Source organism: Pseudomonas svalbardensis (assembly GCF_030053115.1).
Lineage (GTDB): Bacteria > Pseudomonadota > Gammaproteobacteria > Pseudomonadales > Pseudomonadaceae > Aquipseudomonas > Aquipseudomonas svalbardensis.
The window spans coordinates 4878485-4936155 of the sequence record NZ_CP125619.1 but is presented as its reverse complement, the minus strand read 5'-3'; the positions used below and the strand labels follow the sequence as shown (position 1 = coordinate 4936155).

The window sequence follows — 57671 nt, the reverse complement described above, 5'->3', positions numbered from 1 at the left end:
GGGCGTCGATGAAGATGCGCTGATGGAAGCGGCGATGGAGGCCGATGCCGATGACGTGGTGACCCACGAAGACGGCTCCATCGACGTATTCACCTCGTTCGCCGGTTTCTACTCGGTGCGTAACGCGCTGGAAGCGGCCGGTTTCAAAGGTGATGACGCGGAAATCGTGATGCTGCCGACCACCAGTGCCGAACTGGACCTGGAAGGCGCCGAGAAGGTTCTCAAGCTGATCGACATGCTTGAAGACCTGGATGACGTGCAGAACGTCTATTCCAACGCGGACATTCCTGAGTCGGTAGCCGCACAGCTCGGTTAAGGGCGACTAAGATTCAATGTGGGAGCGAGCCTGCTCGCGAATGCGGAATTTCAGGCAACATTGTTGCTGAATATGAAACCGCTTTCGCGAGCAGGCTCGCTCCCACAGTTTTTTCGCTGTAATGAATATCGTGCTTTTACTGAAGCTGCAGGCGTTATGACTTTAATTCTTGGTATCGACCCCGGTTCGCGCATTACCGGTTATGGCGTGGTGCGTGATACCGGGCGTGGTTGCGTGTACGTGGCGTCGGGCTGCATTCGCACAGGTTCCGGCGAGCTGCATGAACGCCTGCAAATCGTCTATCGCGGTGTTCGCGAAGTCATCCAGACCTACGGCCCGGTGACCATGGGCATCGAAAAGGTCTTCATGGCGCGCAACGCCGACTCTGCGCTGAAACTTGGCCAGGCCCGCGGCGCAGCCATCGTTGCCGGGGCGGAAGAAAGCCTGGAAATCGCCGAGTACACGGCGACCCAGGTCAAGCAGGCGGTGACCGGGACCGGCGCGGCGAATAAAGAGCAGGTGCAAATGATGGTCATGCATATGTTGAAACTGACCAGCAAACCGCAGATCGATGCCTCGGACGCCCTGGCCATTGCCATTTGCCATGCTCACACCCGTTCCAGCCTGTTGCCCCATGGCTTGGGTACGGCACGCAGTCGTGGCGGGCGCCTGCGTCTCTGATAGCATCAGCAATCATTTTTTATAGAACGAGGGTTTGCGCCTGTGTCGTCGGCGCAAAACCCTTGTTCTGTCAGTCGCCAGCACTGATCTGGCCAACGCTCAAGGATCTGAAACGTGATTGGACGCTTGCGCGGCACACTGGCTGAGAAACAGCCGCCGCACCTGATTCTGGATGTAAACGGTCTGGGGTATGAACTGGAAGTGCCCATGACCACGCTTTATCGCTTGCCGTCGGTCGGTGAACCGCTGACCTTGCACACCCATTTGGTCGTACGCGAAGACGCGCAGTTACTCTATGGCTTCTTCGGCAAGCGCGAGCGAGACTTTTTTCGCGAGTTGATCCGTCTCAATGGTGTGGGGCCGAAACTGGCCCTGGCCCTGATGTCGAGCCTGGAAGTCGATGAGCTGGTCCGCTGCGTGCAGTCCCAGGACACCTCGGCACTGACCAAGGTGCCGGGCGTGGGCAAGAAGACTGCCGAGCGTTTGTTGGTGGAACTCAAGGATCGCTTCAAGGCCTGGGAAACCGTACCGGCGATGTTCGCTTTGGTACCAAACCAGCCGGGTGGGCCAGATGCGCCAGCTCCGGTCGCCACCGCCGAAAATGACGCGGTCAGCGCGCTGATCTCCCTGGGCTACAAGCCGCAGGAAGCCAGCAAGGCGATTTCTGCGATCAAGGAGAAAGGATTGAGCAGTGAAGACATGATTCGTCGTGCCCTGAAGGGAATGATCTAAGTGATTGAAGCTGATCGTCTGATTACCGCCACACCTGGCCCTCGTGACCGCGAAGAAGTCCAGGACCGGGCAATTCGCCCTGTCAGCCTGGCCGAGTACATTGGCCAGCCGACCGTTCGCGAGCAAATGGAGTTGTTCATCCAGGCTGCCCGTGGGCGCAATGAATCCCTGGACCACACGCTGATTTTCGGCCCGCCGGGTCTGGGTAAAACCACCCTGGCCAACATCATCGCCCAGGAAATGGGCGTCTCGATCAAGAGCACTTCGGGCCCTGTGCTTGAGCGCCCGGGTGATCTGGCTGCGCTGCTGACCAATCTTGAGCCGCACGACGTGCTGTTCATCGACGAAATCCATCGGCTCTCGCCGATCGTCGAAGAAGTGCTGTACCCAGCCATGGAAGATTTCCAGCTCGACATCATGATTGGTGAAGGGCCGGCCGCGCGCTCGATCAAGCTTGATCTGCCGCCGTTCACCCTGATCGGTGCAACGACCCGTGCCGGCATGCTGACCAATCCGCTGCGCGACCGTTTCGGCATCGTCCAGCGCCTGGAGTTCTACAACACTGCCGACCTGGCAACGATTGTCAGTCGTTCGGCTAACATCCTCGGCTTGCCGCTGGATCCGGAAGGCGCCTTCGAAATCGCCCGCCGTGCCCGTGGTACGCCGCGGATCGCCAACCGCTTGCTGCGCCGGGTTCGGGATTTCGCCGAAGTTCGCGCCAAAGGCCACATCACCAAACCGATCGCCGACCTGGCCTTGAACCTGCTGGATGTCGACGAGCGTGGCTTCGATCACCAGGATCGACGCCTGTTGTTGACCATGATCGAGAAGTTCGACGGTGGGCCGGTCGGGGTCGATAGCCTCGCCGCAGCCATCAGTGAAGAGCGACACACTATTGAAGACGTGCTGGAGCCGTACCTGATCCAGCAGGGCTACATCATGCGTACGCCGCGGGGGCGAGTGGTGACTCGGCATGCGTACCTGCACTTCGGTTTAAACATCCCGTCACGATTGGGCGAGATGCCCGTGGTAGACGAGTTCCTCGATGCCGTGGACGATAAATAACCTTTGCGCGCTGATTTATTCGGGGTTTGTGCGGTCCTAGGACCGTACTTTCGCCAGAAAGCCGTGAATCAATGAAAAACAGTTGCCTGGCCGGATTGGCAACCTGAGGAGTAAGCACTAGAGTATGCGCGCGCAAAACGGGCTTGAGCCTTTCGCACTTCGTTGTCGCGTTTATTACGAGGACACCGATGCGGGCGGCATCGTGTATTACGTTAATTACCTCAAGTTTATGGAACGGGCTCGAACCGAGCGGCTCCGGGAGCTGGGCTTTGCCCAATCCCAGCTTGCAGGTGAGGACCTGTTGTTCGTCGTGCATTCCAGCGAAGCGCGTTACCACGCGCCGGCGCGACTGGACGACGAGCTGCTGGTAAGCGCTGAAGTAATCGAATTGAACCGTGTCAGCCTGCGCTTCAAACAGCAGGTCAGGCGAGCCACGGATAATGCGCTGCTCTGCGAAGGGCAGTTTTTGGTGGCCTGTGTGCGCACTAACAGTTTGAAACCCCGGGCCATTCCCGAAGCTCTACGTGCGGCCTTTGCCGACGTGAGCGGCGCGGGTACACACTCAAAGCAGGAGATAAAGCGTGGAAGCTAACGTCGTCGACCATTCCTCCATGTGGAGCCTGGTCAGCAATGCCAGTATCGTGGTGCAACTGGTAATGCTGATCCTGGTAGCCGCATCGGTGACCTCATGGATCATGATCTTTCAGCGCAGCAACCTGCTGCGCGCCGGTCGACGTGCCCTGGAGAGCTTTGAAGAGCGCTTCTGGTCGGGTATCGACCTGTCCAAACTCTACCGTCAGGCCGGCAGCAACCCTGATCCGGATTCGGGCGTAGAGCAGATCTTCCGTGCCGGTTTCAAGGAATTCTCCCGTCTGCGCCAGCAGCCAGGCGTTGATCCGGAAGCGGTCATGGAAGGCGTGGCCCGTGCCATGCGCGTCGCCATTTCCCGCGAAGAAGAAAAGCTCGAGCAGAGCCTGCCGTTCCTTGCGACCGTAGGGTCCGTCAGCCCGTACATCGGTCTGTTCGGTACCGTCTGGGGGATCATGAACTCCTTCCGTGGTCTGGCCACTGCCCAGCAAGCGACGCTGGCGACTGTGGCTCCAGGTATTGCCGAGGCACTGATTGCAACCGCGATCGGTCTGTTCGCCGCCATCCCGGCCGTTATCGCTTACAACCGTTTTGCTGCTCGCAGCGAAACGCTGATCAGCCGCTACTACACCTTCGCCGATGAATTCCAGGCGATCCTGCACCGCAAAGTGCACACCAGCGAAGAATAAGCAGGTAATTTCCAATGGCTTTAATCGCTCGAGCTCGCAAAAAGCGCAAGCCGGTTGCCGAGATGAACGTGGTGCCTTACATCGACGTGATGCTGGTACTGCTGGTCATCTTCATGGTGACCGCACCGATGCTCAATCAGGGCGTGAAAGTTGATCTGCCCAAGGTTTCCAGCGAAGCCTTGCCGCAGGACAACAACACTCAGGTCCTGACCATTTCGATCAAGGCTGACAAGACCTATTACTGGAACCTTGGCAGCGAAGTCGACACTGAAAAGCAACAGGACAAGGCCATGACCTTGCCGCAGATGACTGACGCCGTGACCAAGATCATTCGCGCCGGTACTGAAGGCGGCAAGCGTACCCAAGTGTTCATCCGCGGCGACAAGACCGTTGATTACGGTTCCGTCATGGGCGCTATGGGCGGGTTGCAGAAAGCCGGGGTCGGTAACGTTGGCTTGATTACCGAGGCACCCTGATGCAGCAAATGCGAGAGCCGTCCGCCTCGGAAAGCTACTTCTGGCCTAGTGTCCTGGCGATTGTCTTGCACGTGCTGGTGTTCGGCATGCTGTTCGTCAGTTTTGCCTTCACACCAGAACTGCCGCCGGCCAAGCCGATTGTCCAGGCGACCCTGTATCAACTGAAATCGAAAAGTCAGGCGACCACCCAGACCAATCAGAAGATTGCGGGTGAGGCGAAGAAATCTGCCGCGCGTCAGACCGAAGTCGAACAGATGGAACAGAAAAAGATCGAACAGGAAGCGATCAAGGCCGCGGAACAAAAGAAGGAAGATGCGGCTCAAAAAGCTGAAGAATCCAAAAAGGCCGACGAGACGAAGAAAGCGGAAGAGGCTAAAAAGGCTGATGAAGCCAAGAAAGCCGATGAAGCGAAGAAGACCGCCGAAGCTAAAAAGGCCGAAGAGAAACAATTGGCTGATATAGCCAAGAAGAAGTCTGAAGAAGAAGCCAAGAAAGCAGCTGAAGAAGAGGCCAAGAAAGCGGCCGCTGAAGAAGCGAAGAAAAAGATCGTCGAAGACGCGAAGAAGAAAGCCGCGGAAGACGCCAAGAAAAAATCTGAAGCTGAAGACGCGAAGAAGAAAGTCGCGGAAGACGCGAAGAAGAAAGCTGCTGCCGATGCGGCGAAGAAAAAATCGCAGGAAGCGGCACGTAAATCCGCCGAAGACAAAAAGGCTCAGGCCTTGGCAGATTTGCTTTCCGACACGCCGGAGCGTCAGCAGGCCTTGGCGGATGAGCAGGGTGACGAAGTCGCCGGCAGTTTCGATGATCTGATCCGTGCTCGTGCAGCGGAAGGTTGGGCTCGTCCACCTTCGGCCCGCAAAGGCATGACAGTCGTGTTGCAAATCGGCATGTTGCCGGACGGTACGTTGACTTCGGTCAGCGTGGCCAAGTCCAGTGGCGATGGTCCGTTTGACGCTTCGGCTGTAGCAGCGGTGAAGAACATTGGACGTTTGACAGAAATGCAGGGAATGAAGCCGAGCGATTTCGCTCCGTATCGTTCATTCAAGATGACATTCACACCTGAGGATCTAGCCTTGTGAGAAACCTTCTTCGAGGAATGCTTGTCGTTATCTGCTGCATGGCAGGGATAGCGGCAGCAGATGAAAAAAACATTCTGGTCACCAGCGGCAGTGATCGGGCCACCCCGATTGCAGTCGTTCCGTTCGGCAACCAGGGCGGCAGCGTGCTGCCGGACGACATGGCCGAAATCATCGGTAACGACCTGCGCAACTCGGGTTACTACTCGCCGATTCCAAAACAGAACATGATCAGCCAGCCAAGCCAGGCCAGCGAAATCATCTTCCGTGACTTCAAGGCGCTGGGCGCCCAGTACGTCATGGTCGGCAGCATTGCTCCTGCGGGCGGTCGTCTGCAGGTCCAATACGCACTGTTCAACGTCGCCACCGAGCAGCAAGTGCTGACCGGCAGCGTATCGGGCAGCGTCGATCAACTGCGCGACATGTCGCACTACATCGCGGACCAGTCGTTCGAAAAACTCACCGGTATTAAAGGTGCGTTCTCGACTCGCCTGTTGTACGTGACGGCAGAGCGTTTCTCCGAGAAGAACACTCGCTACACGCTGCAACGTTCGGACTATGACGGTGCCCGTGCTGTGACCCTGCTGCAATCGCGCGAGCCGATCCTGTCGCCGCGTTTCGCACCGGACGGCAAGCGCATCGCTTATGTGTCGTTCGAGCAGAAGCGTCCGCGTATCTTCATGCAGAACATCGACACCGGTCGCCGTGAGCAGATCACCAACTTCGAAGGCCTGAATGGCGCGCCAGCCTGGTCGCCGGATGGCAATCGTCTGGCATTCGTACTGTCGAAAGATGGCAACCCGGACATCTACGTGATGAACCTGGGTTCGCGTCAGATCACTCGTGTCACCAACGGTCCTGGCATCAACACCGAACCGTTCTGGGGTAAAGATGGTTCGACCATCTACTTCACCTCGGACCGTGGCGGCAAGCCACAGATTTACAAAACCAGCGCAGGCGGTGGTGGTGCGGAACGTGTGACCTTTATCGGTAACTACAACGCCAACCCTAAACTTTCGGCTGACGAAAAGACCCTGGTGATGATCCATCGTCAGGAAGGTTTCACTAATTTCAAGGTGGCGGCCCAGGATTTGCAGCGCGGAAGCGTAAAAATCCTCACTGATAGCACTCTGGACGAGTCGCCTACTGTTGCGCCCAACGGCACCATGGTAATCTACGCCACCCGCCAGCAGGGCCGGGGAGTCTTGATGCTCGTGTCCATTAATGGACGCGTAAGGCTCCCGCTTCCTACCGCACAAGGCGAAGTCAGAGAACCTTCCTGGTCCCCTTACCTGAACTGACGCGGCGCTACACGTTGTACTTAACACACTGGGGTTCATTAGGAGTTTCACGATGGAAATGCTGAAGTTTGGTAAATTTGCTGCGCTGGCTCTGGCCATGGCTGTAGCTGTAGGTTGCTCGTCCAAAGGCGGCGACAATGCCGGTGAAGGCGCTGTAGATCCAAACGCTGGTTACGGCGCAAACACTGGTGCAGTTGACGGCTCCCTGAGCGAAGAAGCTGCTCTGCGCGCAATCACCACTTTCTACTTCGAATACGACAGCTCGGACCTGAAGCCAGAAGCCATGCGCTCCCTGGACATTCACGCCAAAGACCTGAAAGCAAACGGCGCTCGCGTTGTTCTGGAAGGCAACACCGACGAACGTGGTACTCGTGAGTACAACATGGCACTGGGCGAGCGTCGTGCGAAAGCCGTTCAGCGTTACCTGGTACTGCAAGGTGTTTCCCCAGCTCAGCTGGAACTGGTTTCCTACGGCGAAGAGCGTGCAGTTGCTACCGGCAACGACGAGCAGTCCTGGGCTCAAAACCGTCGCGTCGAACTGCGTAAGTAATTCGTCATGCGAACGTGCCGTCGTGCTGTAACTGTTTTGGCTCTCAGCCTCGCACCGCTTGCGGTGTGGGCTGCGGTTCCTGTGGTCGATAACGACTCCGGCTATAACAATAGCGGGACTAGTAATCCGCCTGCGGGTTACGGTACGAACGGCGCCTATGCCGGGGGAGGGGTTTCGGCCCCTGTCTCGGCACAGGGCGAGCTGTTCAACCAACTGCAATCAATGCAGGAGCAGATCTCGCGCCAACAAGGCATCATCGAAGTTCTGCAAAATGATGTAGGGCGCATGAAGCAAGAGAACCTGGAGCGATATCAGGATCTTGATCGGCGCATAGGAACCGGCGTTGCACCAGCCGCGACTCCTGATAATTCTTCCACCGGTGGCAGTTTGAATGCCCCCGGTGCAGCAGTGGGCGCAGCCGCAGGAGCGGCAGCCGCTCAGGCACCTGCCGCGGGTAGTGAGCCGGCTGATCCGGCGAAGGAAAAACTGTATTACGATGCAGCCTTCGACCTGATCAAAGCCAAGGATTTCGACAAGGCCAGCCAGGCTTTTGCCGCATTCCTGCGCAAGTACCCGAACAGCCAGTACGCGGGTAATGCTCAGTACTGGTTGGGCGAAGTGAACCTGGCCAAAGGCGATCTGCAAGGTGCAGGTCAGGCTTTTGCCAAGGTTTCACAGCTGTACCCCAAGCATCCAAAAGTGCCTGATTCGCTGTACAAGCTGGCTGATGTAGAGCGCCGCCTTGGTCATCCCGACAAGGTCAAAGGCATTCTGCAACAGGTCGTGTCGCAATACCCGGGCACTTCCGCCGCTCAGCTGGCCCAGCGTGATCTGCAAAAAATGTAAGGGCTGCTTGACCCGTTTCGAAGAAACCCGCGCTTGTCGCGGGTTTTTTCGTTAGAATTCACGCCCTTTTTATGAAACACGCTTTTTGGGATCTGCGCGGTGGCGGGGTTCCTTGAAGTGCCTGACGGAGGCGGACAGCCTGTTTAGCTGTTATGCCCGTGGCGACTATGCAAGACACATTGAGAATTACCGAAGTTTTCTACTCGTTGCAGGGTGAAACGCGGACTGCCGGGCTGCCTACTGTTTTTGTGCGCCTGACCGGTTGCCCATTGCGTTGCCAATATTGCGACAGCGCTTATGCATTCACTGGCGGCACCATTCGCACGCTCGACGACATTCTTGAGCAAGTGGCCGGTTTTCGTCCGCGTTACGTCTGTGTCACCGGCGGTGAGCCGCTGGCACAACCCAACGCCATCCCATTGCTCAAGCAGTTGTGTGACGCCGGTTACGAGGTCTCGCTGGAAACCAGCGGTGCCCTGGATATCTCGGCGGTCGATCCACGGGTCAGTCGCGTCGTCGACCTGAAAACCCCAGGTTCTAAAGAAGCCCATCGCAACCGCTACGAGAACATCGAACTGCTCACGCCCAACGATCAGGTGAAGTTTGTCATCTGCTCGCGGGAAGACTACGACTGGGCCGTGTCCAAGCTGATCCAGTACGGTCTGGATCAGCGTGCCGGCGAAGTCCTGTTCTCGCCAAGTCACCATGACCTGAATGCTCGGGACCTGGCTGACTGGGTGGTGGCGGACAACCTGCCAGTGCGTCTGCAATTGCAGTTGCATAAATATCTTTGGAATGACGAGCCGGGGCGCTGAAATGACTGAACAACTGAACACTACCGAAAAACGTGCAGTCATCCTGCTGTCCGGCGGCCTCGACTCCGCGACCGTTGTGGCCATGGCTCGCGCTGAAGGCTACAGCTGCTACACCATGAGCTTCGACTACGGTCAGCGGTCCCATGCCGAGCTGCACGCCGCCGAACGTGTTGCGCGCGACCTGGGTGTGGTCGAACACAAGGTGATCGGTCTGAACCTGAATGGCATCGGCGGTTCGGCACTGACCGATAGCAGCATCGATGTGCCGGAAGTGGCGGGCGAGGGTATCCCGGTAACTTACGTGCCGGCGCGCAACACCGTGTTTCTCTCCTTGGCGCTAGGCTGGGCCGAAGTGTTGGGCGCGCGTGACATCTTTATTGGTGTGAACGCCGTGGATTACTCCGGTTACCCGGACTGCCGTCCTGAGTTCATCGAGTCCTTCGAGCGCATGGCCAATCTGGCGACGAAGGCCGGTGTAGAGGGGAATGGTTTCCGCATTCAGGCGCCGCTGCAGAACCTGAGCAAGGCGCAGATCGTCCAGGCAGGCGTGAAGCTGGGTGTTGATTACGGGCTGACTGTTTCCTGCTATCAGGCCGACGATAACGGCCGTGCATGCGGCAAATGCGACAGCTGCCGACTGCGTGCAGAAGGCTTTGCAGCGGCCGGTGTTAGCGACCCAACACCCTATTTTTGATTTATTTCAAATTAGGTGTTGAATAGTCCTTAAAAATCAGTATTATACGCGCCACCACACAGCGGGTCGTTAGCTCAGTTGGTAGAGCAGTTGGCTTTTAACCAATTGGTCGTAGGTTCGAATCCCACACGACCCACCATTTTTGTAGCAGTTTTAAAAGTCTGGAAGGCCCACGCAAGTGAGGATTTCCGGATTTTTTTTTGCCCGCGATTTGAGCTCGCCCAGTTCCGGGCTGCGACCCGTGACGCAGGTCAGAATCATCTTTTGCATCAACGGGATATTCTGTAGCCTTGCGCAGCTTCAACGTTGTCCGTGCCTGATGATACTCACTTTCCCGGCGGTACCCTGAAGGGTCCGGAGCCGGGTGTATACTCGACTTTCGCGCGAAAGCGCCTGCAGGTCTTGCGAACATGACGCAGATTTCCGAACGCCTTCTGGTTCAAGCCCACCTCGACGCCAAGCAGCCCAAGCCGCTGACTGTCGAGGAAGAGGCCTATTACCGTGCCGCCATCGCTGCCGAGCTCAAGGCTCAGGATGCGGTGCTGGTTGCTCACTTCTATTGCGATCCGGTCATTCAGGCCCTGGCCGAAGAAACCGGTGGTTGCGTCTCCGACTCGCTGGAGATGGCTCGCTTTGGCAATGCTCACCCGGCCAAGACCGTGGTGGTCGCCGGTGTGAAGTTCATGGGCGAGACCGCCAAAATCCTCAACCCTGAAAAACGCATCCTGATGCCGACCCTGGAAGCGACCTGCTCGCTGGACCTGGGTTGCCCGGTTGACGAGTTCTCGGCGTTCTGTGATCAGCACCCGGAGCGTACCGTGGTGGTGTATGCCAACACGTCGGCGGCGGTCAAAGCCCGGGCGGATTGGGTGGTGACTTCAAGCTGCGCGCTGGAGATCGTCGAAAGCCTGATGGATAACGGCGAAACCATCATCTGGGGCCCGGACAAACACCTGGGCACCTACATCCAGCGCCAGACCGGCGCGGACATGCTGCTGTGGGACGGTGCCTGCATCGTTCACGAAGAGTTCAAGTCCAAGCAACTCGAAGACATGAAGGCGCTGTACCCGGACGCAGCGATTCTGGTGCATCCGGAGTCGCCGACGTCGGTGATCGAGTTGGCGGATGCCGTCGGCTCCACCAGTCAGTTGATTGCGGCAGCGCAAAGTCTGCCAAACAAGACCTTTATCGTCGCCACTGATCGCGGCATCTTCTACAAGATGCAGCAGCTGTGCCCGGACAAGGTCTTCATCGAAGCGCCAACGGCCGGTAACGGCGCAGCCTGCCGCAGTTGCGCACATTGCCCGTGGATGGCGATGAATACCCTTGAGCGCACGCTGAAGAGCTTGAAAGAGGGGACTAACGAGATCTTTGTCGATCCCGCGCTGATTCCACAAGCGATTCGGCCGCTCAAGCGCATGCTCGACTTCACACAGGCAGCGCGGATGAAATTGGCCGGTAACGCCTGAGATCTTTCAGATAAGTCACAGAACCTGTGGGAGCGAGCCTGCTCGCGATGGCGATGTGTCAGTCATATCAATGTTGACTGATACACCGCCATCGCGAGCAGGCTCGCTCCCACAGTGGTTTTCGTACGGCTGAACTACTTGGTTTTCTTTGGAATCCGCACGAGCTGGGTATTGGAGTAGATGTCATGCCAGCTACGTTTCTGTTTATCGAACAGCGACCAGAAGAAACCCAGCCCGACGCACAGCAAGGACGCGATCGACACCACAAAGCGCAGCAACGCCTGCCACAGGCTGATGGATGAACCGTCGGCGTTTTGCACGCGTATGCACCAGACCTGCATGCCCAGGGTCTGACCGGACCAGGTCCAGAATTTGGCGAAGAAGCCGAACAGCACAAACAGCAGCACCGTTGAGAGCAATGGATCGCCATCCAGCGCGCCGGCTTCGGTCAGGGTGCGCATTTTGTCTTCGCCGATGATCGCCATCTGGATCATCTTGTAAATGCCGCTGGTGACGATCAGCAGGGCGGCACACAACAAGAAGTCGTAGAACATCGCTGCCAGGCGACGACCCAGGGTGACGGCAGGAAAGTCGCCCTGGGGTTTGAGAAGATGTTTCGACATGGCAGCCTCTGGACGGAAAAAAGAAGCCATTTTACGGATTTACGCGCACAAAAAAGCCCCTGATGTCAGCATCAGGGGCTTTTTCGTTACAGAAGATCAGGCTTCTGCTTGTACTTCGTCAGCCTGCATGCCTTTCTGGCCTTGCACAGCAACGAAAGTCACTTTCTGGCCTTCTTTTAGGCTCTTGAAGCCGTTGCCCTGAATAGCGCGGAAATGCACGAACAGATCCGGACCGCTTTCTGGAGTGATAAAACCAAAACCTTTCTCGTCGTTAAACCACTTGACGGTACCGCTCTGACGTTGGGACATTTCTTATTTCCTTTGACGCAAAAATTAATGACAGCCTCCTTCTTGTGAAAGAGTACTGGGGCTGGTTGCAGGAGAGTAAGAAGACGTCGAACGGGATGTAGCTAACTTGTAGGCTACTGCCCAGGTCACGATTCCAAGCGACCCATGCAAACACAGTGGACAAACTCTACGCCAACTACGGGAGAAAAAACAAGCCCTGTGGAGGGCCCGGATTTGCTCGCGCTGGGGCGTTTATGCCGCAACTAGTGTTGGCTTATGCAATCGCCGTGTTCAATTGTTTTCGATCCTTATAAGCAACGTTCATAAACGAAGCTTACAGGTAAAGTGATGCACTGTTTTATGGCGGTTGCGTTACACATTAGTGCGCTGTTAACGCAACCGCGTTACTTATAGAAACAGTCAATCAGCCGCGGTAGTAGCGTTGTGGAACAAATGGCATTTTGCTTACAAGCAAAGGCACTTTTTTCCCACGAACAATCGCCCATACCGGCGTATCGAGAGCGATATAAGCACTGTCGACGTAACCCATCGCCAAAGGGCCGCCCAAGGTCGGACCGAAGCCGCCACTGCAAACCGCACCAATGATGTCGCCTGCTTCATTGACGATCTCCGCACCTTCGCGCACCGGCGTGCGTTCCTGAGGCAACAGACCAACGCGTTTGCGGCTGACACCGGCTTGTTGCTGTCCGAACACGGTTTCAGCGCCAGGGAAGCCGCCGGCACGTGCGCCATCAGCGCGACGAGGCTTGGAGATGGCCCACAGCAGGCTGGCTTCGATCGGGGTGGTCTCGGTGTTCATGTCGTGGCCGTAGAGGCACAGGCCGGCTTCCAGGCGCAGGGAGTCGCGAGCGCCAAGGCCGATGGCCGCCACTTCAGGTTCGGTCAGCAGGGCGCGAGCCAGGGCTTCGGCATTGAAGGCCGGCACGGAGATTTCGTAACCGTCTTCACCGGTATAGCCCGAACGGCTGACAAAGCAGTCCACACCCAGCAGCTTTACACGGGCGAATTGCATGAAGGTCATCTTCGCAACTTCAGGCGCCAGGCGCGCGAGCACGGTGACGGCGGCCGGACCTTGCAGCGCGAGCAGGGCGCGTTCTTCGAACAGCGGCTCGATGGTGCACTGGTCGCCGATGTGCTTGCGCAGGTGCGCCAGGTCCTGATCCTTGCAGGCGGCGTTGACCACCAGGAACAGTTCGTCGTTACCCAGGTTGGCGACCATCAGGTCGTCGAGGATGCCCCCCGTTTCGTTGGTGAACATCGCGTAGCGCTGCGTGCCCACTGGCAGGTCGATGATGTCTACCGGTACCAGGCTTTCCAGCGCCTTGGCGGCATTGGCGCCGGTCAGACGGATCTGGCCCATGTGCGAGACATCGAACAGCCCGGCCTGATCACGGGTGTGCTGGTGTTCTTTCATCACGCCGAGCGGGTATTGCACCGGCATGTCGTAGCCAGCAAACGGCACCATGCGGGCGCCGAGTTCGATGTGCAGTGCGTGCAGTGGGGTTTTCGACAGTTGTTCGGTGGACATATTCAGCTCCTGAAAAAGTGTGCAGATGCGCGTAAACATCAGCACTCGATAATGTTGACCGCCAAACCGCCACGGGCGGTTTCCTTGTATTTGCTTTTCATGTCTGCGCCGGTCTGGCGCATGGTGCGGATGACCTTGTCGAGGGAGACGAAGTGTTGACCGTCGCCACGCAGGGCCATGCGTACCGCGTTGATGGCTTTCACCGAGCCCATGGCGTTGCGCTCGATGCAAGGCACTTGCACCAGCCCGCCAATCGGGTCGCAGGTCAGGCCGAGGTTGTGTTCCATGCCGATTTCGGCGGCGTTTTCCACTTGCTGCACGGTGCCGCCGAGGACTTCACACAGGGCGCCGGCGGCCATGGAACAGGCCACGCCGACTTCACCCTGACAGCCGACTTCTGCGCCGGAGATCGAGGCGTTTTCTTTATAGAGAATGCCGATCGCGGCCGCCGTCAGCAGAAACCGCACGACGCCGTCTTCGTTGGCGCCGGGGATGAAGCGCATGTAGTAATGCAAAACAGCGGGGACGATCCCTGCCGCACCGTTAGTGGGAGCCGTCACCACGCGCCCGCCGTTGGCGTTTTCTTCGTTGACCGCCAGTGCGTAGAGGTTGACCCAGTCCAGCACCGACAGCGGATCGCGCAGGGACGATTCCGGGTTTTTGCACAGTTGCCGATGCAGGGCGGCCGCCCGACGTTTGACCTTCAAGCCACCCGGCAGGATGCCCTCGTTACGACAACCGGCGTCGACGCAGTCCTGCATCACTTGCCAGATTTTCAACAGGCCGGCGCGGGTTTCCGCTTCCGGGCGCCAGGCACTTTCGTTGGTCAGCATCACCTGGCTGATGGACAAGCCGTAGGTGGCGCAGTGACCGAGCAAGTCCTTGGCGCTTTTGAACGGGAAGGTCAGTGGCGTGGCGTCTTCGACGATACGGTCGGCGCCGGCGGCGTCTTCATCGACCACAAAACCGCCACCGACCGAGTAGTACTCGCGGCTGCGGATTTGTATGCCCGCGGCATCGAAGGCGCGAAAGATCATGCCGTTAGGGTGATAGGCCAACGGTTTGCGGATCATCGCCAAATGTTCTTTCTCATTGAACGCAATGCTGTGTTCGCCGAGCAGGTTCAAGCGACCATTGCCACGAATCTCTTGCAGACGGGCGGCGACGGTTTCGGTGTTCACGGTGTCCGGGTGTTCGCCTTCCAGACCGAGCAACACAGCCTTGTCGCTGCCATGGCCTTTACCGGTGGCGCCGAGTGATCCGTAGAGCTCGACTTTGACGCGGGTGGTCGCTGCCAGCAGCCCTTCACGGCGCAAACCTTCGGCGAAACGTGCCGCAGCACGCATCGGGCCGACGGTGTGTGAGCTGGAGGGGCCGATGCCAATCTTGAACAGGTCGAACACGCTTAACGACATGGTTGTTCTCCGGTTTCTTGTTATAGATGCAGCGCGAACCCGTAGGAGCAAAGCTTGCTCGCGATGAGCGATGACGCGGTTCATCAGATAGACCGTGTAACGGCTATCGCGAGCAAGCTTTGCTCCTACAGGGGGCGAGTGAACCCGCCCCCCTTTGGTTTAAGCGTAGCTTTCGATCGACGGGCAGGCGCAGATCAGGTTGCGGTCGCCAAACACGTTGTCGACGCGACCGACCGGTGGCCAGTACTTGCCTTCGATCAGCGACGCAACCGGATACACCGCTTGCTCACGGCTGTACGGATGGGTCCACTCGCCGACGATTTCCGCGGCGGTGTGCGGCGCGTTCTTCAGCGGGTTGTCGTCCTTGTCCAGGGTGCCGTTTTCCACTGCGCGGATTTCTTCGCGGATGCGGATCATGGCGTCGCAGAAGCGGTCCAGTTCTTCCTTGGATTCGCTTTCGGTCGGCTCGATCATCAGCGTGCCGGCGACCGGGAACGACATGGTCGGGGCGTGGAAGCCGAAGTCGATCAGGCGCTTGGCGACGTCATCGACGCTGATGCCGCTGCTGTCTTTCAGTGGGCGCAAATCGAGGATGCATTCGTGCGCCACCAGGCCGTTGCTGCCGGTGTACAGCACCGGGTAGTGCTCTTCGAGGCGACGGGAAATGTAGTTGGCATTGAGGATCGCCAGTTGCGAGGCACGCTTGAGACCGGCGCCACCCATCATCCGAATGTACATCCAGGTGATCGGCAAAATGCTCGCGCTGCCGAACGGTGCGGCGCAGACCGCGCCTTCCTTGCGCTCCATCTGCGCGTGACCCGGCAGGAACGGCGTCAGGTGCGATTTGACGCCAATCGGGCCGACGCCCGGGCCGCCACCGCCGTGGGGGATGCAGAAGGTTTTGTGCAGGTTCAGGTGCGAGACGTCGCCGCCGAACTTGCCCGGGGCGCAGAGGCCGACCATCGCGTTCATGTTGGCGCCGTCGATGTACACCTGGCCGCCGTGGTCATGAATGATGCCGCAGATTTCGCGGATGCCTTCTTCGAACACGCCGTGGGTCGACGGATAGGTGATCATCAATGCCGCGAGATGCTCGCGGTGCTCGATGGCCTTGGCGCGCAGGTCTTCGATGTCGACGTTGCCGCGGGCATCGCAGGCGGTCACGACTACACGCATGCCGGCCATGTTGGCGGTGGCCGGGTTGGTGCCGTGGGCGGACGAGGGGATCAGGCAGATGTCGCGACGGTCTTCGCCACGGCTCTGGTGATAGGCGCGAATCGCCAGCAGGCCGGCGTATTCCCCTTGCGAACCGGCGTTCGGTTGCAGGGAGATCGCGTCGTAACCGGTGGCGGCGCAGAGCATCGCTTCCAGTTCATCGGTCAGTTGCTGATAGCCAGCGCTTTGCTCGGCCGGGGCGAACGGGTGCAGGGCGCCGAATTCGGCCCAGGTCACCGGGATCATTTCGCTGGCGGCGTTGAGTTTCATGGTGCAGGAACCCAGCGGGATCATGGTGCGATCCAGCGCCAGGTCCTTGTCGGCGAGCTTGCGCAGGTAGCGCATCAGCTCGGTTTCCGAGTGGTAACGGTTGAACACCGGGTGGCTGAGGATTGGCGACTGGCGCAGCAGAGTGGCCGGGATCGTGCTTTGGACGGTTGCAGCCAATGCCGCGAAGTCCGGCACAGTCTTGCCGTCGCCCAGCAGGGCCCACAGGGTTTCCACGTCAGCTTGCGAAGTGGTTTCGTCGAGGGACAGGCCCAGACGTTCACCATCGACCACGCGCAGGTTGATCTGCTGAGCACGCGCCTGGTCGTGCAGCTTGGCGGTGTTAGCGCCGGTGTTCAGGGTCAGGGTGTCGAAGAAGCTGGTTTGTTCAACTTGCAAACCAAGGGCGCTCAAGCCTTGGGCCAGGATCGCGGTCAGGTGATGCACGCGATTGGCAATCTGCGTCAGGCCTTTCGGGCCGTGGTACACGGCGTACATGCTGGCGATGTTGGCCAGCAGCACTTGCGCGGTGCAGATGTTGCTGGTGGCCTTCTCGCGGCGGATATGTTGCTCGCGGGTCTGCATCGCCAGGCGCAGGGCCGGCTTGCCGAAACGGTCCACCGAGACGCCGACCAGACGGCCCGGCATGTCACGCTTGAACGCATCCTTGGTGGAGAAATACGCCGCGTGCGGACCACCGAAGCCCAGCGGCACGCCGAAGCGTTGCGCGCTGCCGATGGCCACGTCGGCACCGAACTCGCCCGGCGGGGTCAACACGGTCAGGGCCAGCAGGTCGGCGGCGACCGCTACCAAAGCGTTGGCGGCGTGGAAGCGTTCGGTCAGTTCGCGGTAATCGAAGACGTCACCGTTGCTCGCCGGGTATTGCAGCAGGGCGCCGAAGAACGGCGACACGTCGCTCAGTTCACGCTCGTCGCCAACCACCACGTCGATGCCCAGCGGCTCGGCCCGGGTGCGCAGCACGTCGAGGGTTTGCGGGTGGCAATGCACGGAAGCGAAGAACGCGTGGCTGCCCTTGTTCTTGCTCAGGCGTTTGCAGAAGGTCATCGCTTCGGCCGCGGCGGTGGCTTCATCCAGCAAGGACGCGTTGGCGATCGGCAGGCCGCTGAGGTCGCTTATCAGGGTCTGGAAATTCAGCAGCGCTTCGAGACGGCCCTGAGAAATTTCCGGTTGGTACGGGGTGTACGCGGTGTACCAGGCCGGGTTTTCCAGCAGGTTGCGCAGGATCGGCGACGGCGTGTGGGTGCCGTAGTAGCCCTGGCCGATGAAGGTCTTGAACAGCTGGTTTTTGCCGGCGATGGATTTGATCAACGCCAGGGCATCGGCTTCGCTCAGGCCATCTTCGAGGCCGAGCACGCTGGTGCCCTTGATGCTGTCGGGGATGACGCTGGCGCTCAGGGCTTCCAGCGAGTCGAAGCCGAGGCTATTGAGCATGGCTTGCTCGTCGCCGGCACGCGGGCCGATGTGGCGGGCGATGAATTCGTTGGCAGTGGTCAGGCTTACTTGAGTCATGTCAGCGCTCCTCAGGCTTCGGCGTTGGCTTTGATCAGACGGTCGTAAGCGTCTTGATCCAGCAGTTTGGCGACAGCCGATGCATCGGTTGGCTGGAAGCGGAAGAACCAGCCTTCGCCCAGCGGATCTTCGTTGACCAGTTCAGGGCTGCTGTCCAGCGCCGGGTTCACTTCCAGCACTTCACCGTCCAGCGGCATGTACACGCCGCTGGCGGCTTTTACCGATTCCACGGTGGCGGCTTCAGCGCCTTTGTCGTAGGACTGCAGCTCAGGCAGTTGTACGAAAACCACGTCGCCCAGGGCGTTCTGTGCGAAAGCGGTGATGCCGACTGTGACAGTGCCGTCAGCTTCGGTGCGCAGCCATTCGTGATCTTCAGTAAAACGCAACTCGCTCATGGAAACTCCTAAGGGGCCAGACTCGTCTGGTGGACGCGATTGAATGCTGGGCAAAGCCCTGCTTTATGCGTGGTTACTAAGCAAAATCGCGGCCAATGTTAATAAGTTCTTATAAATCAGTATGTTGTGAGTTTTTGAGGCGCGAGCGAATTGAATGCCTGTAGCGAAATCGCTACAGCCGGAAGCAAAGAAAAAAGCGTAGTGGGATCAAAGCCTTGCACAGCGGTGATCGAATGAGGGTGTATCGATATCGTTCCGCTGTAGCGCTTTCAGTACAGATGGAGGTCGTTTTTAAGCAGATTTTCAGGCTGGGCACAAAACCTGTGGGAGCGAGCTTGCTCGCGATGGCGTCAGCACAGGCAACATTGATAGTGGCTGAACCACCGCTATCGCGAGCAAGCTCGCTCCCACAGGGGATTTGTGGTGTTGATGAAATCGGCGCGTTACGGCTTGCCGGGAATACCGTACTTGCGCAATCGATGGGCAATCGCCGTGTGAGAGGTTTGCAGGCGGCTGGCCAGTTGGCGGGTCGAGGGGTAGCTGACGTAGAGCTTTTCCAGCAGGGTTTTTTCGAACTCTTCCATCGCCTGTTCGAGGCTGTCGACGTCGCTGTCGCTCTGACGCGCCACGGAGGTGCCGGCGATATCGAGGTCGCCAATGTCGACCAGGCTGCTTTCGCAAATGGCGGCGGCGCGGAAGATCACGTTCTGCAATTGCCGCACGTTGCCCGGCCAGCGATTGCCCAGCAGGGCCGGATAGGTGCCGGGCGCCAGGCGACAGACCGGGCGCTGGATCTGCGCGCAAGCCTGCTGCATGAAGTAGCGGGCCAGCAGCAGGATGTCCTGGCCGCGTTCGCGCAGCGGCGGGACTTCCACGTTGAGGACGTTGAGGCGATAGAAGAGGTCTTCGCGGAACGAACCCTCGCTGACCATTTTTTCCAGGTCGCGGTGCGTGGCGCTCAGGATCCGCACGTTGACCTTCACCTCACGATCCCCACCCACCCGGCGGAAGCTGCCATCGTTCAAGAAGCGCAGCAATTTCGCCTGCAAATACGGCGACATCTCGCCGATCTCATCGAGAAACACCGTGCCCTGGTTGGCCAGTTCCATCAGCCCGGGTTTGCCACCACGCTGGGCGCCGGTGAAGGCGCCGGGGGCGTAGCCGAACAGTTCGCTTTCGGCGAGGTTCTCCGGCAATGCCGCGCAGTTCAGCGCCAAAAATGGCGAACTGTGCCGAGCGCTGATGGCGTGGCAGGCACGCGCCACCAGTTCTTTGCCGGTGCCGGTTTCGCCCTGGATCAGCAAGGGCGCATCGAGGGCCGCAACGCGCTGGGCGCGGGCCTTGAGGGTCCGAATCGCCGGGGACTCACCGAGCAGCGCATCGAAACCTTCGGCATGGTCGTGGTGCAGCGCCGAGAGGCGTTCGCCGATGCGGTTCGGTTGATACAGGGTCAGCAGGGCGCCGGCGTCGGTAATCGGTGTGGCGTCCAGCAGCAACGTCTGGCCGTTGACGGTGACTTCCCGCAACGGCAGGCGGAAGCCGTTTTCCAGCAGGGCTTCGAGCAGTGCCGGGTCGGCGAACAGGTCGGCGATGCTTTCGCCGTCAGGCTCGCGACCGTACAACGCAATCAATGCCGGGTTGGCCAGCAGCACCTTGCCGGCACTGTCCAGCGCCAGGACCGGATCGGTCATGGCCGCGAGCAACGCATCAAGCTGCAGATGCCGACGCTGACCAGGAAGAATGTCGACCACCGTCACCGCTTGCACGCCGCGCACACTGAACAGCGCATCGCGCAGCTCTTCGAGGACTTCCGGGCTCAGCGTAGGGGCATCGATATAGACGTTGGGCGGGACCATTTCCACCGCATCCAGATTGAGATTGCGCCCACCGAGCAAGGCCAGGACTTCCTGGGTAATGCCGACGCGGTCGATGAAGCTGACGTGGATACGCATGGGGCGGTTTTCAATCTGACGTGCGGAGGGTGGCAAGTATGCCTTGGAGCAGGGTGGTTGGTGAAATCCAGTGATGGAAGCGCCACCTGTAGGAGCCGGCAAGCCGGCTCCTACAGAGGTGAGTGAGTTATTCCAGGTGTTCGGGCTTGACCGGATCGCCGGATTTCATGTCCAGTTGCACCCGTACGTCCTCAAACATCAGGTCGTAGAATTTATGATTTGAACCGAGGCTGCTGTGCGTTTTGGGAATGCCGTTCTTTTCAAGAATTTTTGTGATGTTGCTAGCAAAGTTGTAGGCCTGGTCCTTGGGGAGGAAGAACGTTTCCTTCACGTCTTTACCCTCGATCGAACCATGCAATATGAACTGCATCCCTTTGCCCTCTTTGGGGTCCTGGACGACTTCATAGTCGAGAAGCAGGTCGTAGCTGACATCATCCTTGTTCAGCGCGTGGCGCTCGATGTGCAAGTGACCGGGCTCGAACGTTGCCATTGACTTCTCTCCTTATAAATAAGTTATGCCAGGTGTCGCCGTGCTGATCCGCGTGCCGGCCTTGCCCTGGATGATCGCTTCGATGTCCGAGAGTGAACCGATCACCGCGACTTTTCCAGTGTGGCGCGCGAACTCGCAGGCGGCTTGAACCTTCGGCCCCATGGAGCCGGCGGCGAAGCCGAGTTCTTCCATATCGTCCGGGTGAGCCTGGGCGATGGCTTTCTGGGTCGGTTTGCCGAAATCGATGAAGGCCGCGCTGACGTCGGTGGCAATCACCAGCAGATCGCTCTCGAGCTGTTCGGCCAGCAGCGCTGAGCACAGGTCTTTGTCGATCACCGCTTCCACGCCTTGCAGCTTGCCGTGGGCGCCATACACCGTCGGGATGCCGCCACCGCCGGCGCAAATCACGATGCTGCCTTTTTCCAGCAGCCACTTGATCGGGCGGATTTCGAAGATGCGTTTCGGTCTCGGGCTGGCCACTACGCGGCGGAATTTGTCACCGTCCGGGGCAATCGCCCAGCCTTTTTCGGCGGCGAGTTTTTCCGCTTCGGCCTTGGCGTAGACCGGGCCGATGGGTTTGGTCGGATTCTGGAACGCCGGGTCATTGGCGTCGACTTCGACCTGGGTCAGGAGTGTGGCGAAGGGCACCTCGAAGTCCAGCAGATTGCCCAGTTCCTGTTCGATGATGTAGCCGATCATGCCTTCAGTTTCGGCACCAAGCACGTCCAGCGGGTAAGGCGAAACCGAAGTGTAGGCCGCCGCTTGCAGTGACAGCAGGCCAACCTGGGGGCCATTACCGTGGGCGATCACCAGTTCATTGCCGGCATAAATTTTGGCGATTTGTTCGGTGGCGATCCGGATGTTGGCCCGCTGGTTGTCCGCGGTCATCGGTTCACCACGGCGGAGCAGGGCGTTACCGCCCAGAGCAACGACGATACGCATAATGCAGTCCTTCTAAGCAGAGAAATTACGGATGGCCCGGGGCGGCACCTACAGGGGGCCGCCGGGTGAGCCTTTAGATATCCGCCAACGCCGAAACCAGGATCGCCTTGATGGTGTGCATGCGGTTTTCCGCTTGCTCGAAGGCGATGTTGGCCGGTGATTCGAAGACTTCTTCAGTCACTTCGACGCCATTGGCCAGGTGCGGATACCGCGCGGCGATGTCCTTGCCGACCTTGGTTTCGCTGTTGTGGAACGCCGGCAGGCAGTGCATGAACTTCACCCGCGGGTTGCCCGAGGCTTTCATCATTTTCGCGTTGACCTGGTACGGCAGCAGTTGCTCGATGCGCTCGTCCCACGCTTCCACCGGTTCACCCATCGACACCCAGATATCGGTGTGGATGAAGTCCACGCCCTTGACCGCTTCTTTCGGGTCTTCAGTGATGGTGATACGTGCGCCGCTTTCTTCGGCGAAGCCCTTGCACTGATCAATGAAATCCTGATGCGGCCACAACGCTTTCGGTGCGGCGATGCGCACGTCCATGCCCAGTTTGGCGCCAATCATCAGCAGCGAGTTGCCCATGTTGTAGCGGGCGTCGCCGAGGTAGGCGTAGCTGATGTCATGCAGCGGTTTGTCGCTGTGTTCGCGCATGGTCAGCACATCGGCGATCATTTGCGTAGGGTGGAATTCAGCGGTCAGGCCGTTGAACACCGGCACGCCGGCGAACTTGGCCAGCTCTTCGACGATCTCCTGTTCGAAGCCACGGTACTCGATAGCGTCGAACATCCGCCCGAGCACGCGTGCGGTGTCTTTCATGCTTTCCTTGTGGCCGATCTGCGACGACACCGGGTCGATATAGGTGACATGGGCGCCCTGGTCATGAGCCGCCACTTCGAACGCGCAACGGGTGCGGGTCGAGGTCTTTTCGAAAATCAGCGCGATATTTTTGCCTTGCAGGTGCGCACGCTCGGTGCCGGTGTATTTGGCGCGCTTGAGGTCGCGGGACAGGTCCAGCAGGTAATTCAGCTCGCGAGTGGTGTGGTGCATCAGCGAGAGCAGGCTGCGGTTACGCATGTTGAAAGCCATGATGTGGATCTCCTTAAGTTTCGGTTATCCGCCTGCTTCACGCGTTGTAAGCGTGAAGCCGGGCACCAGAATTAATAGTCGATAGGGTCGCGAATGATCGGGCAGGTCATGCAGTGGCCGCCGCCACGCCCGCGTCCCAGTTCACCGGCGCTGATGGTGATGACTTCCACGCCGGCCTTGCGCAGCAGGGTGTTGGTGTAGGTGTTGCGGTCATAACCGATCACCACGCCGGGCTCCACGGCGACCACGTTGTTGCCGTCGTCCCACTGCTCGCGTTCGGCGGCGAAGCTGTTGCCGCCGGTTTCCACCACGCGCAAGGCTTTGAGGTTGAGTGCCTGGGCCACGGTGTCGAGGAGGTTGGTTTCCTCGCGGCGGATGTCGATGCCGCCCGGTTTGCCTTCGTCAGGGCGCAGGGTGAAGGCGACGATCTGGTTCACCACTTCGGGGAAGATGGTGACCAGGTCGCGGTCGCAGAAGCTGAACACGGTGTCCAGGTGCATCGCCGCGCGGGACTTCGGCAGGCCTGCGACGATAATTTTTTCCACGGCTTTGTTCTTGAACAGGTTCAGCGCCAGTTGGCCGATGGCCTGACGGGACGAGCGTTCGCCCATACCGATCAACACCACGCCATTACCGATTGGCATCACGTCGCCGCCTTCGAGGGTGGCGCTGCCGTGTTCCTGATCCGGGTCGCCGTACCAGATTTCAAAGTCGGCGTTGGTGAACTGCGGATGGAATTTGTAAATGGCGCTGGCCAGCAAGGTTTCCTGGCGGCGCGCCGGCCAGTACATCGGGTTCAGCGTCACGCCACCGTAGATCCAAGAGGTGGTGTCGCGGGTGAACTGGGTGTTGGGCAGCGGCGGCAGAATGAAGCTGGAGTGGCCGAGGAAGTCGCGGAACATCTGGATGGTCTTGCCACCGAAGCTGTCCGGCAGGTCATCGGCAGAGACACCGCCAATCAGGAACTCGGCAATCTTGCGCGGCTCTAGGCTGCGCAGCCACGAACCGACTTCATTGATCAGGCCGAGGCCGACCGAATTGGCGGTGACCTTGCGTTCCAGAATCCAGTCCAGCGCTTCGGGGATCGCGACGATGTCGGTCAGCAGGTTGTGCATTTCCAGCACGTCGATGTTGCGTTCACGCATTTTGTTGACGAAGTCGAAATGGTCACGCTTGGCCTGGGCAACCCACAGCACATCATCGAAAAGCAGTTCATCGCAGTTGTTCGGGGTCAGCCGCTGGTGGGCCAGACCGGGGGAGCAAACCATGACTTTGCGCAGTTTGCCGGCTTCGGAATGTACGCCGTACTTAACTTTTTCCGTGGTCATTACAGTGATCCTCCAGATGACAAAACAATCAGGTGTTACAGGGTCAGAAAGCCGTCATACAGCCCGTAGGCCGCCACCAGGGCGCCTGCGACGACTGCGGCGAAAATCAGCTTCTCGACGTTGGTGAAAACCGGTTTGTTGACTTCAAGCTTGGCCTTGGCGAACAAGATCGCGCCGGGGGCATAGAGCAGGGCGGAGAGCAGCAGGTATTTGACGCCACCGGCATAGATCAGCCAGACCGCGTAAATCAAGGCAACGGCGCCGATGAACAGGTCCTTGCTGCGTTCGGCGGCAGCGTTTTCATAGCTCTCTCCGCGCACCGCCAGCAGCAGCGCGTAGGCCGCCGACCACAGATATGGCACCAGAATCATCGAGGTGGCGAGGTAGATCAGCGACAGGTAAGTGCTGGCGGAAAACAGTGTGATGATGAGGAACAGCTGGACCATTGCGTTGGTCAGCCACAGCGCATTGACCGGCACATGGTTGGCGTTTTCTTTGCGCAGGAAGGCCGGCATGGTGTGGTCCTTGGCGGCGGCGAACATGATCTCTGCGCACAGCAACACCCACGACAGCAACGCGCCGAGCAGCGAGATGATCAGGCCAACGCTGATCAGCACCGCGCCCCAATGACCGACCACGTGCTCCAGCACCGCGGCCATCGAAGGGTTTTGCAGTTTGGCCAGTTCCGGTTGAGTCATGATGCCCAGCGACAGCACATTCACCAGCACCAGAAACAGCAGCACGGTGATGAAGCCGATCACCGTGGCTTTACCGACGTCGCTGCGTTTTTCCGCACGGGCCGAGAAAATGCTCGCGCCTTCGATGCCGATGAACACCCAGACGGTGACCAGCATCATGTTGCGCACCTGGTTCATCACGCTACCCAGGTCCGGGTTTTTCACGCCCCAGATGTCAGCGGTGAAGATGTCCAGCTTGAAGGCGAAAATCGCGATCAGCACAAACAGGACCAGCGGCACGATCTTGGCGACGGTGGTCACCAGGTTGATGAACGCCGCTTCCTTGATCCCGCGCAGCACCAGGAAATGCACGGCCCAGAGCAGCACCGAAGCGCCAATAACGGCGGCGACAGTATTGCCCTCGCCAAAAATAGGGAAAAAGTAACCGAGGGTGCTGAAGAGCAAAACGAAGTAACCGACGTTGCCCAGCCAGGCACTGATCCAGTAACCCCAGGCGGACGAGAAACCCATGTAGTCGCCGAAACCGGCTTTGGCGTAGGCGTAGACCCCGCCGTCCAGATCAGGCTTGCGATTGGCCAGGGTTTGGAACACGAAGGCCAGCGTCAGCATGCCTATGGCGGTGATCGCCCAACCGATCAACACCGCGCCGACGTCGGCACTGGCGGCCATGTTCTGCGGCAAAGAGAAGATCCCGCCACCAATCATTGAACCGACCACCAGCGCAACAAGTGCACCGAGTTTCAGTTTTCCGGGGGATTCAGACATTGCATGACTCCAATGCAGGAGAAGAGAGACAACAGAATAATTCTGTTAGTTATTCACTCATCTGACATGGATCAATGCATAGGCACATTCCATTGTTAATGAAAGACTTATGAACTTTTACCGGACATAACGGTACTGCTCGAAAGCCCTATCCAAAGGCCTCGGCCAGATCAAACAGAAATAATGCCTATCGCATGGAGTTTTGAAGCTAGTTTGTTTTTGAGTTTTCGCAAATTTTCTTGTTTGCGTGTAGTTGAGAATTGAATTATTAAGTTAGACACACAAAACTGCTATTGAGAACGCGTGTGATAGAAGCACGGGCTATAAATAAAATTACGTTAATGGCCCATTAATCAATAAACATTATTACCGTTTGACTATTTAGTTAAAGGGTTGGGCGATCACCGTCGTCGGCATGCTGACCCTGGCGTTCGTCTTTTATGGGCAGCCTTTGGCGCTCGATGTGTTCGGCACCACTCATGTGTTCCCCGAGGCGCGGGCAGAGGCGTGGCGGCCTTGTCGAGGGCATGCGGCGCAGTTGCTGTGGACTTCGTTGAGTCGGCCAGACTGAGCTGATCCGATATTTTTGCTGACTTTCGGGCCTCTTCGCGGGCAAGCCCGCTCCCACAGTTTTTGTGTCGGATGCCGGTAATGAGCACGACGCTAAACCTGTGCGGGCTTGCCCGCGAAGGCGTCCGAAAAGTCACCACCACTGTGCGCGATGGGAACCCAATTCCCCGGCAGGAAGTGCCCACTGCATCGGAGTTCCGGTGATTTTCAGTGGCACATGAAGTCGATGCGCCGGTCCCCAGGTTGTCTGCTCAACCAACATGCCCTGATCGTTTTCATCCTCTGCCCGTAGCGGTTCGTGTGAACCTGCGCCCTGTTCAATCAACAACTTCGCCGTCCGCGCCAGCGACAACCGGGCCGACCCGCCACGCCCCAGCAACGTGATCGCCGCAGCCGCCATCAAATACCCGGTCGCATGATCCAGCGCCTGCACCGGCAGTGGCGTCGGCTTATCCGCGTTCTTCCATCGCATGCCGGCGTCGGCGATTCCGCTGCTCATTTGCACCAGGCTGTCGAAGCCGCGGCGGTTCTGCCACGGGCCGCTCCAACCGTAGGCATTGAGGTTGACGTCGATCAGGCCGGGCGCCAGTTTCTGGCGTTCGGCGACACCGTAACCCAGGCGTTCCAGTGCGTCGGCGCGGTAGCCGTGGAGCAGAATGTCAGCGTCCTTGAGCAGGCTTTCGAACACCGCGCGATCAGTCTTGTCGTGCAGGTCCAGGCGCGCGCAGCGTTTGCCCAGGGTGACTTCCGGCACCACGCCCGGTTCGTTCCAGGTTGGTGAGTCGATTCGCAAAACGTCGGCGCCAAGCCCTGCGAGGAAGCGGCTGGCGACAGGTCCGGCGAGTACGCGGGTCAAATCCAGTACCTTGATCCCGGCCAGCGGTTGCGCCACCGAGCCTTGCCACGGTTTGGCGTTCTGGCTGCTGTTGGCGGCGAACTGAATCAGCGGCTCGGCGTTCACGGCCTGACCTTGGGGATGGGCCTGCCATTGCGCCCAGGTACGCATCTCGGCGGCGCAGCCACCGGCATCGACTACGGCCTGCTCCAGATCACTTTTGACCCATTGAGCAACCTTGCTCGCCATCGCTGCACGGTCGGCACAGGAGCCCAGAACAGTTTCGGCAGCGGCGCGGTGATGGGGCGCGTTGGTGTGCAGGCGGATCCATCCATCTTTGGCCGCGTAGTCACCGGCGACCGGATCCCACAGCGGCGGGACGCTCCAGCCTATCGGGCGGATCGAAGTGGCAAACCAGAAAGAGGCCAGGCGGCGGTCGATCTCAAGGCTGGGTAAGCGACCGGTTTGTTGCTGCAGCCATTCGCTGGCAGCCTGGCCGGCGGCGGCAATGCTGGCGCACGCCAGGTCGGTGACAGCAAACGCCGAGGGCAGGGCGCCGTTCGAGGTGAACTTGACCTGGGTGTGAGGCAAGCCGAGTGCGGCTTGAATGGACGTGAGTAAATCAGTCATCGAAGGCCCTCCGGAACGAGAGCCCGAGCATAGATCAAATTAGATGACAGGCCGGATGAAACCTGTGGGAGCGGGTTTGCTCGTGAAGGCGGTTTTACATTCAACATTGATGTTGGCTGATGTACCGCTTTCGCGAGCAAGCCCACATTGTTCGGTGGCGCCTGTTTAAACCCGAAACTGATCCATCAATTTCATCTGGTGGGTGGTCAGCGAGTTGAGATGGCTGCTGATCTGTGCCGATTCGGTGGCCTGGCCGGTCAGGGTTTCGGTGACGGTGCGGATCGCCGAGACGTTGCGGTTGACCTCTTCGGCCACCGCGCTTTGCTGTTCGGCGGCGCTGGCGATTTGCAGGTTCATGTCGCTGATGACCGTCACCGCGTCGCTGATTTTGCTCAAGGCCTGCACCGCTTGCTGGATCTGCCCGGCGTTGCTATGAGCCTGGGTCTGGCTCGAATGCATCGTGGCCACCACGCCGCGAGTGCCAGTCTGGATGCGCTCGATGACGATGCGGATTTCTTCCACCGAGTCCTGGGTGCGTTTGGCCAGGTTGCGCACTTCATCGGCGACCACCGCAAACCCGCGACCGCTCTCGCCGGCACGCGCCGCTTCAATCGCCGCGTTGAGCGCCAGCAGGTTGGTTTGTTCGGCGATGCTACGGATCACTTCCAGCACCGAACCGATCTGCTCGCTGTTGACCGCCAATGCTTCGACTTCGGTCACGGCCTTGCTGACTTCGTCGGCCAGTTGATTGATGTCGCGGGTGCTGCGTTCGATGATCTGCATGCCGTCGCGGGCCGACTGGTCGGCACCCTTGGCCGCGTTCGCCGCGTTCGAGGCACTGTTGGCGACGTCGTGGGCGGTGGCGCTCATTTCGTTGGACGCGGTGGCGACCTGGTCGATTTCGCGGAATTGCACCTGCATGCCTTCGCTGGTCTGGCGGGCGATTTCCGAAGACTGGTCGGCCGTACCGCGCGCATCGGTGATGCTTTGTTTGATCTGCGCGATGGTCGGTTGCAACTTGTCGAGGAAACGGTTGAACCAGCTCACCAGTTCGCCCAGTTCGTCTTTCTTGCTGTAGTGCAGACGCTGCGTCAGATCGCCGTCGCCGCTGGCAATCGCCTTGAGCATTTCGGCCACGCTGTTGATCGGCCGGGTCACGCCGGACGCCGTCAGCCAGATCAGCAACAGTCCGACCAGACCGGCAATGACAGCGACTAGCACCGCTTTGATCGTGCCGCTTTGCTGGGCGTCGTCGAGTACGGCTTGCAACTTTACCGAGTCGGCCAGCAACACTTGTTTCGGCAGGTCGATCACCACGCCCCAGGCCTTGGACTCGGCAATCGGACTGACCGGGTACACCGCACGGATCAGGTCGCCCTGTTCGATAATTTTCGGCGTGCCAGCGCTGAGCAATTGCAGAACGTCCTTGCCGTCTGCACCCAGGGTGTCGCCGATGCTTTTGCCGACCTTGCTCGCGTCGACGCTGTAGCCCGCGAGCACGCCGCTGCCGGAGACGATCAGCATGTGCCCGGCGCTGTTGAACAGATCGCGTTGGGAGTCGACAGCCGCCGCTTGCAGCGCGTCGAGGGCAATGTCCACACCCACCACACCGATGGATTTACCATCTACCAGCAGCGGTACGGAAATGGTGGTCATCAGCATTTCCTTGCCGGCGACGGTGTCGGCATAGGGGTCGAGCAGGCAGGTACGCTTGCTGTCGCGAGGGCAGGTGTACCAGCTGTTATAGGGTGTGCCGCTGAGGCTCAAGGTGGTTTTGGTCATGTCGTCTTCGAGCATGATCGTGTTGATCCCGACACCGCCGGCACGGCTCCAGTAGCTGGCGAAACGACCGGCTTCGTTGGACTGGCGAGCCGCATCGTTGGCGAATTCGCTGTCCTTGCCGTCGAGGCCATTGGGCTCGAACGCCAGCCAGATGCCGAGCACTTTGCTGTTGCGCTCGAAGGCGGTTTTCAGGCTCTGGTTCAACTCTTCACGCAGGGTGCCGGCGTCAAGGGAGCGCTTGGTCGCCATGTTGCGCATGTCCTCGATCTGATCGGCCAGGGCGGTCACCACCAGCAGGCTTTCACCGAAGGTCTTCTGCACCCGTACCGCTTGCTCGGCGGCCTTGGCCTGGAGCAGGTTCTGCACGCTGGCGGTGAGCATCTTGCTGCTGGAGGCGCTGACCAGTTCATCGTTCTGATCGGTCTGGTAGATGTTCATGCCGACGATCAGGACGACCACGCCCAGCAGGCACAGACCGGACAGCAGGACGATTTTCAGGCGGATGGAGAGAGAGTCGAACATAGGACGAGCTCGCGAATGGATGAGGTGTTGGCTGTGAGTCGGGATCGACCCGGTTCGCCAAGTCCATTCAGCGCCATTTAATGCACATCGGCGTGGGCGGAGGTTACATGAACGCAAAACCGACGAACGGTAATAGTTGAACGTTTGCGCAGGAAAATGCCCTGAAAATGACAGAAATTCAGGAGATTGTCGGCAACGTTTCCGGCCGTGACCAGATCCACACATTACCCAGGCTCATGCCGGCGATGGCCAGGTAAATCGGCCATCCATGATCGAGCATCACCAGCATCAACCCGGCGCACAGCAGCATGCTGGCGGTGGCGCTGACCTTGGCTCGGCGGGCGATGATTTTGCCGTTTCGCCAGTTACGCAGGATGGAACCGAACAGCCGATGGTTTTCCAGCCAGGCACTCAGGCGCGGCGAACTTTTGGTCGCGGCCCAGGCGGCCAGCAGGATGAACTCGGTGGTCGGCAGGCCGGGTACGACGATGGCGATCAGGCCGATGCCCAGGCTGATGTAGGCGAGTAAACCAAACAGCTGACGGGCGAGTTTCGAGGCGGAAAGGTGAGGCATAGGGCTCACGGATGGTAATTGAGGTTAGATCAGGATCTAGCAGACTTACTCAATTCCTTGTGGGAGCGAGCCTGCTCGCGAAGGCGATGTCACATCCAATCAAGATGTTGACTGGTACTCCGCCTTCGCGAGCAGGCTCGCTCCCACAGGGGGATGTATTTCTTCAGGCGAGTTCGGGGGTGGAGGCGTAGGCCTGTTCCAGTAATACGGTGAAGCGGTTGAACGCGTCGATAGCGCCTTTATCCAACTCGGCTTCTTCTTGTGCGCTGAGTTCCAGCCCGTCGAGGGTTTTGACGAAGCTCTTCCAGCCCTCAGCGCGGCCACCGGCCGGTTCAGCGAGATGACGAGCACCGAAGGTTTCGCTTAACCCAAGACCTACGGCACGCTTGATCAGGAACGCCGCGCCAAGTTTTGAACCTTCTGACACGAACAGCCAACCCAGCGCCTCGGCTTTGGTTGGGTTCTTCACCGCACCGGCGACTGGCGCTGGAACTTCAGTTTCCAGGTCCGCCAGATCCGCCTTGGCTGCTTCAGCACGGCAGCGAGCTGGCAGGTTCGGGACGATGGCGGTCAATTCGGCATCGTTGTACAGCGACACCAGTTCCGACTGAAACAAATACTGAGCCACCACGAAACGCGCGAAGTTGGCCTGGGTTTCAAACGGTGCGTGGGCTTTGACCAAGGCATCAAGCTTGGTGTGAGGCTCGTTTGTGATCTGGTTCAAACGTTGTGAACGCAGAGCAGGGCGTTGAGCAGTGTCCTGAGTGGTCATGAGAAGTCCTTGAGAAGAAGAGGCGCTTGGTAACGAGACGAATAAGCAGGCGCCTGACAGTAAAAAAAACCTCACTGCGCCACTTCTAAAAGCAGCGCAGTGAGGTGGCAGGGTCAGATATCCCAGACCAGATTGATCGCGAAGTTGCGACCCGGTTGAGTCAGGCGGTCGAGGTTGGCCGGTTGAGTGACCGAGGCTTCGCCGACGCTGTCGTAACCGCGCACGTCGTCCCACTGCCAGTACTTCTTGTTGGTCAGGTTGTACAAACCGGCGTTGACGGTTACGTCGTCGGTCACCTTGTAGAAGCCGGCCAGGTCAAGCACGCCATAGCCCGGGGTCTTGAACTGGGTGCTGGTGCCGTCCGGGGTTTTGAAGCTGGTGCTGTCGACGCGGGTCTTGCGCTTGACCAGTGTCCAGCTCAACAGGGCGCCGTAGTTGTCCTGGTCGTAACCCAGGCCGAACACGCCAGTCAGCGGGTTGATGCTGTTCAGCGGCTGGCCGCTGTCATCGTTACGGCCATACAGGTACGCCACCGAGCCTTGGGTGTAGAGACCTGTCGGGGCGCCGAAGCTGTCCAGGTTCAAGCGACCCTTGAGCTCCACGCCTTTGATGCTGGCGTGCGCGATGTTGTTGCTCTGGAAGGTGGTCTCGGTGTAGCCGGGCGTGATGGCGTTTTCGTCGATGAAGTCGCGGTATTTGTTGTAGAACACCGCCACATCGAAAGTGCCTGCCTCGAACTGGACGCGCAGGCCGGTTTCATAGCTCTTGCTCTTTTCCGGTTCCAGGTCGGGATTGGGTGCGACCTGATAGCCGCCGGCCAGGTTTTCAAAGCGACCGTACAGCGCCTTGGCGGTCGGTGTGCGGAAGCCTTCGGCGTACTGGCCATACCAGGTGTAATTGTCGTTGAAGCTATAGGTGGTGCCGAATTTTGGCGACAGACGATGCCAGGTCTTCGTCTTGTCACTCACCACGCCGTTGCCGCTCTGGTCGGCGGTGACCAGGAATTCGTCGGTGATGTGCGGCTTGAGTTCGGTGTAGTCGTAGCGTGCTCCGGGCAGGAACGTCCAGTTGCCCCAGCTGATCTGATCCTGGGCGAACAGGCTGTAGCTGTTGATGGTCGGGTCCGGGAAGTCGCTGGCCGGTTTCAGGGTGTCGGCGGCGCTGGCAGCACCGATGACCCGGCAAGCGCCGGCCACGGTCAGGCAGGTGCCGCTACCGGTGCGCAGGCCGGTGACTTTGTCCTGTTTGATGGTCGTGCCATAGGTGACGCGGTGGTCGGTATCGGCGATGGCGAACGACTTGTCAGCCTGGGCATCGAACACCCATTGGCGATCCTTGTAGGTGGTTTCGCGGTTGCGCAGCACCGTGCGCGACGGCGCGTAGATTTCTTCGGTGCTCTGGTCAGTCTTGGCGATCTGGTAGTTCAGCGTCCACTTGATGTTGTCAGCCAGGACGCTGTCCAGGCCGAAGCTGTGTTCCAGACCGAAGCGTTCGCGGGTGACGGTGTCGTTGCCGGTACGGGATTTATAGAAGCCGAAACCGCGTCCTGCGTTAAATGGGCCGCCCACTGCGCTCAGTTGATTGGTGTCGCGGTCATCCTTGTAGTGCTCGTAAGTCAGGCCGAAGCGCGCATCGTCGGCGTAGTCCCAGCCCAGTTTGGCCAGCACGTTGGTGGTGCGCACGTCCTCAGGGTTGGCCTCGGTGCGGTTCAGGCCGGTTCCGCCGGTTTCGCCGTAGGACTCTGTTTCATGACCATTGCGCTGACTCAAGTGCAACAGGCCGTCGAAGTCGCCGGTGCGACCGGCCACGGTACCGGAGGTCAACCAGCTGTCATCGGCCGAGCTGTAGCCGGTTTTCAGGCGCGCGCCGACATCCTTGCCCGGTTTGATGATGTCGTCCGGGTCCAGGGTGTAGTAGCTGACCGCGCCGCCAATGGCGTTGCTGCCGTAGAGCACGGACGCCGGGCCGCGCAGAATCTCCACGCGCTTGACGATCTCGGGGTCGACGTAGTTGCGGTTGGTCTGCGCGTAAGGGCCGTTGAAGAAGCTGTCGGGCACCTGCACACCGTCGACCTGGGTCAGTACGCGGTCGCCGTCGATACCGCGGATGTTGTAGCCAGTGAGGCCGGCGCGTTGACCGGCACCGCCCACCGAAACACCGGGCTCGTAGCGCACCAGATCTTTGATGTTATTCACGTTGTTGCGGTCCAGCGCTTCGCGGGTGTGGACGGTGACGGTGCTCGGCACGCTGTTCACGTCCTGTTCCTGGCGGGTGGCGCTGATGGTCACCTGGTCCAGGTTGAGCGCGCTGCTGTTGCTGCGTTTCTCCAGCACGATGTTGTTGGTGCCCAGTTTGCGATAGCTCAGGTTGGTCCCCACCAACAGGCGATCGAGGGCTTTTTCCGGTGGCAACGAACCCCGTACGCCCGGCGAGGCCACGCCTTCAGCCAGTTCTGCCGGCAAGCCGACCTGCCAACCGGTCACGGCGGTAAAGGCATTAAGTGCCGAGACCAGCGACTGCTGAGGGATGGCGAACGCGTAATCGCCCATGTTGCGAGTCGGTTGCTCTGCAGCGGTGGCGGCGCAGAGCTGCGCGCTGCCGGCCATCAGGATGGCGGCGGTCAGCAGCGACAGCACGCGAGAAGGTGAAGAAGGTTGGCGGGTAAGGCGAGAGGACATCGATAGCGCTCCGTGTCGCACGAATCTTTATAGGTGCTGATCGGCATCCGCAGATGCGAATCAATTGCATTGGCTATAACGAGACGTACGGGACTTGGCTATCGAGTAAAAATAATTCTCATTTAGTTCAAAATCACCAGCGCCGGGAATTCCTGGAGTCGCGCCGAGGTGATGTGGGCCAGCGAGCGGACCACGTCCAACGGCTGGTCGAGGCGGTAATTGCCGGTGACGGCGATGTCGGCCAACTGCTCGTTGTTGTTGATGATCCAGCCTGGATAGTAACGACGCAGCTCCGCCAGCACCTGGCTCAGCGGGCAGTTTTCGAACACCAGTCGACCCTGGACCCATGCCAGGTCGGTCGCGGCATCGAGTTTGGCGGGCCGATCAAAACCGTTGGGGCCGACGCGGACGCTTTCTCCGGCGGACAATCGAATTCGCGCGTCGTCGCGGGTCGCTCGCAAGTCGACATCCCCACGCTGCACTCGAACCTGTGCCACGCCGTCCAGGTAACGCACCGCAAAGGCGGTGTCCCGAACGCTGGCCTTGACCGGCCCGGCGTCGATTTCCAGCGGCTGGCCGCGATTGGCCGCCACCTCGAAAAATGCCTCGCCCTGATACAAACGGGCAACGCGCTGTTGATCGTTGATGGTGCTGGAGAAGGCCGAATTGGTATTGAGCAGGACCTTCGAGCCGTCCTCCAGTTGCAGCCGCTGGCGTTCACCGACCACGGTCAGGTGATCAGCCTGCAGGCGAATCGGCAGATTGCTGAAGCTGAACAAACCGAGGATCAGCACGGCGGCGGTGGCCAAGGGTTTCCAGTGCGGTCGCAGGCGCGACAGGACGGTCACTTTCGGCGGCCGGGCGGCCAGGCTTTGCGCGCATTGCACGACCTGCGGGCCCTCCCAGATCGCCTGAGCCTTGGCGAACGCCTCGGCATGCAACGGATCGGCGGCCAGCCAGTCGTGAAACTGTCGGGTCTGTTCCTCGCTCGGACTGTCCAGCACGATCAGCCAGTCCAGGGCCTGGTCCATCGCGCTTGCGGGGTCAAGGGAGCGGTGGGTGTCCGTCACGGTGTTTCCTCGGCAGTGTCTTGGCACCGCTGTTTTTTTAGTGAAGCTTGAAAGTGGGGCAAGGGTAGCAAAGCCCGATAGTCAGTGCAGGTCATCCTCACAGATAGAGAATTAACCTACAGATTCAGTCGCCGTTTAACCGTTCGGCCAGGCCTACACAGATAGCCATGATCAGTTTCAGCTCCTTTTGCACGGTGCTCAATGACACGCCAAGCTTCTCGGCGATCTCCAGATAGCTGTGCCCGTGCAGACGACTGAGGATGAAAATCTGCTGCTGGCGGGCGCTGAGTTCATTGAGGCTCACGTTCAAGCGCTCGAGCAATTGTTCGGCATGGGCGGCGTCCTCGGCACTGCTGGCGGGGGCGGCGACGCTTTCCACCACGTCCAGCGGCACGTCGTCGAGCATCGTGCGGGACTGGATGCGCCGCGCACGCAAATGGTCCAGCGCCAGGTTGCGGGCGGTCTGGAAAACGAACGGTTCAAGGTGATCGATGGCCCGCTCACTGAGCGCCCGGGTCACTCGCAGGTAGGTCTCCTGCAGGAGGTCTTCGGCGGTACTGTGATTGTTGACCATCCGCTCCAATGTGCGCAGCAGAGAAACTCGCTGGGCGATGAAGACGTGATTGAAGCGAGATTGACTCACGGGAGGACCTGATCCATTTCGAGCGAATGATAATGCTTATCATCCGCTCGAGTGGTCAAGTATTGATTTGTGAAGCTGATTTTCGAAAGGCTACGCGCGGCCCAGCAGGTAGGTCGCGTAATCGGGGATCCGATGTTCGTGCGCCTGCTCCATCATCGGGCTGCTGAGCAGGTAGTCGGCGCTGCATTCGTTGCAGGCCACCGGAATGTTCCAGACCGCCGCGACTCGCAATAACGCCTTGATGTCCGGGTCGTGCGGCTGTGGTTCGAACGGGTCCCAGAAGAACACCAGCATGTCGACCCGCTGCTCGGCGATTCGCGCGCCGAGTTGCTGGTCGCCGCCCAACGGACCGCTGATCATGCTCTCTACAGGCAAATCCAGGCGTTGTTGCAACAACAACCCGGTGGTGCCGGTGGCGACCAGTTCATGCTGTGCGAGCCTGTCTTTCTGCCGCTCCGCCCAGTCCAGCAAAAACACTTTGCAGTGGTCATGGGCGACCAAGGCAATACGCTTGCGCGCTGCCATGGTCTTTTGCGTAAAGCTGATACCGATCATCGGTGCTGCTCCTGCTTTTTCACGGCGGGCTATTCAGCGTTGCACAGCGCCAGGCAGTTATCGAGCATGCGGTTGGAGAAGCCCCATTCGTTGTCGTACCAGGCCAGCACCTTGAGCAGCTTGCCGCTGGACTTGGTGTGGTTGGCGTCAAAGATCGACGACAGCGGGTTGTGGTTGAAGTCGCTGGAGACCAGCGGCAGGGTGTTGTAACCGAGAATCTTCGAGTGCTGGCTGGCTTCTTTCAGCAGCGCGTTCACTTCATCGGCCGACGCTTCGCGTTTGAGTTGCACGGTCAGGTCCACCAGCGATACGTTGATCACCGGCACGCGTACCGACATGCCGGTCAGTTTGCCCGCCAGTTCCGGCAGCACCAGACCGACCGCTTCAGCCGCGCCGGTTTTGCTCGGGATCATGTTCTGGGTGGCCGAACGCGCACGATACGGATCGACATGATAGACGTCGGTCAGGTGCTGATCGTTGGTGTAGGCGTGGATCGTGGTCATCAGACCGCTTTCGATACCCAGCTCGCGGTGCAACACCTGGGCCACCGGGGCCAGGCAGTTGGTGGTGCACGAAGCATTGGAAATGATCTGGTGCGATTGGCGCAGAATGTCGTGGTTAACGCCATACACCACCGTGGCGTCGGCGCCTTTGGCCGGGGCCGAGATGATCACTTTGCGTGCGCCGGCCGTAATATGCGCGGCGGCTTTGGCGCGGTCGGTGAACAAACCGGTGCATTCGAATACGACGTCGATCTGCTCGGCAGCCCACGGCAGCTCGGCCGGGTTGCGAATGGCGCTGACTGAAATACGGTCGCCGTTGACGGTCAGGGTTTCCTGATCGTGCTGGACATCGGCATCGAACGTGCCATGAACAGTGTCGTACTTGAGCAGATGAGCGTTCATCGCGCTGTCGCCCAGGTCATTGATGGCAACGATCTGCAGATCCTGGCGATAACCTTGGGTATACAGTGCGCGCAGGACGTTACGGCCAATTCGGCCAAAACCATTGATTGCGATTCGAAGAGTCATTTAACAGGGCCGCCGTCGTTTTGTTGTTGGAATTACAAGATTATTCGCATAAAAATAGAAAACAAGCCTTTTTAATGGCAATATTTTGTTCAATCTACAACGAGTGACCTGAATCAACTGGTCCGACCGATCAAGAAAACCGTCTGTCATCCCAATCACAGCGGTCCTTGTTCAGCATAGACAATCAGGTCGCCACATCCGTTAGCCTGGAGTTCTAAACATGCATCCCCGCGTCCTTGAGGTCACCGAACGGCTTATCGCCCGCAGCCGCGCCACGCGTGAGGCTTACCTTGCACTGATTCGTGGTGCTGCCAGCGACGGTCCCATGCGCGGCAAGCTGCAATGCGCCAACTTCGCCCACGCCGTGGCCGGTTGCGGCACCGATGACAAGAACAGTCTGCGGATGATGAACTCCGCGAACATTGCGATTGTTTCGTCCTATAACGACATGCTCTCGGCGCACCAGCCGTACGAAGTCTTTCCTGAACAGATCAAAAAGGCCCTGCGCGAAATCGGCTCCGTCGGCCAGTTCGCCGGTGGCACCCCGGCCATGTGCGATGGCGTGACCCAGGGCGAGCCGGGCATGGAACTGAGCCTGCCGAGCCGCGAAGTGATTGCGCTGTCCACCGCCGTGGCGCTGTCCCACAACATGTTCGACGGCGCGCTGATGCTCGGCATCTGCGACAAGATCGTGCCGGGCCTGATGATGGGCGCGTTGCGTTTCGGTCATCTGCCGACGATCTTCGTGCCGGGCGGGCCGATGGTCTCGGGCATTTCCAACAAGCAGAAAGCCGACGTGCGCCAACGCTATGCCGAAGGCAAAGCCAGCCGCGAAGAGCTGCTGGAATCGGAGATGAAGTCCTACCACAGCCCGGGCACCTGCACCTTTTACGGCACCGCCAACACCAATCAGTTGCTGATGGAAGTCATGGGTCTGCACTTGCCGGGCGCCTCTTTCGTCAACCCGAACACCCCGTTGCGTGATGCCCTGACCCGCGAAGCGGCGCATCAGGTCACGCGTCTGACCAAGCAGAGCGGCGACTTCATGCCGATCGGCGAAATCGTCGACGAACGTTCGCTGGTCAACTCCATCGTGGCCTTGCACGCCACCGGCGGTTCGACCAACCACACCTTGCACATGCCGGCGATTGCCATGGCGGCGGGCATTCAACTGACCTGGCAAGACATGGCCGACCTCTCCGAGGTGGTGCCGACCCTGAGCCACGTCTACCCGAACGGCAAAGCTGACATCAACCACTTCCAGGCCGCGGGCGGCATGTCGTTCCTGATCCGTGAACTGCTGGAAGCCGGGCTACTGCACGAAAACGTCAACACGGTGCTGGGCCACGGCCTGAGCCGCTACACCATGGAACCGTTCCTCGAAAACGGCGAGCTGGTCTGGCGCGAAGGCCCGATCGAAAGCCTCGACGAAACCATCCTGCGTCCAGTCGCGCGTGCGTTCTCGCCAGAGGGCGGCTTGCGGGTGATGGAAGGCAACCTCGGCCGCGGTGTCATGAAAGTGTCCGCCGTCGCGTTGGAAAACCAGGTCGTCGAAGCACCGGCCATGGTGTTCCAGGATCAGCAGGATCTGGCCGATGCGTTCAAGGCCGGTTTGTTGGAGAAGGATTTTGTCGCCGTGATGCGCTTCCAGGGCCCGCGTTCCAACGGCATGCCGGAGCTGCACAAGATGACGCCGTTCCTCGGCGTTCTGCAAGATCGCGGTTTCAAAGTGGCGCTGGTCACCGACGGGCGCATGTCCGGCGCCTCGGGGAAAATTCCGGCGGCGATTCACGTCAGCCCCGAAGCCTATGTGGGCGGCGCTTTGGCGCGGGTGCAAGAGGGCGATATCATCCGCGTCGATGGCGTCAAAGGCACTCTGGAGCTTAAGGTGGACGCCGAAGAATTCGCAGCGCGCGAACCTGCCAAAGGCCTGTTGGGCAATAACATCGGCAGCGGTCGCGAACTGTTTGGTTTCATGCGCATGGCCTTCAGCTCCGCAGAGCAGGGCGCCAGCGCCTTTACTTCTGCCCTGGAGACGCTTAATTGAAACTGGCTTTGGTCGGTGACATCGGTGGGACCAACGCACGTTTCGCGTTGTGGAAAAACCAGCAACTGGAATCGGTCCAGGTGCTGGCAACGGCCGACCACGCCAGCCCGGAAGAGGCGATTGCTCTCTACCTGAGCGGGCTTGGCCTGGAACCGGGTTCGATCGGTTCGGTGTGCCTGTCGGTGGCCGGCCCGGTGAGCGGCGATGAATTCAAGTTCACCAACAATCACTGGCGACTCAGCCGCAAGGGTTTCTGCAAGAGCTTGCAGGTGGATCAACTGCTGCTGGTCAACGACTTCTCGGCGATGGCGCTGGGCATGACCCGTTTGCAGCCGGACGAGTTTCGGGTGGTCTGCGAAGGCACGCCGGAACCGTTGCGGCCGGCGGTGGTGATTGGTCCAGGCACTGGCCTCGGTGTCGGCACGTTGCTCGATCTCGGTGAAGGGCGGTTTGCCGCGTTGCCGGGGGAGGGCGGTCACGTCGATTTGCCACTGAGCAGTCCGCGGGAAACTCAACTGTGGCAGCACATCTTCAATGAGATCGGTCATGTCAGCGCTGAAACAGCGTTGAGTGGCAGCGGCTTGCCACGAGTCTATCGGGCGATTTGTGCGGTGGACGGTCATGAACCCGTGCTGGACTCCCCCGAGTCGATTACTGCAGCCGGTCTGGCCGGTGATCCGATTGCCCTGGAAGTGCTTGAGCAGTTCTGCTGCTGGCTGGGTCGTGTGGCCGGCAACAACGTGCTGACCACGGGCGGACGGGGTGGCGTGTACATCGTGGGCGGGGTGATTCCGCGGTTCGCCGATTTCTTCATCGAAAGCGGCTTTGCCCGGTGCTTTGCCGACAAGGGCTGCATGAGTGATTACTTCAAAGGCATCCCTGTGTGGCTGGTGACGGCGCCGTACTCCGGATTGATGGGGGCGGGTGTGGCATTGGAACAATCCAACCCGACTTGAAATGCAATCAACCTGTAGGAGTGAGCCTGCTCGCGATAGCGGTGTGTCAGTCAACCAATGTGTTGAATGTAAAAACGCTATCGCGAGCAGGCTCACTCCTACAGTAGTTTTGTGGTGTTTGTAAAAATGGTGCATCAGGCATAATCCGCCCAATTCAAACAACAAGGACGCCGCCCCGTGAGCTCAGTCAACAAGTCGATTTTGTTGGTCGATGACGATCAAGAGATACGCGAGTTGCTGGACACCTACCTGACCCGCGCCGGTTTCCAGGTTCGTACCACGCCGGACGGTGCAGGCTTTCGTCAGGCGATGAACGAGGCGCCGAGCGATCTGGTGATCCTCGATGTGATGCTGCCGGACGAAGACGGCTTCAGCCTCTGCCGCTGGATCCGTCAGCACCCGCGTCAGGCGCAGGTGCCGATCATCATGCTCACCGCCAGTTCCGACGAGGCCGACCGCGTCATCGGTCTGGAATTGGGCGCCGACGATTACCTCGGCAAACCCTTCAGCCCGCGTGAATTGCAGGCGCGCATCAAAGCCTTGTTACGCCGCGCGCAGTTCGGTCAGGAGCGTTCCGGCGGCGAAGTGTTGGCCTTCGATGACTGGCGGCTGGACATGGTCAGCCATCGCCTGTTCCACATCGATGGCGAAGAAGTGATTCTCTCCGGCGCCGATTTCGCGCTGCTGAAACTGTTCCTCGATCACCCTCAGGAAATCCTCGACCGCGACACCATCGGCAACGCCACCCGTGGCCGCGATTTGATGCCGCTGGATCGCATCGTCGACATGGCCGTCAGCCGTTTGCGTCATCGCCTGCGCGACACCGAAAAACCACCGCGGCTGATCCGTACCGTGCGCGGCAGCGGCTACCAACTGGCCGCCAATGTGGTTGCCAGCAATGGCCACTGAGTTTTTCCGCAAGCTCGCCGCACGGATTCCCGTGCCGCGTTCGCTGCTCGGGCGGATGTTGCTGCTGACGCTGCTGGCGGTGCTGTTCGCCCAGACGCTGTCGAGCGTGATCTGGGTCTCGCAACTGCGCGCCACCCAACTTGAAGGCCTGGTCACCAGCGCCCGTAGCCTCGCTCATTCGATGACCGCCAGTGTCAGTTACTTTCGCTCTCTGCCGGTAGCGTTTCGGCCATTGGTACTCGACCAGTTGCGCAGCATGGGCGGCACCCGTTTTGTGGTGACGCTCAACGACAAACCCTTGGGCATGGAAGTGCTGCCGATCACCCCGCGCAAGGAAGCGGTACTCAAAGCGGTGGACGAAGTGCTGCGCCAATCCCTGGGCCAGGACACGGATATCTCGGTGACGTTCGTCAGCCCCGAAGACCTGCGAATCTTCAACGGCGGCCTGAAACTCGATGAATTGCCGCGCTCCTGGGCGCACTACGCGCTGACCCTGGAACCGGTGAACCCGCCGGTATTGGTGACCCAAATCCAGATGGCGCCGGGCGAGTGGCTGTACATCGCCTCACTGTTGCCCGAGCCCTACACCAGTCTTGAAGAACAAGGCCTGCCGGCGCAGCAAGTCTGGTTCATCGTGCTCACCAGCGGCTTTTTGCTGTTGTTCATTGGCCTGCTGGTGCACTGGCAGAGCCGGCCGCTCAAGCGCTTGGCGCGGGCTGCACGGGACATGTCCCTCGGCGCGGAAGTCGAACCCGTGGCCGAGGGGGGCGGCAGCGAAGTGGTTGAGGTCGGCCGCGCCTTCAATGCGATGCGCGAACGCATCAGCCGTTACCTGACCGAGCGCAGCCAGTTGTTCAGCGCGATTTCCCATGACTTGCGCACGCCGATTACCCGCTTGCGGTTACGCGTTGAATTGCTCGAAGACGAAACGCTGCAAGCCAAGTTCGGCCGTGATCTGGATGAGCTGGAGCTGCTGGTCAAAGGCGCGCTGCAATGCGTGAAAGACACCGACATCCACGAAAACATTGAACCGGTGGACCTCAACCATGTACTTGATTGTCTGGTGGAGCCGTATCTGGCGCCCAACGGCAATGGTCGCGTCACTCAGCAAGGGCGTGCGCTGGCGGCGTATCCGGGGAAGCCGCTGGCGCTCAAGCGTTGCATCGGCAACCTGATCGACAATGCCTTGAAGTATGGGCAGAAAGCGCATTTGCACATTGATGACGACCAGAGTGCGTTCATCCTGCATGTGGACGATGAAGGCCCAGGCGTGCCGGAGCAGCGGATGGAGCAGGTGTTCGAGCCGCACTTCCGCCTGGCCGGGCAGCAGCAGGGTTATGGGTTGGGGTTGGGGATTGCGCGAAATATTGCGCATAGCCATGGCGGGGAAGTGAGCCTGCAAAACCTGCGTGAGGGTGGGTTGAGGGTGACGTTGCAGCTGCCTCGTAGTGTTGATTAGTTAGACCGCGTCGCGCCCATCGCGAGCAGGCGCGCTCCCACATTGGATTTGTGTACGACGCATCTCCCCTGTGGGAGCGAGCCTGCTCGCGAAGGCGTCAGACCATTCAACACATTCCTCAAGGCGAATGTCACAAAGCGGTGACATAACTCGCCCCCTTCGTTACAAGCCCGCCTCCGCCCGTTGTTTAGACTGCCCCCAGTCATAACAACAAAAAAGGCACCCCATGGACACCTTCCAACCCGCTTTCAGCAGTTGGCTGAACGCACCCGCCCATCAGCAATGGCTCGCCGACGAAGGCCTGCGCCTGCTGGCGTTTGCCAAGGCCTCGAAGCTTGCCGAAGGCTTCGGCAATCTTGATGAAAAGGGCTGCCTGCCGGCCAACGCCCACGCCGAAACCATGAACACCGCGCGCATGACCCACAGTTTCGCCATGGCTCACATTCAGGGCTTGCCGGGTTTCGCCGAGCTGGTGGATCACGGCATCAAAACCCTCAGCGGCCCATTGCGCGACGCCGAACACGGTGGCTGGTTCCCTGCCCCCGAGCATCGCGACGGCAACACCGACAAAGCAGCTTACCTGCACGCCTTCGTCGCGCTGGCCGCCAGTTCTGCGGTCGTCGCTCGGCGTCCCGGCGCACAGGCCTTGCTCGACGATGCCATCCACATCATTGACGCGCATTTCTGGAGCGAGGAGGAGGGCGCGATGCGCGAATCCTTCAACCGCGACTGGAGCGTCGAGGAAGCCTATCGCGGCGCCAACAGCAACATGCACGCCACCGAAGCCTTTCTCGCGTTGGCTGATGTCACCGAAGAGAACCGCTGGCTGTGTCGCGCCCAGCGCATCGTCGAGCGCGTCATCCACGGTCACGCGGCCGCTAACGATTACCTGGTGGTCGAGCATTTCGACCGCGACTGGCAACCCTTGCGCGAATACAACCACGACAACCCGGCTGATGGTTTTCGCCCCTACGGCACCACGCCGGGTCACGGTTTCGAATGGGCCCGGCTGATGCTGCACCTCGAAGCGGCGCGGGTTAAGGCCGGGATGCTCACGCCGGGCTGGCTCGCCAGCGACGCGCAGAAACTCTTCGACCACAACTGCCGTCACGGCTGGGATGTCGACGGGGCACCGGGGATTGTTTACACCCTCGACTGGGACAATCGCGCCGTGGTGCGCCATCGTCTGCACTGGACCCATTGCGAAGCCAGCGCCGCCGCCAGTGCGCTGCTTAAACGCACAGGCGATGCGCAATACGAAAGCTGGTATCGACTTTTTTGGGAATTCTGCGACAGCCATTTCATCGACCGCGAAAGTGGCAGCTGGCATCACGAACTCGATCCGCAGAACCGCCCGAGCGCCGATATCTGGGCCGGTAAACCCGACCTTTATCACGCCTGGCAAGCCGTACTGATCCCGCGATTGCCTCTGGCTCCGAGTATGGCGACTGCCTTGGCACAGTTATCCCAGAGCGCTCCTGTGTAACCATGTGGTGACATTCGAACGTCCCTTCGTTACCTGCGAAGGGATCACTCCTGTTTAAAATCCTATGCAGCGCAAGCACCAGACTTGCATGCATAACAACAAGAAAGGTACTACTAGATGAATGCGATTTCTCGCCTCGCTACTGTCATTTCTCTCGCCTCACTGCTTCCCCTGTCTGCATTTCCGCTGAGTACGCTTGCTGCCGATTCCAAAGGTTCGGTGGAAGTCGTTCACTGGTGGACCTCCGGTGGTGAAAAGGCCGCGGTCGATGTTCTGAAGGCCCAAGTCGAAAAAGACGGCTTTACCTGGAAGGACGGCGCAGTCGCCGGTGGCGGCGGTTCCACTGCCATGACCGTACTCAAAAGCCGCGCCGTCGCCGGTAACCCGCCGGGCGTTGCACAAATCAAAGGTCCGGACATCCAGGAGTGGGGCAGCACTGGCCTGCTCAGCACCGATACCCTCAAAGACGTTGCCAAGTCCGAAGGCTGGGATGGCCTGCTGTCGAAGAAAGTCTCCGACACCGTCAAGTACGAAGGTGACTATGTCGCCGTGCCGGTGAACATTCACCGCGTCAACTGGCTGTGGATCAACCCGGAAGTCTTCAAGAAAGCCGGGATCGAAAAAACCCCGACCACCCTCGAAGAGTTTTATGCCGCCGGCGACAAGCTCAAAGCCGCCGGCTTCATCGCGCTTGCCCACGGTGGCCAGCCTTGGCAGGACAGCACCGTGTTTGAAGACGTGGTGCTCTCGGTCATGGGCGCTGACGGTTACAAGAAAGCCCTGGTAGACCTGGATCAGAAAACCCTCTCGGGTGCCGAGATGACCAAGTCGTTCACCGAGCTTAAAAAACTCACGGGCTACATGGACCCGAACCGCGCCGGTCGTGACTGGAACATCGCGGCGGCCGACGTCATCAACGGCAAGGCCGGTATGCAGATGATGGGCGACTGGGCCAAGAGCGAATGGACCGCTGCCAAGAAAGTAGCCGGCAAGGACTACCAGTGCGTGCCGTTCCCGGGCACCGAAAAAGCCTTCACCTACAACATCGATTCCCTGGCGGTGTTCAAGCTCAAGGCTGATCGCAAAGGCGACATCGCCGCTCAGCAGGACCTGGCCAAGGTCGCGCTGGGTAAAGACTTCCAGAAAGTCTTCAGCATCAACAAAGGTTCGATCCCGGTGCGTACCGACATGCTTAACGACATGAGCGGTCTGGGCTTCGATTCCTGCGCTCAAGCGGCTGCCAAGGATTTCCTTGCAGACGAGAAGACTGGCGGCCTGCAACCGAGCATGGCGCACAACATGGCCACTTCCCTGGCCGTGCAGGGCGCGATTTTCGATGTGGTGACCAACTTCATGAACGACAAGAACGCTGACCCGGCCAAGGCCAGCGCCCAACTGGCATCGGCCGTCAAAGCCGCCCAGTAATCTCCGGCACTCAGTAATCCCTGTGGGAGCGAGACCGGCTTGCCGGCGAAAGCGGTCTGACATTCAGAAATGATGTCGGCTGAGAAATCGCCTTCGCGAGCAGGCTCGCTCCCACAAGGGATCCCTGCCGATATCAATTCCTCTTCACCTGGATTATCCCGATGAGCTCTGTGGCGGTTTTCAGCAAAGCCTCACCGTTCGACGCACTGCAGCGCTGGCTCCCCAAACTGGTTTTGGCGCCAAGCATGCTGATCGTCCTGGTTGGTTTTTACGGTTACATCCTCTGGACATTCGTTCTGTCCTTCACCAATTCCAGCTTCATGCCGAGCTACAAATGGGTCGGCCTGCAGCAATACATCCGCCTGATGGACAACGATCGCTGGTGGGTCGCGAGCAAAAACCTCGCGGTCTTCGGTGGCATGTTCATCGGCATCAGCCTGGTGCTGGGGGTGTTCCTGGCGGTGCTGCTGGATCAGCGCATTCGCAAGGAAGGCTTCATTCGCACCGTTTACCTGTACCCGATGGCGCTCTCGATGATCGTCACCGGTACCGCGTGGAAATGGCTGCTCAACCCAGGCCTGGGCCTGGACAAAATGCTGCGTGACTGGGGCTGGGAAGGCTTCCGTCTCGACTGGCTGGTGGATCAGGATCGCGTGGTTTACTGCCTGGTGATCGCCGCCGTGTGGCAAGCCTCCGGGTTTGTGATGGCGATGTTCCTGGCCGGCCTTCGTGGTGTCGATCAATCGATTATCCGTGCGGCGCAAGTCGACGGTGCGAGCCTGCCGACCATCTACCTGAAGATCGTGTTGCCGAGCCTGCGCCCGGTGTTCTTCAGCGCCTTCATGATCCTCGCGCACATCGCGATCAAGAGCTTCGACCTGGTGGCGGCCATGACCGCTGGCGGCCCGGGCTACTCGTCCGACCTGCCCGCGATGTTCATGTATTCCTTCACCTTCAGCCGTGGCCAGATGGGCATTGGTTCAGCCAGCGCCATGATGATGCTCGGCGCGATCCTGGCGATTCTGGTGCCGTATCTGTACTCCGAATTGCGAGGCAAACGCCATGAGTAATCAACTCGGAAAACCGGCGATCAGTTTCAGCCGCATCGCAATCTACGCCACGCTGTTGCTGGCCGCCGCAATCTACCTGATCCCGCTGGTGGTGATGCTGCTGACCAGTTTCAAATCCCCGGAAGACATCCGCACCGGCAACCTGCTGAGCTGGCCTCAAGTGATTGACGGCATCGGCTGGATCAAGGCCTGGGACAGCGTGGGCAGCTACTTCTGGAACTCGGTGAAAATCACCGTGCCGGCGGTGCTGATCTCCACCTTCATCGGTGCAATGAATGGCTACGTGCTGTCGATGTGGCGCTTCCGCGGTTCGCAACTGTTCTTCGGCCTGCTGCTGTTCGGCTGCTTCCTGCCGTTCCAGACCGTGCTGCTTCCAGCCTCGTTTACCCTCGGCAAGATCGGCCTGGCGAACACCACCACCGGTCTGGTGCTGGTGCACGTGGTCTACGGCCTGGCGTTCACCACGCTGTTCTTCCGCAACTACTACGTGAGCATTCCCGATGCGCTGGTCAAGGCTGCACGGCTTGATGGCGCGGGCTTCTTCACGATTTTCTGGAAGATCCTGCTGCCGATGTCGATCCCGATCGTGATGGTCTGCCTGATCTGGCAGTTCACCCAGATCTGGAATGACTTCCTGTTCGGCGTGGTCTTCGCCAGTGGCGATGCCCAGCCGATTACCGTGGCCCTGAACAACCTGGTCAACACCAGCACCGGGGCCAAGGAATACAACGTTGATATGGCCGCCGCGATGATCGCCGGGCTGCCGACACTGCTGGTCTACATATTCGCTGGCAAGTATTTCCTGCGTGGGCTGACGTCCGGCGCGGTCAAGGGGTAGAACAATGGCAACTCTCGAATTACGCAACGTCAACAAGACCTACGGCGCCGGTTTGCCGGACACTCTGAAAAACATCGAACTGAAGATCGATGACGGTGAGTTCCTGATTCTGGTTGGCCCGTCGGGCTGCGGTAAATCCACGCTGATGAACTGCATCGCCGGTCTCGAAAACATCAGCGGCGGCGCGATCCTGGTGGACGACGCCGACATCAGCGGCATGAGCCCGAAAGATCGCGACATCGCCATGGTGTTCCAGTCCTACGCGCTGTACCCGACGATGAGCGTGCGCGACAACATCGCGTTCGGCCTGAAGATTCGCAAAATGCCCGCCGCCGAAATCGACGAAGAAGTCGCTCGCGTGGCCAAGCTGTTGCAGATCGAACATTTGCTCGGCCGCAAACCCGGCCAGCTCTCCGGTGGTCAGCAACAGCGCGTGGCGATGGGCCGTGCCCTGGCGCGGCGGCCGAAGATTTACCTGTTCGACGAGCCGCTGTCCAACCTCGACGCCAAGCTGCGCGTCGAGATGCGCACCGAAATGAAACTGATGCACCAGCGCCTGAAAACCACCACGGTCTACGTGACCCACGACCAGATCGAAGCCATGACCCTGGGCGACAAAGTGGCGGTGATGAAGGACGGGATCATCCAGCAGTTCGGCACGCCGAAAGACATCTACAACAACCCGGCCAACCTGTTCGTGGCGAGCTTCATCGGTTCGCCGCCGATGAACTTCATCCCGCTGCGGTTGCAGCGCAAGGACGGTCGTCTGGTAGCGCTGCTCGACAGTGGTCAGGCACGTTGCGAATTGCCGTTGGGTATGCAAGACGCCGGTCTTGAAGACCGCGAAGTGATCCTCGGCATGCGCCCGGAGCAGATCGTGCTGGCGGGCAGCGAGCCGAATGGTTTGCCGATCATTCGCGCCGAAGTCCAGGTCACCGAGCCGACCGGTCCCGACACCCTGGTGTTCGTCAATCTCAACGAAACCAAAGTCTGCTGCCGTCTGGCGCCGGACGTTGCACCGGCCGTGGGCGAGACCCTGACCCTGCAATTCGATCCATCGAAAGTGCTGCTGTTCGATGCCAAGACTGGTGAGCGCCTGGGGGTGGCCGGTCAGTCTAAAACAGAGACTCACAGTGCCAACGTAGCTCAGTTCAAAGGCCGCTGAAGATCAAAAATGTGGGAGCGAGCCTGCTCGCGATGACGGACTGACATTCAACATCGATGTCGACTGATACACCGCTATCGCCGGCAAGCCGGTCTCGCTCCCACAGGGGATGTCACCGCGTTAAATAAAAACAGTGAATAACAATAAAACGAGGATGTAGGGATGAAGAAGAACAACAACGCTCAGCTTATCTGCCAGTTGTCAGCCATTGCGGCAATGATGCTGACCGGTAGCGTACACGCGGCTGACGCGTTCAGCGCCGACTCCGAATGGATGACCGGTGATTGGGGTGGTGAGCGGACCAGGCTGATCGAGCAGGGTATCGACATCAAGATGGACTATGTCGGTGAAGTGGGCGGCAACCTCCACGGCGGGTTTAATGATGACAAGACTGCGCGTTACGCCGACCAGTTTGGTCTGGGCGTGGCGCTGGACCTGCAAAAACTGTGGGGCTGGGATAACACCCAGGCCAAGATCCAGCTCACTAACCGTAACGGTGAGAACATTTCCAATGACCGTGTCGGCGACCCGCGTGCCGGCACCTTGAGTTCGTCACAGGAAGTCTACGGCCGTGGCCATATGGTCCGTCTGACCCAATTGTGGATCAAGCACCAGTTCCTCGACGGTAAACTGGACGTCAAGGCCGGTTACTTCGGCGAAGGCGAGGACTTCAATACCTTCCCTTGCGAGTTCCAGAACCTGGCGTTCTGCGGTTCCCAAGCGGGTAACTGGGCCACCAACATCTGGTACAACTGGCCGGTCATGCAGGCTGCGGTCCGCGTGAAGTACAACATCTCGCCAGAGTTCTATGCGCAGATCGGCGCGTACAACCAGAACCCGTCGCAACTGGAGCACGGTAACGGCTTCAAGCTCAGCGGCAGTGGTACCGAGGGCACCGTCCTGCCGGTCGAACTGGTCTGGTTGCCGAACCCTGGCAACCTGCCGGGCGAATACCGTGTCGGTTACTACAAAAGCACAGCCAATGCCGATGACGTCCGTAAGGATGCCGACGGCAATGATGCAGCAACCAGCGGTAACGCCTATCGCAGCCACGATAGCAAACACGGTTACTGGTTCGTTGCGCAGCAACAACTCACCCGCCACAACGGTGACGCGTCCCGCGGTCTGAACATCGCAGCCAACGCTACTTTCCACGACAAGGACACCAACTTCGTCGACAACTACCAGTCGCTGATGTTTGTGTATAAGGGCCCGTTCGATGCACGTCCAAAAGATGACATGGGTATCGGTTTTGCCCGTATCCATGTCAACGATGACGTGAAGAAAAACGCCGAGTTGGTCAACGCCTCCAATGGTGTCACCGAGTACGAGGATCCACTGTTCTCGCCGCTGCGTAGCACAGAGTACAACTACGAGATCAACTACGGCTTCCACGTTACCAACTGGCTGACCGTGCGTCCTAACTTGCAATACATCACTCACCCAGGCGGTGTTGATGAAGTCGACAACGCGCTGGTCGCCGGCCTGAAAATTCAGTCGGTGTTCTAACGTTGTTGCGATAAGCTCCTCTCTATGTGCGCATTTTTGCGGACAGCCCAGGCTGTCCGCTTTTTTTTGGGGGCGGCGCACCCCGGGTGATTTTCAGGACCGTGGTACATGCATGAGCATCCGCTACAACGCTTCTTCAAATCCTTGCGCGAACGTCCGGTGTTTGCGTGGGAGCGCTATCAGAAGCGCGACGTGCTGGTGATCGACCATCCGCTGTGTCAGGCGGTGTTCAGTCGGCAGGGTGCACAGTTGCTGCACTTCCAGCCAAAGGGCCAGAAACCCTGGCTCTGGTGCGCGGCGAAGTGGCCGCAGGTCGGCGCGATTCGTGGTGGCGTTCCGGTGTGCTGGCCGTGGTATGGCCGTCATCCGAGCGAAAACGCCTGGCCGTCCCATGGCTGGGCACGGTTGATCGACTGGAAGCTGCTGGACAGCAGCACTGATGACGATGGCGTGCGCTTGCACTGGCAACTTCAGTTGTGCGATTGGCAAGTGGACCTGCACGCGCACTTGGGTGAGCGCATGGATTTACGCCTGAGTACCGAGCATCAGGACAGCCTGCCGTGCCAATTGAGTCAGGCGTTGCATGCGTATTGGCGTATTGGTGACGTCGGTGAGGTAGCGCTGTCTGGCCTCGACGGAGCGCAGGGTTACGACCAGTTGAATCGTCAGATTTGTCATCAGGAAGGCGAATTGCGGGTAGAGGGTGGCTGTCAGCGGGTGTTCCAGCATGACGGCGAATTGCAGCTCAAGGACCACGCCTGGCAGCGTGAGTTGTGCATCGATACCGGTGACCATGCGGACACGGTGGTCTGGCATCCGGGCTCGCGGCCGTTGCTGGGGGTGAGCTGGAGCGAGATTTCGGAGTTTGTGTGTGTTGAGGCCGCGAGTGGCGGGACCGATAGCCTGAGCCTGGCGCCGGGGGAGAGGGCGCATTTGAGTTTGCAGGCGCGGGTGGGGGTTTAGCTCAAGAGTTGCGGTGTTGCAGCTGGCCCTTTCGCGAGCAGGCTCGCTCCCGCATTTGGAATGCATTCCCTTGTGGGAGTGAGCCTGCTCGCGATGAGGCCAGATCAGGCAATGAAGAAGTTGGGTTAGTTGAACTCATCCCCAATCGGATACCGACTGGCATTCAGACTTTCCTTGATCTTGCGCAAATGCGGTTGGAAATCCACGCCTCGACGCAAGGTCATGCCGGTGGCGAGCACATCCAGCACGGTCAGTTGAATGATCCGCGACGTCATCGGCATATAGATGTCGGTGTCTTCCGGCAGCGGAATGTTCAGGCTCAACGTGCTGGCCTTGGCCAGTGGCGAACCCTCGGCCGTCAGGCCCAGTACCGAAGCACCGTTTTCCCGGGCAATACGCGCCACTTCCACCAGTTCGCGGGTACGGCCGGTGTAGGAAATAATCACAAACAACTCGCCGGTGTGCGCCACCGACGCAATCATGCGCTGCATCAGCACGTCGGCATGCGCGGTGACCGCCAGGTTGAAGCGGAAAAACTTGTGCTGCGCATCCAGCGCCACCGGGGCCGAGGCGCCGAGGCCGAAGAAGTGGATCTGCCGGGCCTGGATCAACAGGTCGACGGCGCGGCTGATCAGGTTCGGGTCGAGCGCCTGCAACGCACTGTCCAAAGAGGCGATGGCGCTGCCGAAAATCTTTTTGGTATAGGCTTCCGGATTGTCGTCGGCCTCGACCGCACGGCTGACATACGCCGCGCCGCTGGCCAGGCTCTGCGCCAATTGAAGCTTGAGTTCCGGGTAGCCGCTGACGCCGAACGAACGGCAGAAACGGTTGACCGTCGGCTCGCTGACCTTTGAGGCCTGGGCGAGGGCGGCAATGCTGAACCGGGTGGCCTGCTGTGGGTTGAGCAGGATCACTTCGGCGACTTTGCGTTCTGCCTTGTTCAGGTCTTCAAGGCGATTCTGGATCTGTTCCAGTAAATTTCGCACGCGGTCCATATGGTTTCCTTGGTTCGCCTACAAGAGTGCATCTGCGATGCAAACAAGCGTGTTGCTATGCAAATTGGGCCTTTGATGCGGCCCCAAACGGTGGCCTATCCTACTGATGGCTCCGACCGTCCACCACTCGGAATCTGTATTTTGCGAAAATGTTGTGGTTATTACTACATTTTCGCTTGAGTGATGCCTTGAAAAAAGGTATTTGTAGCTTAACTTGATAAAAGAACAAACATCATGCCTTCGATTACGGTTGAACCGTGCACCTTTGCCTTGTTCGGCGCCCTCGGCGATCTGGCCCTGCGCAAGCTGTTTCCTGCCCTTTATCAGCTCGATGGCGCAGGCCTGTTGCACGAGGACACGCGAATTATCGCGCTGGCCCGTGAGCCTGGCAGCGAGCAGCAGCATTTGGCGTTCATCGCCTCCGAGCTGCGCCGCTACGTCGTCGCCAAAGAGCTGGACGAAGCCGTGGTCGAACGCTTTCTGGCCCGCCTGAGTTACCTGCACGTCGACTTCCTCAAGGCTGACGATTACGTCGCCCTGGCCGAAATGGCCGGCAGCGCCCAGCGGGTGATTGCCTACTTCGCGACACCGGCCGCCGTTTACGGCGCGATCTGCGAGAACCTGGCGAAAGTCGGCCTGACCGAAAACACTCGCGTGGTGCTGGAAAAACCCATTGGTTCGGACCTGGAATCCTCGCGCAAGGTGAACGACGCCGTGGCGCAGTTCTTCCCGGAGAACCGCACCTACCGCATCGACCACTACCTGGGCAAAGAAACCGTCCAGAACCTGATCGCCCTGCGTTTCGCCAACAGCCTGTTCGAAACCCAGTGGAACCAGAATTATATCTCCCACGTGGAAATCACCGTGGCCGAGAAGGTCGGGATCGAAGGTCGCTGGGGTTACTTCGACAAGGCCGGACAGCTGCGGGACATGATCCAGAATCACCTCCTGCAACTGCTCTGCCTGATCGCCATGGACCCGCCGGCCGACCTGTCCGCCGACAGCATTCGTGACGAGAAAGTCAAAGTGCTCAAGGCGCTGGCGCCGATCAGCCCGGAAGGCCTGACCACTCAGGTGGTGCGCGGTCAGTACATCGCCGGTTACAGCGAAGGCAAATCGGTCCCCGGTTACCTGGAAGAGCCAAATTCCAACACCCAGAGCGACACCGAAACCTTCGTTGCGCTGCGTGCCGATATCCGCAACTGGCGTTGGGCCGGCGTGCCGTTTTACCTGCGTACCGGCAAGCGCATGCCGCAGAAGCTGTCGCAGATCGTCATCCACTTCAAGGAACCGTCCCACTACATCTTCGCCCCCGAGCAGCGCCTGCAAATCAGCAACAAGCTGATTATCCGCCTGCAACCGGACGAAGGCATTTCCTTGCGCGTGATGACCAAAGAACAAGGCCTGGACAAGGGCATGCAGCTGCGCAGCGGTCCGTTGCAGCTGAATTTTTCCGACACTTATCGCAGCGCACGGATTCCCGATGCCTACGAGCGGTTGTTGCTGGAAGTGATGCGCGGCAATCAGAACCTGTTTGTCCGTAAAGATGAAATCGAAGCCGCGTGGAAGTGGTGTGACCAGTTGATCGCCGGGTGGAAAAAATCCGGTGATGCGCCCAAGCCGTACGCGGCCGGGTCCTGGGGGCCGATGAGCTCCATTGCATTGATCACGCGGGATGGGAGGTCGTGGTATGGCGATATCTGAATTGAAACTGCCTCAGGGCGTCAGCGCCCATGCGTTCAAAAGCCCGGTGCTGCTGGCCGAAGGCCTGGCGCTGAATGTGGCCAAGCAACTGAGTGACGCGATCGACGCGCGCAGCACCGCGACCTTGGTGGTTTCCGGTGGACGCAGCCCGGTGGCGTTTTTCCAGCACCTGGCCAAGCAGACGCTGGACTGGTCCAAGGTTGTCGTCACCCTGGCCGACGAGCGCTGGGTGCCGGTAGAGCATGTCGACAGCAATGCCGGTCTGCTCAAGCGTTACCTGTTGCAAGGTCCGGCGGCCAAGGCTCAGTTCCTGAGTCTGTACAGCGCCACTGCCAACCTTGATCTGGCGGCCGAGCAGGCGGATCGCTTGCTCGCGGAATTACCGCCGATCGACGTGCTGATACTCGGCATGGGCGACGACGGTCACACCGCCTCGCTGTTCCCCAACAGCCCGAACCTGGCCGATGCCTTGAAAATCGACGGCAGCCGTCGCTGCTGGCCGATGCTGGCGCCGACCGTGCCGCATCAGCGCCTGAGCATGAGTCGCGCGCTTCTGGCCTCAGCCAAGACCACCGTTCTATCGATTTCCGGTCAGTCCAAGCTGACCACCCTGAGTGCCGCATTGGCCGGTGACGATGTCGCCGCCATGCCGATTCGCGCGTTTCTGCAACCTACGTTAGAGATTTACTGGTGCCCATGAGCCTAGGAACAGCCGCTATGACAACCCCATCCCCGACCGTTTCCATGGCGGACAAAGTTGCCCTGATCGACAGCCTTTGCGCCAAGGCGCGGATCCTGCCGGTGATCACCATCGCTCGCGAGCAGGACATCCTGCCGCTGGCCGACGCCCTCGCGGCCGGTGGCCTGACAGCCCTGGAAGTGACCCTGCGTTCACAGTTCGGCCTCAAGGCTATCCAGATTCTGCGCGAGCAACGCCCGGAACTGGTGACCGGTGCCGGTACTGTGCTGGATCGCAACATGCTGGCGGCTGCCGAAGCAGCCGGTTCGCAGTTCATCGTCACGCCGGGCATCACCCGTGACCTGCTGGAAGCCAGCGTCAACAGCCCGATTCCGCTGTTGCCAGGCATCAGCAACGCCTCCGGCATCATGGAAGGCTATGGCCTGGGATATCGCCGCTTCAAGCTGTTCCCGGCGGAAGTCAGCGGCGGCGTTGCGGCCATCAAGGCCCTCGGCGGCCCGTTCGGCGAAGTGAAATTCTGCCCGACTGGCGGCGTCAGCCCGGCCAATATCAAGAGCTACATGGCGTTGAAAAACGTGATGTGCGTGGGCGGTAGCTGGATGCTTGATCCCGAGTGGATCAAGAACGGCGACTGGGCCCGCATTCAGGAATGCACTGCCGAGGCATTGGCGCTGCTGGACTGATCGGCTTTTTACCAAACACTTCGTTGGGTGTTCTACGGCTTTACGGTGCGCTTGGTCGGTGCACCGTTTTTTTTTGCCCAAAGAAAATCCGACTGCCGACGCACCTTTGTAGCAGCCTTCGGCAGCTGCTACAGATCGACATCATGCGATACATAGTTACCGCATCTCGCTACTCGGCCAGCGTTAACCTGCGTTCATCTTATGGAAGAGAGAACGTTATGGACGACAACACTCCGGTTTCACCCGCACCAGCGGTTTACCTGCTTTCACCCGAACAGATCGCCGGTCCTTATTTCCGAAATCCGAAATTGATCAGACGAAACATCAGCGAAGGGATGGATGGCATCCCTTTGGTGCTGAGGCTGACGATCGTCGATGCCATGACCGGGCAACCGGTGACTGACGCGTTAGTGGATATCTGGCATTGCAACGCACGCGGGGCGTATTCGGGTTGGAGCAAGGTCAATCCGGACAAGGAAGTCGAAGTCGATGACATCGGTTCGATCCCGCGAACCGACGACGACACTTACCTGCGTGGCGGGCAATTTACGGACAAGAACGGCATCGTGCGGTTTACCACGATCTATCCGGGATTCTACGCCGGCCGTGCCCTGCACATTCACGTCGTGGTACGCATTATGGAAGGCAACAACTACCTGGAAGAGCGGCATGTTGCCTGGGTCGGTCAGCTCTATTTTCCTGAGGTGGCCTCGCGCTCGGTACTCAACGCCAGGGAGTACCGCGGTCGATCCGTTTCGCCCCTGACCAACGATCAAGATTTTTTCTATGAAAACATGGGCGGCGAAGCTTCGACCTTGAACGTTCACACCCTGAGTCGAGACTCGAATAAAGACGGCTACTTCGGGCACACGACCATCGGCATCGACACCTTCGCGGTATCGACGCAGATCAAGCCCGAGGACTTCGACAAACACACCGTGTGACGTCAGCGCAGTTCGGTCAACGCCCGTGCCAGCAAATCCATGTCTGCACCCGTCGTGGTAAGCCCCGGGGTTATGCGAATGCACGGACCACTCGCGGCACCACTGCGCGCCACGGTAAACAGGTTGTAGTCCTTGAGCAGCCGCTCGACCATCGCCTGTTGATCGGCATGCCGGGTAAAGCGCATCGAAGTGATGCCGCAATACAGTCGCGGGTCGTCCGGAGTCATGACTTCAATCCCCGGCAACTCGCGTACCGCGCTCACCCAGCGGTTGCGCAGGTAATTGAGCCGAGCGCCCTTGGCGGCGGAGCCACCCATGGCCCGATGTTCCTCGAACACCAGCGGCAGGGTCAGCAGCGCCGGGATGTTGGGCGTGCTGTACGGCGTGCGGGCGCGAATGTCGGTGACCGGGAAATGCATCTCGTCCATGTCCGGGTCGATGTCGGCCAGGCGCTCGGGGGCGATGTAAATGAAGCCCAGAGTCAGCGGTGCACCGATCCATTTGTGCAGGTTATAGCCAGCAAAGGCGATGCCCAGTTTATCGAGATTGAACTCGAGCTGGCCGAGCGCGTGGGCACCATCAAGGATCACGTCGATGCCATGTTCCCTGGCGTCTGCAGCAATGGCCTGCACCGGCATTACCAGCCCGGAGCGGTGGGTGACGTGGGTCAGGGCCATCAATTTGAGTCGCGGATAACGCACGAAGGCTTCGCGGTAAGTGGCCAGCAAACTGTCGAAACTGGCGGGGTGCGAGTGTTCGATCTCGATCACCTCGACGCCGCGATGACGTGCCAGCCAGCGCATGGCACCTTTGACCGTGTCGTACTCCAGATCACACATCAGCACCTGATCGCCCGACCTCAGACGGTTGTAGTTGCGAATCAGCGATTGCAGACCGTCCGAAGCGTTGCGGGTGAGGGCGACAGTGTCAGCGGCTACGCCCATCAGCTCGGCGAGCTGTTTGCGAATCTCCAGGCTTTCGCCCTGTTCGAAGCGTTGCCGCACGTGCACCGAGTTGCTGCGATTGATCAGTTCGATGTTGCGCTGATACTCCTCGACCACCGTGCGCGACATGCGCCCGAAGTACCCGTTTTCAAGGTTGACCGGGCCGGGTTCAACCGCGTATCGGTCGGCAAAGGTTCGCCAGAAGGCTTCGTCACGGGCGCGGCGGGTGTTATCGGGCATGGTTTACTCAATCAGGGGCCAGGTCTGGGTGTCGGGTCAATGGCGAGGGGCGGGTTTGCCATGTTTGGCGCGCAGGGGTTCGAGCAGCTCCGACAGGCCGTTGTGATCGATTTCCTGCATCAAAGCCAACAAG

Annotated in this window: 53 protein-coding genes, 1 tRNA gene and 1 pseudogene (2 of these 55 running past the window's edge); 30 read left to right on the top strand and 25 right to left on the bottom strand. The window is 59.5% G+C overall.

Annotated elements, in window-relative coordinates; genetic code table 11:
• From QFX16_RS22845 to nadA, 15 genes are all read left to right on the top strand, one after another.
• Positions 1–316: the end of a YebC/PmpR family DNA-binding transcriptional regulator gene (locus QFX16_RS22845; RefSeq protein WP_283181444.1), read on the top strand. Its footprint begins 431 nt before the window's first position; 316 of the gene's 747 nt are visible here — the last part of the coding sequence; the start codon falls outside the window, past its left edge; its stop codon occupies positions 314–316.
• A gap of 156 nt (positions 317–472) precedes the next feature.
• Entirely contained in the window at positions 473–997 is a 525-nt protein-coding gene (ruvC, locus tag QFX16_RS22840; RefSeq protein ID WP_008147379.1) for a crossover junction endodeoxyribonuclease RuvC, read from the top strand.
• 114 nt (positions 998–1111) lie between these two features.
• On the top strand, positions 1112–1729 hold the full coding sequence (gene ruvA / locus QFX16_RS22835; protein WP_007897033.1) for a Holliday junction branch migration protein RuvA: 618 nt from the start codon (positions 1112–1114) through the stop codon (positions 1727–1729).
• Positions 1730–2794, top strand: a complete 1065-nt coding sequence (gene ruvB / locus QFX16_RS22830) for a Holliday junction branch migration DNA helicase RuvB (protein ID WP_283181443.1) — start codon at positions 1730–1732, stop codon at positions 2792–2794.
• A gap of 124 nt (positions 2795–2918) precedes the next feature.
• The gene (gene ybgC / locus QFX16_RS22825) at positions 2919–3386 is read left to right on the top strand and encodes a tol-pal system-associated acyl-CoA thioesterase (RefSeq protein WP_008147372.1); all 468 of its coding nucleotides are present in this window, start codon (positions 2919–2921) and stop codon (positions 3384–3386) included.
• Positions 3376–4071, top strand: a complete 696-nt coding sequence (gene tolQ, locus QFX16_RS22820) for a protein TolQ (protein WP_017340467.1) — start codon at positions 3376–3378, stop codon at positions 4069–4071. The genes ybgC and tolQ overlap by 11 nt, the downstream gene beginning before the upstream one ends.
• A gap of 23 nt (positions 4072–4094) precedes the next feature.
• On the top strand, positions 4095–4547 hold the full coding sequence (tolR, locus tag QFX16_RS22815; RefSeq protein ID WP_161807482.1) for a protein TolR: 453 nt from the start codon (positions 4095–4097) through the stop codon (positions 4545–4547).
• Positions 4547–5626 carry a cell envelope integrity protein TolA gene (gene tolA, locus QFX16_RS22810; RefSeq protein WP_283181442.1) on the top strand — a complete coding sequence of 360 codons (1080 nt, stop codon included), beginning with the start codon at positions 4547–4549 and terminating at the stop codon, positions 5624–5626. The genes tolR and tolA overlap by 1 nt, the downstream gene beginning before the upstream one ends.
• A gap of 17 nt (positions 5627–5643) precedes the next feature.
• A complete protein-coding gene (tolB, locus tag QFX16_RS22805; RefSeq protein WP_166675809.1) occupies positions 5644–6924 on the top strand; it encodes a Tol-Pal system beta propeller repeat protein TolB in 1281 nt (426 codons plus the stop codon).
• A 52-nt stretch (positions 6925–6976) separates the two neighbouring features.
• Positions 6977–7474, top strand: a complete 498-nt coding sequence (gene pal / locus QFX16_RS22800) for a peptidoglycan-associated lipoprotein Pal (protein ID WP_131059800.1) — start codon at positions 6977–6979, stop codon at positions 7472–7474.
• A gap of 6 nt (positions 7475–7480) precedes the next feature.
• The gene (gene ybgF, locus QFX16_RS22795) at positions 7481–8320 is read left to right on the top strand and encodes a tol-pal system protein YbgF (protein ID WP_283181441.1); all 840 of its coding nucleotides are present in this window, start codon (positions 7481–7483) and stop codon (positions 8318–8320) included.
• 167 nt (positions 8321–8487) lie between these two features.
• Positions 8488–9135: a 7-carboxy-7-deazaguanine synthase QueE gene (queE, locus tag QFX16_RS22790; RefSeq protein WP_008072914.1), complete on the top strand. Its 648-nt coding sequence runs from the start codon at positions 8488–8490 to the stop codon at positions 9133–9135.
• A gap of 1 nt (position 9136) precedes the next feature.
• Complete coding sequence (queC, locus tag QFX16_RS22785; protein ID WP_283181440.1) at positions 9137–9829, top strand: 7-cyano-7-deazaguanine synthase QueC; 693 nt, start codon at positions 9137–9139, stop codon at positions 9827–9829.
• Positions 9830–9892: 63 nt separating this feature from the next.
• Positions 9893–9968: transfer RNA gene (locus QFX16_RS22780), tRNA-Lys, on the top strand.
• A 271-nt stretch (positions 9969–10239) separates the two neighbouring features.
• Positions 10240–11298 (top strand): quinolinate synthase NadA, encoded by a 1059-nt coding sequence (gene nadA / locus QFX16_RS22775; RefSeq protein WP_283181439.1) that lies wholly within the window; start codon positions 10240–10242, stop codon positions 11296–11298.
• Positions 11299–11432: 134 nt separating this feature from the next.
• Here the strand turns inward: nadA and QFX16_RS22770 are convergent, their stop codons facing one another.
• The 22 genes and pseudogenes from QFX16_RS22770 to gap form a co-directional block, all read right to left on the bottom strand.
• A complete protein-coding gene (locus tag QFX16_RS22770; RefSeq protein ID WP_283181438.1) occupies positions 11433–11921 on the bottom strand; it encodes an RDD family protein in 489 nt (162 codons plus the stop codon).
• Positions 11922–12017: 96 nt separating this feature from the next.
• Entirely contained in the window at positions 12018–12230 is a 213-nt protein-coding gene (locus QFX16_RS22765; RefSeq protein ID WP_003175786.1) for a cold-shock protein, read from the bottom strand.
• A 403-nt stretch (positions 12231–12633) separates the two neighbouring features.
• Complete coding sequence (gene gcvT, locus QFX16_RS22760; RefSeq protein ID WP_283181437.1) at positions 12634–13758, bottom strand: glycine cleavage system aminomethyltransferase GcvT; 1125 nt, start codon at positions 13756–13758, stop codon at positions 12634–12636.
• 38 nt (positions 13759–13796) lie between these two features.
• Positions 13797–15173 carry an L-serine ammonia-lyase gene (locus QFX16_RS22755; protein ID WP_283181436.1) on the bottom strand — a complete coding sequence of 459 codons (1377 nt, stop codon included), beginning with the start codon at positions 15171–15173 and terminating at the stop codon, positions 13797–13799.
• A 159-nt stretch (positions 15174–15332) separates the two neighbouring features.
• Positions 15333–18185 carry an aminomethyl-transferring glycine dehydrogenase gene (gcvP, locus tag QFX16_RS22750; RefSeq protein ID WP_283181435.1) on the bottom strand — a complete coding sequence of 951 codons (2853 nt, stop codon included), beginning with the start codon at positions 18183–18185 and terminating at the stop codon, positions 15333–15335.
• Positions 18186–18196: 11 nt separating this feature from the next.
• On the bottom strand, positions 18197–18580 hold the full coding sequence (gene gcvH / locus QFX16_RS22745; protein ID WP_007949423.1) for a glycine cleavage system protein GcvH: 384 nt from the start codon (positions 18578–18580) through the stop codon (positions 18197–18199).
• A gap of 443 nt (positions 18581–19023) precedes the next feature.
• Positions 19024–20532, bottom strand: coding sequence for a transcriptional regulator GcsR (gene gcsR / locus QFX16_RS22740; RefSeq protein ID WP_283181434.1), 1509 nt, complete (start codon positions 20530–20532; stop codon positions 19024–19026).
• Positions 20533–20659: 127 nt separating this feature from the next.
• Entirely contained in the window at positions 20660–21022 is a 363-nt protein-coding gene (locus QFX16_RS22735) for a DUF5064 family protein (RefSeq protein ID WP_283181433.1), read from the bottom strand.
• Between the two features lie 12 nt (positions 21023–21034).
• Complete coding sequence (gene arcC, locus QFX16_RS22730; RefSeq protein ID WP_283181432.1) at positions 21035–21964, bottom strand: carbamate kinase; 930 nt, start codon at positions 21962–21964, stop codon at positions 21035–21037.
• A 73-nt stretch (positions 21965–22037) separates the two neighbouring features.
• Positions 22038–23048 carry an ornithine carbamoyltransferase gene (locus QFX16_RS22725; RefSeq protein WP_283181431.1) on the bottom strand — a complete coding sequence of 337 codons (1011 nt, stop codon included), beginning with the start codon at positions 23046–23048 and terminating at the stop codon, positions 22038–22040.
• A 71-nt stretch (positions 23049–23119) separates the two neighbouring features.
• Positions 23120–24376, bottom strand: a complete 1257-nt coding sequence (gene arcA / locus QFX16_RS22720; protein WP_283181430.1) for an arginine deiminase — start codon at positions 24374–24376, stop codon at positions 23120–23122.
• Positions 24377–24411: 35 nt separating this feature from the next.
• The gene (gene arcD, locus QFX16_RS22715) at positions 24412–25839 is read right to left on the bottom strand and encodes an arginine-ornithine antiporter (protein WP_283181429.1); all 1428 of its coding nucleotides are present in this window, start codon (positions 25837–25839) and stop codon (positions 24412–24414) included.
• Positions 25840–26542: 703 nt separating this feature from the next.
• A complete protein-coding gene (locus QFX16_RS22710; protein WP_283181428.1) occupies positions 26543–27874 on the bottom strand; it encodes a CoA transferase in 1332 nt (443 codons plus the stop codon).
• A 165-nt stretch (positions 27875–28039) separates the two neighbouring features.
• Positions 28040–28795, bottom strand: a complete 756-nt coding sequence (locus QFX16_RS29855; RefSeq protein ID WP_439900142.1) for a methyl-accepting chemotaxis protein — start codon at positions 28793–28795, stop codon at positions 28040–28042.
• 102 nt (positions 28796–28897) lie between these two features.
• Positions 28898–29905 (bottom strand): annotated as a pseudogene (locus tag QFX16_RS29850) (methyl-accepting chemotaxis protein); the annotation flags it as partial.
• 451 nt (positions 29906–30356) lie between these two features.
• Entirely contained in the window at positions 30357–30752 is a 396-nt protein-coding gene (locus QFX16_RS22700; RefSeq protein WP_283181426.1) for a YbaN family protein, read from the bottom strand.
• A 163-nt stretch (positions 30753–30915) separates the two neighbouring features.
• On the bottom strand, positions 30916–31524 hold the full coding sequence (locus tag QFX16_RS22695; RefSeq protein ID WP_283181425.1) for a biliverdin-producing heme oxygenase: 609 nt from the start codon (positions 31522–31524) through the stop codon (positions 30916–30918).
• Positions 31525–31637: 113 nt separating this feature from the next.
• On the bottom strand, positions 31638–34202 hold the full coding sequence (locus QFX16_RS22690; protein ID WP_283181424.1) for a TonB-dependent receptor: 2565 nt from the start codon (positions 34200–34202) through the stop codon (positions 31638–31640).
• 122 nt (positions 34203–34324) lie between these two features.
• A complete protein-coding gene (locus QFX16_RS22685) occupies positions 34325–35272 on the bottom strand; it encodes a FecR family protein (RefSeq protein ID WP_283181423.1) in 948 nt (315 codons plus the stop codon).
• A 124-nt stretch (positions 35273–35396) separates the two neighbouring features.
• Positions 35397–35915 carry an RNA polymerase sigma factor gene (locus QFX16_RS22680; RefSeq protein ID WP_283181422.1) on the bottom strand — a complete coding sequence of 173 codons (519 nt, stop codon included), beginning with the start codon at positions 35913–35915 and terminating at the stop codon, positions 35397–35399.
• A gap of 90 nt (positions 35916–36005) precedes the next feature.
• Positions 36006–36470 (bottom strand): methylglyoxal synthase, encoded by a 465-nt coding sequence (locus QFX16_RS22675; RefSeq protein WP_008155845.1) that lies wholly within the window; start codon positions 36468–36470, stop codon positions 36006–36008.
• Positions 36471–36499: 29 nt separating this feature from the next.
• Positions 36500–37501 (bottom strand): type I glyceraldehyde-3-phosphate dehydrogenase, encoded by a 1002-nt coding sequence (gap, locus tag QFX16_RS22670; protein WP_095130836.1) that lies wholly within the window; start codon positions 37499–37501, stop codon positions 36500–36502.
• Positions 37502–37721: 220 nt separating this feature from the next.
• On the opposite strand from gap, the gene edd reads away from it, so the two are divergent.
• The 11 genes from edd (at position 37722) to QFX16_RS22615 (ending at position 51328) form a co-directional block, all read left to right on the top strand.
• The gene (edd, locus tag QFX16_RS22665) at positions 37722–39548 is read left to right on the top strand and encodes a phosphogluconate dehydratase (RefSeq protein ID WP_283181421.1); all 1827 of its coding nucleotides are present in this window, start codon (positions 37722–37724) and stop codon (positions 39546–39548) included.
• The gene (locus QFX16_RS22660; RefSeq protein ID WP_283181420.1) at positions 39545–40504 is read left to right on the top strand and encodes a glucokinase; all 960 of its coding nucleotides are present in this window, start codon (positions 39545–39547) and stop codon (positions 40502–40504) included. Before edd ends, QFX16_RS22660 begins: the two co-directional genes overlap by 4 nt.
• Positions 40505–40681: 177 nt before the next feature.
• On the top strand, positions 40682–41413 hold the full coding sequence (locus QFX16_RS22655) for a response regulator (RefSeq protein WP_283181419.1): 732 nt from the start codon (positions 40682–40684) through the stop codon (positions 41411–41413).
• Complete coding sequence (locus tag QFX16_RS22650) at positions 41403–42872, top strand: ATP-binding protein (RefSeq protein ID WP_074879393.1); 1470 nt, start codon at positions 41403–41405, stop codon at positions 42870–42872. The genes QFX16_RS22655 and QFX16_RS22650 overlap by 11 nt, the downstream gene beginning before the upstream one ends.
• A gap of 226 nt (positions 42873–43098) precedes the next feature.
• Positions 43099–44358 carry a D-mannose isomerase gene (locus tag QFX16_RS22645; RefSeq protein ID WP_283181418.1) on the top strand — a complete coding sequence of 420 codons (1260 nt, stop codon included), beginning with the start codon at positions 43099–43101 and terminating at the stop codon, positions 44356–44358.
• 117 nt (positions 44359–44475) lie between these two features.
• Entirely contained in the window at positions 44476–45783 is a 1308-nt protein-coding gene (locus tag QFX16_RS22640) for an ABC transporter substrate-binding protein (protein ID WP_283181417.1), read from the top strand.
• Between the two features lie 161 nt (positions 45784–45944).
• Positions 45945–46853 carry a carbohydrate ABC transporter permease gene (locus tag QFX16_RS22635; RefSeq protein WP_253550840.1) on the top strand — a complete coding sequence of 303 codons (909 nt, stop codon included), beginning with the start codon at positions 45945–45947 and terminating at the stop codon, positions 46851–46853.
• Positions 46846–47691, top strand: coding sequence for a carbohydrate ABC transporter permease (locus tag QFX16_RS22630; RefSeq protein ID WP_007902370.1), 846 nt, complete (start codon positions 46846–46848; stop codon positions 47689–47691). The genes QFX16_RS22635 and QFX16_RS22630 overlap by 8 nt, the downstream gene beginning before the upstream one ends.
• A gap of 4 nt (positions 47692–47695) precedes the next feature.
• Entirely contained in the window at positions 47696–48856 is a 1161-nt protein-coding gene (locus tag QFX16_RS22625; protein WP_283181416.1) for an ABC transporter ATP-binding protein, read from the top strand.
• 162 nt (positions 48857–49018) lie between these two features.
• Positions 49019–50365 (top strand): carbohydrate porin, encoded by a 1347-nt coding sequence (locus tag QFX16_RS22620; RefSeq protein ID WP_283181415.1) that lies wholly within the window; start codon positions 49019–49021, stop codon positions 50363–50365.
• 108 nt (positions 50366–50473) lie between these two features.
• A complete protein-coding gene (locus QFX16_RS22615) occupies positions 50474–51328 on the top strand; it encodes a D-hexose-6-phosphate mutarotase (RefSeq protein WP_283181414.1) in 855 nt (284 codons plus the stop codon).
• A 125-nt stretch (positions 51329–51453) separates the two neighbouring features.
• Here the strand turns inward: QFX16_RS22615 and QFX16_RS22610 are convergent, their stop codons facing one another.
• On the bottom strand, positions 51454–52314 hold the full coding sequence (locus QFX16_RS22610; protein ID WP_177318169.1) for a MurR/RpiR family transcriptional regulator: 861 nt from the start codon (positions 52312–52314) through the stop codon (positions 51454–51456).
• A 243-nt stretch (positions 52315–52557) separates the two neighbouring features.
• Here QFX16_RS22610 and zwf point away from each other — a divergent pair, with 243 nt between their 5' ends.
• From zwf to QFX16_RS22590, 4 genes are all read left to right on the top strand, one after another.
• Entirely contained in the window at positions 52558–54027 is a 1470-nt protein-coding gene (zwf, locus tag QFX16_RS22605; RefSeq protein ID WP_134417595.1) for a glucose-6-phosphate dehydrogenase, read from the top strand.
• The gene (gene pgl, locus QFX16_RS22600; protein WP_283181413.1) at positions 54014–54727 is read left to right on the top strand and encodes a 6-phosphogluconolactonase; all 714 of its coding nucleotides are present in this window, start codon (positions 54014–54016) and stop codon (positions 54725–54727) included. Before zwf ends, pgl begins: the two co-directional genes overlap by 14 nt.
• Before the next feature lie 17 nt (positions 54728–54744).
• The gene (locus tag QFX16_RS22595) at positions 54745–55410 is read left to right on the top strand and encodes a bifunctional 4-hydroxy-2-oxoglutarate aldolase/2-dehydro-3-deoxy-phosphogluconate aldolase (protein ID WP_008151112.1); all 666 of its coding nucleotides are present in this window, start codon (positions 54745–54747) and stop codon (positions 55408–55410) included.
• Between the two features lie 218 nt (positions 55411–55628).
• Entirely contained in the window at positions 55629–56354 is a 726-nt protein-coding gene (locus QFX16_RS22590; protein WP_283181412.1) for an intradiol ring-cleavage dioxygenase, read from the top strand.
• A 2-nt stretch (positions 56355–56356) separates the two neighbouring features.
• Here QFX16_RS22590 and QFX16_RS22585 read toward each other — a convergent pair whose 3' ends face one another.
• The gene (locus QFX16_RS22585) at positions 56357–57538 is read right to left on the bottom strand and encodes an aminotransferase class V-fold PLP-dependent enzyme (protein ID WP_283181411.1); all 1182 of its coding nucleotides are present in this window, start codon (positions 57536–57538) and stop codon (positions 56357–56359) included.
• Positions 57539–57574: 36 nt separating this feature from the next.
• On the bottom strand, positions 57575–57671 hold the 3' portion of the coding sequence (locus QFX16_RS22580; protein ID WP_007949456.1) for a DUF3820 family protein. 140 nt of this gene lie beyond the right edge of the window; the window shows 97 of its 237 coding nt (coding positions 141–237); its start codon lies beyond the right edge, outside the window; its stop codon occupies positions 57575–57577.

What these genes read in the sequence shown, in the direction of transcription:
- ruvC (WP_008147379.1), top strand. Translation starts at nt 473, where the DNA reads ATGACTTTAATTCTTGGTATCGACCCCGGTTCGCGCATTACCGGTTAT.
- ybgC (WP_008147372.1), top strand. Translation starts at nt 2,919, where the DNA reads ATGCGCGCGCAAAACGGGCTTGAGCCTTTCGCACTTCGTTGTCGCGTT.
- tolA (WP_283181442.1), top strand. Translation starts at nt 4,547, where the DNA reads ATGCAGCAAATGCGAGAGCCGTCCGCCTCGGAAAGCTACTTCTGGCCT.
- tolB (WP_166675809.1), top strand. Translation starts at nt 5,644, where the DNA reads ATGCTTGTCGTTATCTGCTGCATGGCAGGGATAGCGGCAGCAGATGAA.
- pal (WP_131059800.1), top strand. Translation starts at nt 6,977, where the DNA reads ATGGAAATGCTGAAGTTTGGTAAATTTGCTGCGCTGGCTCTGGCCATG.
- ybgF (WP_283181441.1), top strand. Translation starts at nt 7,481, where the DNA reads ATGCGAACGTGCCGTCGTGCTGTAACTGTTTTGGCTCTCAGCCTCGCA.
- queE (WP_008072914.1), top strand. Translation starts at nt 8,488, where the DNA reads ATGCAAGACACATTGAGAATTACCGAAGTTTTCTACTCGTTGCAGGGT.
- queC (WP_283181440.1), top strand. Translation starts at nt 9,137, where the DNA reads ATGACTGAACAACTGAACACTACCGAAAAACGTGCAGTCATCCTGCTG.
- nadA (WP_283181439.1), top strand. Translation starts at nt 10,240, where the DNA reads ATGACGCAGATTTCCGAACGCCTTCTGGTTCAAGCCCACCTCGACGCC.
- QFX16_RS22770 (WP_283181438.1), bottom strand. Translation starts at nt 11,921, where the DNA reads ATGTCGAAACATCTTCTCAAACCCCAGGGCGACTTTCCTGCCGTCACC.
- QFX16_RS22765 (WP_003175786.1), bottom strand. Translation starts at nt 12,230, where the DNA reads ATGTCCCAACGTCAGAGCGGTACCGTCAAGTGGTTTAACGACGAGAAA.
- gcvT (WP_283181437.1), bottom strand. Translation starts at nt 13,758, where the DNA reads ATGTCCACCGAACAACTGTCGAAAACCCCACTGCACGCACTGCACATC.
- QFX16_RS22755 (WP_283181436.1), bottom strand. Translation starts at nt 15,173, where the DNA reads ATGTCGTTAAGCGTGTTCGACCTGTTCAAGATTGGCATCGGCCCCTCC.
- gcvP (WP_283181435.1), bottom strand. Translation starts at nt 18,185, where the DNA reads ATGACTCAAGTAAGCCTGACCACTGCCAACGAATTCATCGCCCGCCAC.
- gcvH (WP_007949423.1), bottom strand. Translation starts at nt 18,580, where the DNA reads ATGAGCGAGTTGCGTTTTACTGAAGATCACGAATGGCTGCGCACCGAA.
- gcsR (WP_283181434.1), bottom strand. Translation starts at nt 20,532, where the DNA reads ATGCGTATCCACGTCAGCTTCATCGACCGCGTCGGCATTACCCAGGAA.
- QFX16_RS22735 (WP_283181433.1), bottom strand. Translation starts at nt 21,022, where the DNA reads ATGGCAACGTTCGAGCCCGGTCACTTGCACATCGAGCGCCACGCGCTG.
- arcC (WP_283181432.1), bottom strand. Translation starts at nt 21,964, where the DNA reads ATGCGTATCGTCGTTGCTCTGGGCGGTAACGCCCTGCTCCGCCGTGGT.
- QFX16_RS22725 (WP_283181431.1), bottom strand. Translation starts at nt 23,048, where the DNA reads ATGGCTTTCAACATGCGTAACCGCAGCCTGCTCTCGCTGATGCACCAC.
- arcA (WP_283181430.1), bottom strand. Translation starts at nt 24,376, where the DNA reads ATGACCACGGAAAAAGTTAAGTACGGCGTACATTCCGAAGCCGGCAAA.
- arcD (WP_283181429.1), bottom strand. Translation starts at nt 25,839, where the DNA reads ATGTCTGAATCCCCCGGAAAACTGAAACTCGGTGCACTTGTTGCGCTG.
- QFX16_RS22710 (WP_283181428.1), bottom strand. Translation starts at nt 27,874, where the DNA reads ATGACTGATTTACTCACGTCCATTCAAGCCGCACTCGGCTTGCCTCAC.
- QFX16_RS29855 (WP_439900142.1), bottom strand. Translation starts at nt 28,795, where the DNA reads ATGCAGGTGCAATTCCGCGAAATCGACCAGGTCGCCACCGCGTCCAAC.
- QFX16_RS22700 (WP_283181426.1), bottom strand. Translation starts at nt 30,752, where the DNA reads ATGCCTCACCTTTCCGCCTCGAAACTCGCCCGTCAGCTGTTTGGTTTA.
- QFX16_RS22695 (WP_283181425.1), bottom strand. Translation starts at nt 31,524, where the DNA reads ATGACCACTCAGGACACTGCTCAACGCCCTGCTCTGCGTTCACAACGT.
- QFX16_RS22690 (WP_283181424.1), bottom strand. Translation starts at nt 34,202, where the DNA reads ATGTCCTCTCGCCTTACCCGCCAACCTTCTTCACCTTCTCGCGTGCTG.
- QFX16_RS22675 (WP_008155845.1), bottom strand. Translation starts at nt 36,470, where the DNA reads ATGATCGGTATCAGCTTTACGCAAAAGACCATGGCAGCGCGCAAGCGT.
- gap (WP_095130836.1), bottom strand. Translation starts at nt 37,501, where the DNA reads ATGACTCTTCGAATCGCAATCAATGGTTTTGGCCGAATTGGCCGTAAC.
- edd (WP_283181421.1), top strand. Translation starts at nt 37,722, where the DNA reads ATGCATCCCCGCGTCCTTGAGGTCACCGAACGGCTTATCGCCCGCAGC.
- QFX16_RS22650 (WP_074879393.1), top strand. Translation starts at nt 41,403, where the DNA reads ATGGCCACTGAGTTTTTCCGCAAGCTCGCCGCACGGATTCCCGTGCCG.
- QFX16_RS22645 (WP_283181418.1), top strand. Translation starts at nt 43,099, where the DNA reads ATGGACACCTTCCAACCCGCTTTCAGCAGTTGGCTGAACGCACCCGCC.
- QFX16_RS22640 (WP_283181417.1), top strand. Translation starts at nt 44,476, where the DNA reads ATGAATGCGATTTCTCGCCTCGCTACTGTCATTTCTCTCGCCTCACTG.
- QFX16_RS22635 (WP_253550840.1), top strand. Translation starts at nt 45,945, where the DNA reads ATGAGCTCTGTGGCGGTTTTCAGCAAAGCCTCACCGTTCGACGCACTG.
- QFX16_RS22630 (WP_007902370.1), top strand. Translation starts at nt 46,846, where the DNA reads ATGAGTAATCAACTCGGAAAACCGGCGATCAGTTTCAGCCGCATCGCA.
- QFX16_RS22625 (WP_283181416.1), top strand. Translation starts at nt 47,696, where the DNA reads ATGGCAACTCTCGAATTACGCAACGTCAACAAGACCTACGGCGCCGGT.
- QFX16_RS22620 (WP_283181415.1), top strand. Translation starts at nt 49,019, where the DNA reads ATGAAGAAGAACAACAACGCTCAGCTTATCTGCCAGTTGTCAGCCATT.
- QFX16_RS22615 (WP_283181414.1), top strand. Translation starts at nt 50,474, where the DNA reads ATGCATGAGCATCCGCTACAACGCTTCTTCAAATCCTTGCGCGAACGT.
- zwf (WP_134417595.1), top strand. Translation starts at nt 52,558, where the DNA reads ATGCCTTCGATTACGGTTGAACCGTGCACCTTTGCCTTGTTCGGCGCC.
- pgl (WP_283181413.1), top strand. Translation starts at nt 54,014, where the DNA reads ATGGCGATATCTGAATTGAAACTGCCTCAGGGCGTCAGCGCCCATGCG.
- QFX16_RS22595 (WP_008151112.1), top strand. Translation starts at nt 54,745, where the DNA reads ATGACAACCCCATCCCCGACCGTTTCCATGGCGGACAAAGTTGCCCTG.
- QFX16_RS22590 (WP_283181412.1), top strand. Translation starts at nt 55,629, where the DNA reads ATGGACGACAACACTCCGGTTTCACCCGCACCAGCGGTTTACCTGCTT.
- QFX16_RS22585 (WP_283181411.1), bottom strand. Translation starts at nt 57,538, where the DNA reads ATGCCCGATAACACCCGCCGCGCCCGTGACGAAGCCTTCTGGCGAACC.